The sequence below is a fragment of the Streptomyces sp. NPDC038280 genome, assembly GCF_055600045.1.
In genome coordinates this window covers 658,354-716,024 of the sequence record NZ_JBVJYZ010000002.1, presented here as the reverse complement: position 1 = coordinate 716,024, position 57,671 = coordinate 658,354, and the positions used below count along the sequence as shown (strand labels likewise).

At 72.1% G+C, this 57,671-nt stretch carries 38 protein-coding genes and 1 pseudogene (2 of these 39 only partly in view); 11 read left to right on the top strand and 28 right to left on the bottom strand.

The features are described 5' to 3' along the window. On the bottom strand, positions 1-100 hold the beginning of the coding sequence (locus ACZ7J0_RS08215; RefSeq protein WP_470885115.1) for an FAD-binding oxidoreductase. 1,412 nt of this gene lie to the left of the window's left edge; only the first 100 of its 1,512 coding nucleotides appear in the window; the start codon lies at positions 98-100; the stop codon falls past the left edge of the window. A 254-nt stretch (positions 101-354) separates the two neighbouring features. Here ACZ7J0_RS08215 and ACZ7J0_RS08210 point away from each other — a divergent pair, with 254 nt between their 5' ends. Continuing rightward, complete coding sequence (locus ACZ7J0_RS08210) at positions 355-1,149, top strand: arylamine N-acetyltransferase family protein (RefSeq protein WP_470885113.1); 795 nt, start codon at positions 355-357, stop codon at positions 1,147-1,149. 85 nt (positions 1,150-1,234) lie between these two features. Here ACZ7J0_RS08210 and mhpA read toward each other — a convergent pair whose 3' ends face one another. From mhpA to ACZ7J0_RS08190, 4 genes and pseudogenes are all read right to left on the bottom strand, one after another. Next, the gene (gene mhpA / locus ACZ7J0_RS08205) at positions 1,235-2,854 is read right to left on the bottom strand and encodes a bifunctional 3-(3-hydroxy-phenyl)propionate/3-hydroxycinnamic acid hydroxylase MhpA (protein WP_470885111.1); all 1,620 of its coding nucleotides are present in this window, start codon (positions 2,852-2,854) and stop codon (positions 1,235-1,237) included. 93 nt (positions 2,855-2,947) lie between these two features. Beyond that, positions 2,948-6,043 (bottom strand): annotated as a pseudogene (locus ACZ7J0_RS08200) (type I polyketide synthase); the annotation flags it as partial. 65 nt (positions 6,044-6,108) lie between these two features. Next, entirely contained in the window at positions 6,109-11,469 is a 5,361-nt protein-coding gene (locus tag ACZ7J0_RS08195; protein ID WP_470885109.1) for a type I polyketide synthase, read from the bottom strand. A 40-nt stretch (positions 11,470-11,509) separates the two neighbouring features. After that, positions 11,510-24,700, bottom strand: coding sequence for a type I polyketide synthase (locus tag ACZ7J0_RS08190; protein ID WP_470885107.1), 13,191 nt, complete (start codon positions 24,698-24,700; stop codon positions 11,510-11,512). A gap of 336 nt (positions 24,701-25,036) precedes the next feature. Between ACZ7J0_RS08190 and ACZ7J0_RS08185 the strand changes: the two genes are divergently transcribed. The 3 genes from ACZ7J0_RS08185 to ACZ7J0_RS08175 all read left to right on the top strand — a co-directional run bounded on the left by ACZ7J0_RS08185 (position 25,037) and on the right by ACZ7J0_RS08175 (position 27,750). After that, a complete protein-coding gene (locus ACZ7J0_RS08185; protein ID WP_470885105.1) occupies positions 25,037-25,843 on the top strand; it encodes a hypothetical protein in 807 nt (268 codons plus the stop codon). 41 nt (positions 25,844-25,884) lie between these two features. Then, positions 25,885-26,946, top strand: a complete 1,062-nt coding sequence (locus tag ACZ7J0_RS08180) for a 3-dehydroquinate synthase family protein (RefSeq protein ID WP_470885181.1) — start codon at positions 25,885-25,887, stop codon at positions 26,944-26,946. 144 nt (positions 26,947-27,090) lie between these two features. Continuing rightward, complete coding sequence (locus ACZ7J0_RS08175) at positions 27,091-27,750, top strand: flavin reductase family protein (RefSeq protein ID WP_470885103.1); 660 nt, start codon at positions 27,091-27,093, stop codon at positions 27,748-27,750. A gap of 155 nt (positions 27,751-27,905) precedes the next feature. On the opposite strand, the gene ACZ7J0_RS08170 is transcribed toward ACZ7J0_RS08175, so the two are convergent. Both ACZ7J0_RS08170 and ACZ7J0_RS08165 read right to left on the bottom strand, forming a co-directional pair. Then, on the bottom strand, positions 27,906-28,484 hold the full coding sequence (locus ACZ7J0_RS08170) for an HD domain-containing protein (RefSeq protein ID WP_470885101.1): 579 nt from the start codon (positions 28,482-28,484) through the stop codon (positions 27,906-27,908). Between the two features lie 93 nt (positions 28,485-28,577). Then, positions 28,578-29,909, bottom strand: coding sequence for a hypothetical protein (locus ACZ7J0_RS08165; protein ID WP_470885099.1), 1,332 nt, complete (start codon positions 29,907-29,909; stop codon positions 28,578-28,580). 206 nt (positions 29,910-30,115) lie between these two features. On the opposite strand from ACZ7J0_RS08165, the gene ACZ7J0_RS08160 reads away from it, so the two are divergent. Beyond that, positions 30,116-30,385, top strand: coding sequence for a hypothetical protein (locus ACZ7J0_RS08160; RefSeq protein ID WP_470885097.1), 270 nt, complete (start codon positions 30,116-30,118; stop codon positions 30,383-30,385). Between the two features lie 319 nt (positions 30,386-30,704). Here the strand turns inward: ACZ7J0_RS08160 and ACZ7J0_RS08155 are convergent, their stop codons facing one another. The 5 genes from ACZ7J0_RS08155 to ACZ7J0_RS08135 form a co-directional block, all read right to left on the bottom strand. Continuing rightward, complete coding sequence (locus ACZ7J0_RS08155; protein ID WP_470885095.1) at positions 30,705-31,241, bottom strand: LppU/SCO3897 family protein; 537 nt, start codon at positions 31,239-31,241, stop codon at positions 30,705-30,707. Positions 31,242-31,327: 86 nt separating this feature from the next. Next, positions 31,328-31,909 (bottom strand): hypothetical protein, encoded by a 582-nt coding sequence (locus ACZ7J0_RS08150; protein WP_470885093.1) that lies wholly within the window; start codon positions 31,907-31,909, stop codon positions 31,328-31,330. A 135-nt stretch (positions 31,910-32,044) separates the two neighbouring features. Next, a complete protein-coding gene (locus ACZ7J0_RS08145) occupies positions 32,045-32,716 on the bottom strand; it encodes an HAD-IA family hydrolase (protein ID WP_470885091.1) in 672 nt (223 codons plus the stop codon). 10 nt (positions 32,717-32,726) lie between these two features. Beyond that, positions 32,727-33,992, bottom strand: coding sequence for a Gfo/Idh/MocA family protein (locus ACZ7J0_RS08140; protein WP_470885089.1), 1,266 nt, complete (start codon positions 33,990-33,992; stop codon positions 32,727-32,729). Next, complete coding sequence (locus ACZ7J0_RS08135) at positions 33,989-35,152, bottom strand: DegT/DnrJ/EryC1/StrS family aminotransferase (RefSeq protein WP_470885087.1); 1,164 nt, start codon at positions 35,150-35,152, stop codon at positions 33,989-33,991. The genes ACZ7J0_RS08140 and ACZ7J0_RS08135 overlap by 4 nt, the downstream gene beginning before the upstream one ends. 250 nt (positions 35,153-35,402) lie before the next feature. Between ACZ7J0_RS08135 and ACZ7J0_RS08130 the strand changes: the two genes are divergently transcribed. Together ACZ7J0_RS08130 and ACZ7J0_RS08125 are read left to right on the top strand one after the other, a co-directional pair. Then, on the top strand, positions 35,403-35,843 hold the full coding sequence (locus ACZ7J0_RS08130) for a type II 3-dehydroquinate dehydratase (RefSeq protein ID WP_468706157.1): 441 nt from the start codon (positions 35,403-35,405) through the stop codon (positions 35,841-35,843). Between the two features lie 122 nt (positions 35,844-35,965). Beyond that, complete coding sequence (locus tag ACZ7J0_RS08125; RefSeq protein ID WP_470885179.1) at positions 35,966-36,754, top strand: thioesterase II family protein; 789 nt, start codon at positions 35,966-35,968, stop codon at positions 36,752-36,754. Here the strand turns inward: ACZ7J0_RS08125 and ACZ7J0_RS08120 are convergent. Next, positions 36,714-37,436, bottom strand: coding sequence for a 4'-phosphopantetheinyl transferase family protein (locus tag ACZ7J0_RS08120; protein ID WP_470885085.1), 723 nt, complete (start codon positions 37,434-37,436; stop codon positions 36,714-36,716). The genes ACZ7J0_RS08125 and ACZ7J0_RS08120 overlap by 41 nt on opposite strands. A gap of 345 nt (positions 37,437-37,781) precedes the next feature. On the opposite strand from ACZ7J0_RS08120, the gene ACZ7J0_RS08115 reads away from it, so the two are divergent. Continuing rightward, positions 37,782-38,669, top strand: coding sequence for an ROK family protein (locus ACZ7J0_RS08115; protein WP_470885083.1), 888 nt, complete (start codon positions 37,782-37,784; stop codon positions 38,667-38,669). An 80-nt stretch (positions 38,670-38,749) separates the two neighbouring features. Here the strand turns inward: ACZ7J0_RS08115 and ACZ7J0_RS08110 are convergent, their stop codons facing one another. From ACZ7J0_RS08110 to ACZ7J0_RS08090, 5 genes are all read right to left on the bottom strand, one after another. Continuing rightward, positions 38,750-39,046 (bottom strand): hypothetical protein, encoded by a 297-nt coding sequence (locus tag ACZ7J0_RS08110; RefSeq protein WP_470885081.1) that lies wholly within the window; start codon positions 39,044-39,046, stop codon positions 38,750-38,752. A 138-nt stretch (positions 39,047-39,184) separates the two neighbouring features. Then, positions 39,185-40,141 carry an AfsR/SARP family transcriptional regulator gene (locus ACZ7J0_RS08105; RefSeq protein ID WP_470885079.1) on the bottom strand — a complete coding sequence of 319 codons (957 nt, stop codon included), beginning with the start codon at positions 40,139-40,141 and terminating at the stop codon, positions 39,185-39,187. A 345-nt stretch (positions 40,142-40,486) separates the two neighbouring features. Next, positions 40,487-43,309 carry a helix-turn-helix transcriptional regulator gene (locus ACZ7J0_RS08100; protein ID WP_470885077.1) on the bottom strand — a complete coding sequence of 941 codons (2,823 nt, stop codon included), beginning with the start codon at positions 43,307-43,309 and terminating at the stop codon, positions 40,487-40,489. Between the two features lie 245 nt (positions 43,310-43,554). Then, positions 43,555-44,637 carry a magnesium/cobalt transporter CorA gene (gene corA / locus ACZ7J0_RS08095; protein ID WP_470885075.1) on the bottom strand — a complete coding sequence of 361 codons (1,083 nt, stop codon included), beginning with the start codon at positions 44,635-44,637 and terminating at the stop codon, positions 43,555-43,557. Between the two features lie 88 nt (positions 44,638-44,725). Beyond that, the gene (locus ACZ7J0_RS08090; RefSeq protein WP_470885073.1) at positions 44,726-45,295 is read right to left on the bottom strand and encodes a histidine phosphatase family protein; all 570 of its coding nucleotides are present in this window, start codon (positions 45,293-45,295) and stop codon (positions 44,726-44,728) included. A gap of 277 nt (positions 45,296-45,572) precedes the next feature. Between ACZ7J0_RS08090 and ACZ7J0_RS08085 the strand changes: the two genes are divergently transcribed. After that, the gene (locus tag ACZ7J0_RS08085) at positions 45,573-45,797 is read left to right on the top strand and encodes a CbtB domain-containing protein (protein ID WP_469118608.1); all 225 of its coding nucleotides are present in this window, start codon (positions 45,573-45,575) and stop codon (positions 45,795-45,797) included. 14 nt (positions 45,798-45,811) lie between these two features. Further along, a complete protein-coding gene (locus ACZ7J0_RS08080) occupies positions 45,812-46,603 on the top strand; it encodes a CbtA family protein (protein WP_470885070.1) in 792 nt (263 codons plus the stop codon). Here the strand turns inward: ACZ7J0_RS08080 and ACZ7J0_RS08075 are convergent. Then, on the bottom strand, positions 46,576-47,217 hold the full coding sequence (locus ACZ7J0_RS08075) for a hypothetical protein (RefSeq protein ID WP_470885069.1): 642 nt from the start codon (positions 47,215-47,217) through the stop codon (positions 46,576-46,578). The genes ACZ7J0_RS08080 and ACZ7J0_RS08075 overlap by 28 nt on opposite strands. A 425-nt stretch (positions 47,218-47,642) precedes the next feature. On the opposite strand from ACZ7J0_RS08075, the gene ACZ7J0_RS08070 reads away from it, so the two are divergent. Next, positions 47,643-48,497, top strand: a complete 855-nt coding sequence (locus ACZ7J0_RS08070) for a helix-turn-helix transcriptional regulator (protein ID WP_470885067.1) — start codon at positions 47,643-47,645, stop codon at positions 48,495-48,497. On the opposite strand, the gene ACZ7J0_RS08065 is transcribed toward ACZ7J0_RS08070, so the two are convergent. From ACZ7J0_RS08065 to ddaH, 9 genes are all read right to left on the bottom strand, one after another. After that, positions 48,469-48,708, bottom strand: coding sequence for a DUF397 domain-containing protein (locus ACZ7J0_RS08065; protein WP_470885065.1), 240 nt, complete (start codon positions 48,706-48,708; stop codon positions 48,469-48,471). The genes ACZ7J0_RS08070 and ACZ7J0_RS08065 overlap by 29 nt on opposite strands. A 3-nt stretch (positions 48,709-48,711) precedes the next feature. Further along, positions 48,712-49,518 carry a helix-turn-helix domain-containing protein gene (locus ACZ7J0_RS08060; protein ID WP_470885063.1) on the bottom strand — a complete coding sequence of 269 codons (807 nt, stop codon included), beginning with the start codon at positions 49,516-49,518 and terminating at the stop codon, positions 48,712-48,714. A 72-nt stretch (positions 49,519-49,590) separates the two neighbouring features. Next, entirely contained in the window at positions 49,591-52,182 is a 2,592-nt protein-coding gene (pepN, locus tag ACZ7J0_RS08055; RefSeq protein ID WP_470885061.1) for an aminopeptidase N, read from the bottom strand. Between the two features lie 64 nt (positions 52,183-52,246). Then, a complete protein-coding gene (locus tag ACZ7J0_RS08050) occupies positions 52,247-53,416 on the bottom strand; it encodes an NAD(P)/FAD-dependent oxidoreductase (RefSeq protein ID WP_470885059.1) in 1,170 nt (389 codons plus the stop codon). Further along, positions 53,409-54,656 carry an ATP-grasp domain-containing protein gene (locus ACZ7J0_RS08045; protein WP_470885057.1) on the bottom strand — a complete coding sequence of 416 codons (1,248 nt, stop codon included), beginning with the start codon at positions 54,654-54,656 and terminating at the stop codon, positions 53,409-53,411. The genes ACZ7J0_RS08050 and ACZ7J0_RS08045 overlap by 8 nt, the downstream gene beginning before the upstream one ends. Further along, positions 54,646-55,164, bottom strand: a complete 519-nt coding sequence (locus tag ACZ7J0_RS08040; RefSeq protein ID WP_470885055.1) for a YbaK/EbsC family protein — start codon at positions 55,162-55,164, stop codon at positions 54,646-54,648. Before ACZ7J0_RS08040 ends, ACZ7J0_RS08045 begins: the two co-directional genes overlap by 11 nt. Next, the gene (locus tag ACZ7J0_RS08035) at positions 55,136-56,941 is read right to left on the bottom strand and encodes an ABC transporter substrate-binding protein (RefSeq protein WP_470885053.1); all 1,806 of its coding nucleotides are present in this window, start codon (positions 56,939-56,941) and stop codon (positions 55,136-55,138) included. The genes ACZ7J0_RS08040 and ACZ7J0_RS08035 overlap by 29 nt, the downstream gene beginning before the upstream one ends. After that, on the bottom strand, positions 56,938-57,267 hold the full coding sequence (locus tag ACZ7J0_RS08030; protein WP_468706116.1) for an avidin-fold protein: 330 nt from the start codon (positions 57,265-57,267) through the stop codon (positions 56,938-56,940). Before ACZ7J0_RS08030 ends, ACZ7J0_RS08035 begins: the two co-directional genes overlap by 4 nt. Before the next feature lie 49 nt (positions 57,268-57,316). Then, positions 57,317-57,671, bottom strand: the 3' end of a protein-coding gene (gene ddaH, locus ACZ7J0_RS08025; protein ID WP_470885050.1) for a dimethylargininase. It continues 452 nt past the right edge of the window; 355 of the gene's 807 nt are visible here — the last part of the coding sequence; its start codon lies off the right edge, out of view — the gene reads right to left on this strand; its stop codon occupies positions 57,317-57,319.

Sequence of the window (57,671 nt, the reverse complement as noted above, 5' to 3'; positions counted from 1 at the left end):
CGCTGGTGGCACCGAACGAGACGGACGGGGCGACACCGGCCAGCGCGCCGGCGGCGGCGAGGCCACCACCCGCGCGCAGAAGGTTCCGGCGATTCAACATGTACTTCTCCTCCGGATTTCCCCATCCGGCGGACGGGGTTCATGAATTGAGGTCGAAGGAAATCTATGTGTGGGAACATAGGCGCGAACACCCCTATTCGACCCCCATTCCCCAGGTGTTCGGTAAACGGCACTCCATGAATTGAGGGGGGTAATAGGGGGATCCTCTGGGCGCAGACAGGCAGCTGTCACGAGCGTTATGGTGCGGCTGTCCGTGTGCCGATTCCCGGAAGCTGCCGAAAGAGGAGACCCGTCATGCTCGACACCGAGGCGTACGCCGCCCACCTGGGGTTGTCCGGCCCCCTTGAGCCGACTCTGGAGACGCTGCGGGCCCTGCACAAGAGGCACCTCATGACGGTGCCCTTCGACAATTCCCGCCATGTCCACAAGGGTGCCGCGGTCTGGGACGAGGCGGCCGACGCCGACCCGCAGGCACTGTTCCAGCACCTGATAGCGGGCGCCAACGGCGGCGTCTGCCACGAACTCAACGGTCTTTTCCGTACGCTGCTGCGACAGCTCGGTTTCGACGTCGTCATCCTCTCCGCCGGAATTCGTGGCGCGGACCAGCAGTTCGGCCCGGACCTCGACCATATGCTGGGTGGCGTCCGGATCGACGGCGCGCTGTATCTGGCCGACGTCGGCTATGTCGGCCCGTCGTTCACCGAGCCGCTGCTCGTCTCCCCGGAGGTCCAGGAGCAGAACGGCTTCCGCTTCCGGGTCGTCGAGGAGGACGGCTACCAGGTGGTCCAGCGCCAGGGTGCCGGCGCCACCGACTGGATCGCGGTCTTCCGCTTCCGTACCGAGCCGCGCGAACTCACCGCCTGGGTCGGCTACGCCGAGTCGCTGACCAGCCGCGACGAATGGGAGTGGGAGGGCCAGCAGCTCAGCGCCACCACCATCATCCGCGGCCGCGCCTTCGAGCACGGGCAGAAGATCCTGATCGGACGGCGGTACGTCGTCTCCGAGAACGGCACCGAGACGTTCCGGGCGATCATCGACAAGAACGAGTACGCGGACATCGTCAAGGACATCGTGGGCAGCGCCCCCTGAGCTCCCGTACCCGCGCGACACGAACCCGCGCGACACGAAGGGGCCGTCCGGCGACACGCCGGACGGCCCCTTCGTCATCACGCGGTCACACCGCTGCCAGCACGCCCAGCCCCTCCCGCAACTGCTCCAGAACCGAAGCGAGTTCGGCGGCGTCGTTGGCCGCTCCGTACACATAGAAGTCCGGCCGCACCAGCACCGTGCGGGTCCGGCACTCCGCCAGGTACGCGAGATACACCCCGTCGGTGTCCACGACCTGCCCCGGACCCGCCTCCGACCCGGCCGGCACCACGCGCACCACCCGGGCGCCGAGCCCGTCGAGGAACGCCCGGTCCGCGTCGCCGAGCAGCGTGTCCGGGTCGTCCGCGGTCACCAGGGCGAAGCCCAGGCCCACCACGCCGTCGAACAGGCCGGTCCGGCCCGCCCGCTCCACCCGGCCCTGCGGCATCAGATCGCCCGCCGGGCGGCGCGGCGCCCGGCCGGCCGACCGCCGGTGGAGCAACCCGTCCTTGAGCGGCTGCACCGCGCCCTTGGGCTGGGCCGCGCCGACACCGCGCTCCCGGGCGGCCAGCATCACCGCATCCCGCTCGGCGGCGGCCGCGGGATCGTCCTGGCAGATGACCTTTCCGAGGTTCACGGACATGCCGATGGCGTGCTGCACATGCTGGCGGCGCTCCACGGTGTAGCTGTCCAGAACCGTCTCGGAGGCACGGCCCGACAGCACCAGGTCCAGCTTCCAGGCGAGGTTCGCCGCGTCACGGAACCCCGAGCACATGCCCTGCGCCGCGAACGGCGGCATCAGATGCGCGGAGTCGCCGGCGAGCAGCAGCCGGCCCGTACGCCACTGGTCGGTGCAGCGGGCGTTGAACGTGTACACGGCGTGCCGCTCCAGGGTGGCGTCGTCCGGGGTGATGCCCTGCTCGGCCAGCAACGCCCAGGCGGTCTCCGCGGTGTTCAGCTCCTCGACCGTCTCGCCGGGCACGCGCATGAACTCCCAGCGGCGGTGGCCCGGACCGGCCGACACATGCGTGCGGGGCCGAGCCGGGTCGCAGACCTGCAGGTTGTTCGGCTCGTAGACGCGGCGCTCGTACGGCGCCACGTCACAGATCAGCCAGTCGTGGGAGAAGCCCAGGTCGGTGACGCCCACCCCCATCTCGGCGCGGACGAAGCTGTTCGCGCCGTCGCAGCCGACGATCCAGCGGGCGGACAGGACGCGCTCGTCACCGCCATCCGTGGGCCGTACGGTCAGCCGTACACCGTCCTCGTCGACGGCGAGCGCCACACCCTCGTGGCCGCGCAGCACGGTCAGCTCCGATAGTCGCGTGCCCCGTGCCTCCAGCGCCGCCTCGAGCCCCGGCTGGTACATGGCCGTCGAGTCGGGCCATCCGCACCGGCCCTCGTCCGTCGCCTCGATGCGCAGCAGGGTCCGGCCGTCGGCCGTCAGCCACTCGTACGCCCCCGACGGCTCGGAGAACGACGGGATCGCGTCGGCGAGCCCGGCGGCGGCCAGGATGCGCGCCGACTCGCTGTCGAAGTTGACCGCCCGCGGCATCGTGTACGCCTGCGGCCACCGCTCGACGACGGTGACCCGGTGCCCGCGCTGGGCCAGCAGGACGGAAAGGGTCTGTCCGACCGGGCCGTAGCCCACGACGAGGACGTCGCTGTCGGTCCCGGGTTCCGGGTGCGTGGCCGTGTCCTTGTCGTACATAGTGCTTCCACTCCTCGATCTGGGAACTGCGTTCGGGACCACGGCGGGGGCGGGCGGGCCCGGGTCCCGGGTCCCGCCCGCCCCCGCCCCTCGTCAGGCGTTCGCCGGGACACCCGCCGGCAGCAGTGGCTCGAGGAACTCGGCGACCATGCCCGGGGTCGGCTGGTCGAAGAGCAGCATCGCGGGCAGCGGCAGCCCGGTCGCCTCGGAGATCCGGTTGCGCAGCTCCACCGCCGTCAGCGACGTGAAGCCGATGTCGAAGAAGCCGCTGTTCTCCTCGATCTCCTCGAGATCGTCATGTCCGAGGACGGCCGCGGCCTCCGCGCGCACCACGTCGGTGAGCACATCGATCCGCTCGTCCGGGGAGAGACCCGCCAGCCGGGCGGCGAGCACCTCACCGGGCTCCTCGGTGGTCTCCTCGACCAGGTCCTGCGCGGCGGTCTCGCCGTTGCCGATCACGATGGAAGCCTCCAGCCAGTAGCGACGGTGTTGGAACGCGTAAGTGGGAAGGTCGGCCCGGCGGGCGCCGGTGCCGTCGAAGACCCGGCCGAAGTCGACCGGCAGGCCCCGCACATGGAGCTTCGCGAGCGAGGTGAGCAGGGTGGCGAGGCCGCCCTCGCCCCGGCGCAGCGAGCCGGTGACGACCGCGTCACCGGCCACCCGCTCCAGCAGCTGCTGGAGCGCCGGGACCAGCACCGCGTGCGGGCTGGACTCCACCCACACCTGGTAGCCCTGGTCCCGCAGGACGGCGGCGGCGTCCGCGAAGCGCACGGTGCGCCGCAGGTTCTCGTACCAGTACTTGGCGTCGGTGTCGCCCGCTCCGATCCACTCGCCGGTGACGGTGGAGAGCATCGGCACATCCGGCTTGCGCGGGGTGATCGGCGCCAGCAGGTCGAACAGCTCGGTACGGATGTCCTCGACGTGCGGCGAGTGCGAGGCGTAGTCCACGGCGATCCGGCGCACCCGGACGCCCTCCTCGTTCAGCCCCGCCGTGAACTCGTCCAGCGCCTGGACACCGCCCGCGACGACCGTGAACCCGGGTCCGTTGACCGCCGCGACGGCCAGATCCGCGCTCCACGGCTCAAGGCGCCGCGCGGTTTCCTCGGCGGGCAGGAACACCGTTGCCATGGCGCCCTTGCCGGTGATGGCGCCGATCGCCTGGCTGCGCAGGGTCACCACCCGGGCCGCGTCCTCCAGGGACAGCGCCCCGCAGACCGCGGCCGCCGCGATCTCGCCCTGCGAGTGGCCGACGACCGCGTCGGGAGTGATGCCGTACGAGCGCCACAGCGCCGCCAGCGCCACCATCATCGCGAACGACACCGGCTGGACGACGTCCACCCGCTCCAGCGAGGCGGCGCCCTCGGCCTGTCGCAGCACATCGGTCAGCGACCAGTCGACGTACGGCGCGAACGCCTTCTCGATCTCCGCGATACGGGCCGCGAACACCGGGGACTCGTCGAGCAGCTGCCCACCCATGCCGACCCACTGCGAGCCCTGCCCGGGAAAGACGAAGACCGTCCGGCCGTCCTCCACATCGGCCGTACCGCGCACCACCTGCGCCGGAGTGTCCCCGGCCGCCAGGTCGGTCAGCGCGGTCAGCGCCTCGGCGCGGCTGGTGGCGACGACCACGGCGCGGCGCTCCAGGCCCTCACGGGTCGTGAGCAACGAGTGGCCGACGTCGGTGAGTTCGAGCTCCGGCCGGGCCGTCACATGGTCGTGCAGCCGCAGCGCCTGGTCACGCAGCGCCGCCGCCGAGCGCGCCGACAGCACCCACGGCACGGCGGGCGGAGCCGTACGGACCTCGTCCTCGGCCCGCTCCTCGGCCGGGGCCTGCTCGATGATGACGTGGCTGTTGGTGCCGCTGACTCCGAAGGAGGAGACGGCGGCCCGGCGCGGCCGGCCCAGGTCGGGCCACGGCCGGTTCTCGGTCAGCAGCTCCACCCCGCCCGACCACTCCACCTTCGGCGACGGCGCGTCCACATGAAGGGTCTTGGGCAGCACGCCGTTGCGTATCGCCTCCACCATCTTGATCACTCCGGCGACGCCCGCCGCCGACTGCGAGTGCCCGATGTTGGACTTCAGCGAACCCAGCCACAGCGGTTCGTCACCGGGCCGGTCCTGCCCGTACGTGGCGAGCAGCGCCTGCGCCTCGATCGGGTCGCCCAGGGTCGTGCCGGTGCCGTGCGCCTCGACGGCGTCGACATCGCGCGCGGTCAGCCCGGCGTTGTCCAGGGCCTGCTTGATGACCCGCTGCTGCGAGGGACCGTTGGGGGCGGTCAGACCGTTGGACGCGCCGTCCTGGTTGACGGCGCTGCCGCGGACCACGGCCAGCACCTTGTGCCCGTTGCGCCGGGCGTCGGAGAGGCGCTCCAGCAGGATCAGCCCGGCGCCCTCGGACCAGCCGGTGCCGTCGGCGGCCGCCGCGAACGCCTTGCAGCGGCCGTCGGTGGCGAGCCCGCGCTGCCGTGAGAACTCCACGAACACTCCCGGCGTCGCCATCACGGCCACCCCGCCGGCCAGCGCCATCGAGCACTCGCCGCTGCGCAGCGCCTGCGCCGCCAGGTGGATCGCGACCAGGGACGACGAGCAGGCCGTGTCCAGCGTCAGCGAGGGTCCCTCGAAGCCGAACGTGTACGAGATGCGGCCGGAGGCGACACTGCCCGAGTTACCGATGCCGAGCAGGCCCTCGACCTCCTTCGGCACCTGCTGGAGCCGGCCCGCGTAGTCGTGGTACATCACGCCGGCGTACACACCGACACTGCCGCCGCGCAGGGTGCTCGGCGCGATGCCGGCCCGCTCGAACGTCTCCCACGCCGTCTCCAGCAGCAGCCGCTGCTGCGGGTCGGTGGCCAGCGCCTCGCGCGGCGCGATCCCGAAGAAGCCGGCGTCGAACTCATGGGCGTCGTGCAGGAACCCGCCCTCGCGGACATAGGTTCTGCCGGACTTCTCCGGGTCCTCGTCATACAGCTCGTCGGTGTTCCAGCCCCGGTCGGCCGGAAACTCGGTGATGGCGTCGGTGCCGTCGGCGACCAGGCGCCACAGCTCCTCGGGCGAGGCGACCCCGCCCGGCAGCCGGCACGCCATGCCGACGATCGCGATGGGTTCCTTCGCCGCCGCAGCCGCGGCGGCCTGTTCCCGCTTGAGCCGCTCGTTCTCGATGAGCGAGGCACGCAGCGCCTCGACGAGCTTGGCGGCGTTGTCCTCTGATGCGGTCATTGCTTCCTCCGTTGTGAAAGCCGGTCGGTGGCCTTCGCTCAGTGGGCTTCGCCGCCGAGGGCGAGCTCCAGCAGACTGTCGACACTCATTTCGCTGATCAGTTCGGAGGCGGCGGCATCGTCGGCGCCGCTCTCGACGGGGGCGGCGGCAGTGGCGCTCTCCAGGTGCGGCAGGACCCGGTCCAGGACGCCGAGGGCGGCGAGCCGGTCCAGCGGCACGGTGGCGAGGAACCGGCGGATGTCCGCCTCACGCCCGGCCGCGTCCACCGCGCCGCCCGTCGCCGCGTCGGCGGCCGGGGCGAGCGTGGCCAGCAGATGGTCGGCGAGCACGGCCGGCGTCGGATAGTCGAACACCAGCGTCGCCGGCAACTTGATCCCGGTGGCGGCGGTGAGCCGGTTGCGCAGCTCCACCGCCGCGAGCGAGTCGAAGCCGACCTCCTTGAAGGCCTGCCCCGCCTTGATCGCGTCACCGCCGGAGTGACCCAGCGACGCCGCCGCCTCCGTCCGCACGAGCGTCAGCAGTTCGCGCTGCCGCTCGGCGGGCGGGAGCGCCGCGAGCCGGGTGGCCAGCGTGTCCGCGCCCGGGGCGGCGGCGGTGGCCTGCTTGCGGGCGGGGCGCACAAGACCCTGGAGCAGCACCGGCAGCGGCTGGGTCCTGGCGTACGCGGCCAGATCCAGCTTCGCCGGGACGAGCGCCGGCTGGTCGGAGACCAGAGCCGCGTCGAACAGCGCGAGCCCCTCGGCGGCCGTGAGCGCCCGCATCCCGTCCTTCGACGCGCGCCCCTCCACGGCCTGTGCCATGCCGCCGTTCTGCTCCCACAGCCCCCACGCCAGGGACACCGCGGGCAGGCCCAGGGAGTGCCGGTGACGGGCCAGCTCGTCGAGGAAGCCGTTGGCCGCCCCGTAGTTGGCCTGGCCACGGTTGCCGAGGACCCCGGTCACCGAGGAGAAGAGGACGAAGGCGTCCAGCTCCCGGTCCGCGGTGAGCTCGTGCAGGTGCCAGGCACCGTCGGCCTTGGGGGAGAGGACCTTGGCACAGCGGTCGGCGGTGAGGGAGGTGAGCGTGCCGTCGTCGAGGACACCGGCCGTGTGGATGACGGCGGTGACGGGGTGCGCGTCGAGCAGCCGTGCCACGCCGGCCCGGTCGGCGACGTCGCACGCCTCGACGACGACGCTCTCGGCGCCCAGCGAGGTGAGCTCGGCGACCAGTTCACCCACTCCGTCGGCGTCGCGCCCGCGCCGGCTGGTGAGGACCAGCGACGTCACTCCGTACGAGCTGACCAGGTGCCGGGCGAGCAGCGCGCCGAGCGAGCCGGTGCCACCCGTGATCAGTACCGGACCGCGCAGCACCCCCTCCTTCGGCGCGTCCGTGACCGCCTTGTTCCGCACGAGCCGGGGCACGCTCAGCACACCCCCGGTGAGCGCGAACTGGGACTCGCCCGAGGCCACGGCCGCCTCCAGGGCCTGCTGCGACTCGACCGTGCCGTCCATCTCGGCCAGCACCAGCCGGCCGGGATACTCCAGCTGCGCCGAGCGCAGCAGACCGCGCACGGCGGCGGCCGCCGGGTCGCCCGAGCGGACCGTCACCACCAGCGGACCCCGCGCCGGGTCGGCCTCCTCCACGAACTCCTGGACCGTGGCGAGCACCTGGTTGGTGAGCCTGCGCAGCCGCTGGGGCACAGTGCCGCCGTCCTCGGCGGTCACATCCAGCCGCGTCCAGCCGCCGCCCACCGACGTGGCGTTGAGCGGAGCCGGTATCCACTCCACCCGGAACAGCGCGTCCCGCAGCGGATCGTCACCGCCGCCCGCCAGCTGCTCCGCCGTCACCGGACGCGTCACCATCGACGTGACCGTGGCCAGCGGCGCGCCGGACGCGTCGGCGAGATCCAGCGACACCCCCGAGCCCGAGGGCACCGCACGCACCCGCAGCGCCGAGGCGCCGACCGCGTGCAGCGTCACACCGTTCCATGCGAACGGCAGCCGTACACCGTCCTCGCCGCTCTCCTGCGGGGTGCAGAACGTACTGGCCTGCAGCGCCGCGTCGAGCAGCGCCGGGTGCAGCCCGAACCGCTCGGCGGCCCCGGTCTCCTGCTCGTCCAGCGCGACCTCGGCGAAGACCTCCTCGCCGCGCGTCCACACCTTCCGCAGGCCCCGGAACACCGGGCCGTAGCCGAGACCGGCCGCCTCCTGCCGTTCGTAGAACCCGTCCAGACCGGCCGGCTCCGCACCGGCCGGCGGCCACACCGCCAGGGCGTCGCCGGGAGCGGCGCCGCTCTCGGTCAGGAACCCGGAGGCGTGCCGCGTCCACGGGGTGTCCGCCGCCGCGTCCTCCGGCCGCGAGTGGATCGTCAGAGGGCGGCGGCCCGTCGCGTCCGGACCGGCCACGCCGATCCGCAGCTGGACGGCGCCGTGCTCGGGCAGCACCAGCGGCGCCTCGACGACCAGTTCGTCCAGGGTGCCCGAGCCCGCCTCGTCACCGGCACGTACGGCCAGCTCCACCAGCGCCGCGCCCGGCACCACCACCGTTCCGTTGACCGCGTGGTCGGCCAGCCACGGATGGGTCGCCAGGGACAGCCTGCTCGTCCCCCACAACCCCTCCTCGCCCGGCAGCCCGAGGACCGCGCCGAGCAGCGGATGCCCGGCGCCGGCCAGACCCGCCGCCGACACGTCGCCCGCGCCGCCACCGCCCGCGAGCCAGTAACGCTCGCGCTGGAAGGCGTAGGTGGGCAGCTCGACCCGCTGGGCGCCGGTGCCCTCGAAGAAGGCCGGCCAGTCCACGATCCGCCCGACCGCGTACACCTGACCCACCGACTCGACGAGGACCCGCGCCTCCGGACGGCCGCGCCGCAGCGCCGGTACGACGACGGCGTCACCGTCGAGCGTCTCCGCGGCCATGGCCGTGAGCACCGCGTCCGGACCCAGCTCAAGGAAGGTGGTGACGCCCTGCTCGGCGAGGGTCCGCACGCCGTCGGAGAACCGGACGGCCTCGCGGACGTGCCGCACCCAGTACTCGGGCGTCCGCAGCTCGTCCCCGGCCACCCTGCCGGTCAGCGTCGACACCACCGGGATCTTCGGCGCGTGGAACGTCAGCCCGGACACGACGGCCCGGAAGTCGTCCAGCATCGGCTCCATCAGCGGCGAGTGGAAGGCGTGCGAGACGGTCAGCCGCTTGGTGCGGTGCCCGGCCGCCTTCACCTTCTCCGCGACCGCCAGGACGGCGGCCTCCTCACCGGAGACGACCACCGACGCGGGGCCGTTGACGGCCGCGAGGGACACCTGCCCCTCGAGGAGCGGCGCCACCTCCGCCTCGGACGTCCCGAGCGCCACCATCGCCCCGCCCTGCGGCAGGGCCTGCATCAGCCGGCCACGAGCCGCGACGAGCGCACTCGCGTCCGCAAGCGTGAGTACGTCCGCCACATGCGCCGCTGCAATTTCGCCGATCGAGTGTCCCGCCACATGGTCGGGCCGCACCCCCCAGGATTCGATGAGCCGGTAGAGGGCGACCTCCAGGGCGAACAGCGCGGGCTGGGTCCAGCCCGTCTCGTCCAGGCCGTCGCCGAAAGCGATCACCTCGGCCAGCGGCCGGTCGAGGTGCTGGTCCAGTTCCGCGCAGACCGTGTCGAACGCCTCCGCGAACACAGGGAAGGACTCGTACAGTTCACGGCCCATTCCGGCCCTCTGCGCGCCCTGGCCGGTGAAGAGCACCGCCAGCTTCCCGGGCGTGCGCTCGCCCTCGGCGACGCCGGTCGCCCGCTCGCCCCGGGCCAGCGCGGCCACCGCGTCGAGCAGCTCCTGCCGCTCGGACCCCACGACCACCGCGCGGTGCTCGAAGGACGTACGGGTGGTGACGAGCGAGTGCCCGATGTCGACCGGGTCCACGTCCCACGTCGGTTCCGCCGTCGCCAGCTCGTGCAGCCGCCCGGCCTGGGCGCGCAGCGCCTCCGGCGTACGGGCCGACAGGACCCACGGCACGACGGGCGGGGCCGTCCGCTCGCCCTCCTCGACGGGCTCCTCCGCCGGGGCCTGCTCGATGATGACGTGGCTGTTGGTGCCGCTCACCCCGAAGGAGGAGACACCGGCCCGGCGCGGACGGCCCGTCTCGGGCCACTCGCGCGCCTCGGTGAGGAGTTCGACCGCACCCGCCGACCAGTCCACGTGCGGGGACGGCTCGTCGATGTGCAGGGTCTTCGGCAGCACGCCGTGCCGGATCGCCTCCACCATCTTGATCACACCGGCGACACCGGCCGCCGACTGCGAGTGCCCGATGTTGGACTTCAGCGAGCCCAGCCACAGCGGCTGGTCCTTGGGGCGGCCCTGGCCGTAGGTGGCGAGCAGTGCCTGCGCCTCGATCGGGTCGCCCAGCTTGGTGCCCGTGCCGTGCGCCTCGACGGCGTCCACGTCCTGGGGGGACAGACCGGCGTTGGCGAGGGCCTGCTTGATGACCCGCTGCTGCGCCGGCCCGTTCGGGGCCGTCAGACCGTTGGACGCGCCGTCCTGGTTGACGGCCGTACCGCGGATCACCGCGAGGACCGGGTGACCGTTGCGGCGGGCGTCCGACAGGCGCTCCATCAGGATCAGACCCGCGCCCTCGGACCAGCCGGTGCCGTCCGCCGCGCCGGCGAACGCCTTGCAGCGGCCGTCCGGCGACAGGCCCTGCTGGCGCGAGAACTCCACGAACGTGTCCGGCGTCGCCATCACCGCGACGCCGCCCGCCAGCGCCATCGAGCACTCGCCGCTGCGCAGCGCGTGGGCCGCCAGGTGGATGCCGACCAGCGACGAGGAGCAGGCGGTCTCGACCGTGACGGCCGGACCCTCCAGACCCAGGGTGTACGAGACCCGGCCCGAGGTGGCGCTGCCCGAGTTGCCGATGGACAGCATCCCCTCGACCTCGCGCGGCACATCGGTGAGCCCGACCGCGTAGTCGTGGTACATCACCCCGGCGTAGACACCGACGCTGCTGCCGCCGAGCGTCGTCGGGTCGATACCGGCCCGCTCGAACGTCTCCCAGGCCGTCTCCAGGAGCAGCCGCTGCTGCGGGTTCATCGACAGCGCCTCGCGCGGCGAGATCCCGAAGAACCGGGCGTCGAACTCATCGGCGTCGTGTAGGAATCCGCCCTCGCGGACATACGACTTGCCGGACTTCTCCGGGTCGGGGTCGTACAGGTCGTCGGTGTTCCAGCCACGGTTCACCGGGAACTCGCTGACGGCGTCCGTGCCGTCCGCGATGAGCCGCCACAGCTCCTCGGGCGAGGTGACCCCGCCCGGCAGCCGGCACGCCATCCCGACGATCGCGATCGGCTCGGACTTCACCGACTCGATCTCGCGCAGCCGCCCCTGAGTCTGCTTCAACTCGGCGACCACACGCTTCAGATAGTCGCGAAGCTTCTCATCATTGGTCATGACCAGTGTGTTCCTTTACGTATGAGGTGAGGTCTGCCGGTCAGGACAGCCCGAGTTCGCTGTCGATGAGGTCGAAGAGCTCGTCGTCACTCGCGGAGTCGAGATCGATACCGCTGTCGTCGGCCGCGACCGGGGCCTTGCCACCCCACTGCGCGGCCAGGGTCTGCAGCCGCAGCGCCAGTTCGGACTGCCGGCCGTCGTCCAGGACGGTCGCCGCCAGCACGCGCTCCAGGCGCTCCAGTTCGGCCAGCACCTCGGACGCGGTCGCCGACGCCGGAGCCTGCGGCGCGGGGGCCAGCTGCTCCTGCAGCTGGCGGGCCAGCGCCTGGGGCGTCGGGTAGTCGAAGACGAGCGTCGCGGGGAGCCGGATTCCGGTGGTGGCGGTGAGCCGGTTGCGCAGCTCCACCGCCGCGAGCGAGTCGAAGCCGAGGTTCTTGAACGCCTGCTCCGGCTGGACCGCGTCGGCACCGGAGTGCCCGAGCGCGACCGCGGCCTCGGTCCGTACGAGCGTGAGGACGGCGGCCTCCCGCTCGCTCTCGGCCAGCTTCGCCAGCCGGTCGGCGAACGACTCCGCTCCCTGCTCGGCCGCCGCGGCCGCCGCCTGCTTGCGGGCGGGCCGCACGAGACCGTGGAGCAGCGCCGGAACGGGCTGCTGGCGGGCGTAGGCGGCCAGATCGAGCTTGGCGGGTACGAGAGCGGCCTCCGGGGACCGCAGGGCCGCGTCGAAGAGGCCGAGGCCCTCCTCGGCGGTGAGGGCCCGCATCCCGTCCCGGGATGCGCGGCGCTGGTCACCGGCCTCCAGGGTCGACGCCATACCGCCGACCTGTTCCCACAGACCCCACGCCAGCGAGGTGGCCGGGAGCCCCTGGGCCCGTCGCAGCGCGGCGAGTCCGTCCAGGAAGGCGTTGGCGGAGGCGTAGTTGGCCTGCCCGCGGTTGCCGAGCGTGCCCGACACCGACGAGAAGAGGACGAAGGCGTCCAGGTCCCGGCCGGCCGTGAGCTCGTGCAGGTTCCACGCGCCGTCGGCCTTGGGGGTGAGGACCGTGTCGAACCGCTCGGGGCTGAGCGAGGCGAGCGTGCCGTCGTCCAGCACACCGGCGGTGTGCACCACGGCGGTGACCGGGTGCGCGTCGAGCAGCCGTCGCACGGCGTCCCGGTCGGAGACATCGCACGCCTCCACCGCCACCGACTCGGCCCCCAGGCCGGTCAGTTCGGCGATCAGCTCGTCCGTGCCGTCGGCAGCCCGGCCGCGCCTGCTGGTGAGCACCAGCCGCCGCACGCCGTACGAGCTGACCAGATGCCGGGCGAACAGCGCGCCCAGCGAACCGGTGCCGCCCGTGATCAGCACCACGCTGTCCGGGCCCAAGACCCCGTCGGCCTCCCCATCGGCGGGGGCCGTCCTCGCCAGTCGCGGAGCCGTCGCCGCACCCTCGGTGAGAGCCAGATGCGGCTCGCCCGAAGCCGCGACCGCTTCCAGCGCCTGCCGGGAGGCGTCCGAGGCGTCCAGCTCGGCCAGCACGACCCGGTCGGGGTACTCCAGCTGCGCGGTGCGCAGCAGACCTCGGACCGATGTCGACGCCGGGTCGTTCCGGTCCACGGTCACGACCAGGGTCGTGCCGTCCTGCGTCGGGTCCTCCACGAACTCCTGTACCGCGGCCAGGACCTGACCGGTCAGGGCACGGACACGGGCCGGCACCGGCAGCTCGGCGTCCGCCGAGGCGTCGAACCGGGTCCATGGTCCCTCGGCGGGAGCCGTGGAGAGCGCGACCGGGTTCCACTCCGTGCGGAACAGCGCGTCCCGTACCGCGTCGCCCGCGCCGCCCAGCTGATCGGCGGACACCTCGCGGTAGACGAGCGACCCGACCGAGGCGACCGGCGCGCCGGTCGCGTCCGCCGCCGTCACCGAGAACCCGTCCGCGCCGGCCGGTGCGATCAGCACCCGCAGCGCGGTGGCTCCCGAGGCGTGCAGGGCCACTGCGTTCCAGGCGAACGGCAGCCGGGTCCGGTCGTCGCCGGCCCGTGACGGGGCGAAGGCGGCGGCGTGCAGCGCCGAGTCGAGGAGCCCCGGGTGAAGCCCGAAGCGCCCGGCCGCCGCGTCGTCCACGGTGACCTCGGCGAAGACCTCCTCGCCGCGGGTCCACACCTTGCGCAGCCCCTGGAACAGCGGGCCGAAGGCGAATCCGCCCTCGCCCAGCCGCTCGTAGAAACCGTCCGTGGAGACCGCCTCGGCCCCGGCGGGCGGCCAGACCGTCAGGTCCCGGCCGGGCGGGACGGAGGCGCCGGCCAGCGATCCGCTCGCGTGCCGCGTCCACGGCACGTCGGGCGCCGAGCCGTCCGTACGGGAGTAGACGCCGACCGTACGGCGTCCGTTCGCGTCCTCGCCGGACGCGACCACCTGGACCTGGACCCCGCCCTTGGCGGGGACGACCAGCGGCGCCTCGACGATCATCTCCTCCAGGTGCGGGCTGCCCACCTCGTCACCGGTGCGCACGGCCAGCTCCACGAGCGCGGTGCCGGGCAGGAGCACGGTGCCCGCGATCGTGTGGTCGGCCAGCCACGGGTGTGTGGCGAGTGACAGCCGGCCCGAGGCCAGCACGCCTCCGGAGTCGGGAAGCACGGTCACCGCGCCCAGCAGCGGGTGGTCCGGCTCGCCGAGCCCGACGGAACCGACGTCCCCGGAGGGAGCGACCGGGTCGAGCCAGTAGCGCTCGCGCTGGAAGGCGTACGTCGGCAGCTGGAGCCGCTCGCCCGGCCGTTCCGCGTCCGTGGTGTGCAGGGCGGTCCGGTCGGTCGGGACACCCCGGGTGTGGAGCGTGCCGAGCGCCAGGGCGGCCGCCCGTCCCTCGTCCTGGTTCCGGCGCAGGGCAGGGACCGTGAGAGCCGTCTCGCCGTCGATCTCGTCGAGGGTTTCGGTGGCCATGGCGGTGAGGACGGCGTCGGGGCCGAGTTCGAGGTAGGTGGTGACGCCTTGTTGGGCGAGGGTGTGGATGCCTGTTGAGAAGCGGACGGCTTCGCGGACGTGGTTGATCCAGTAGTCGGGGGTGAGGATGGTGTCGTCGGCGAGGGTGCCGGTGAGGTTGGAGATGAGGGGGGTGTGGGGTGGGTTGAAGGTGAGTCCGGTGACGACGGCGCGGAAGTCGTCGAGCATCGGGTCCATGAGGGGGGAGTGGAAGGCGTGGGAGACGGTGAGCTGTTTGGCGCGGCCGCCTGCTTCCTTGACTTTCTTGACGATGTTGAGGACTGCTGTCTGTTCGCCGGAGATGACGGTGGAGGTGGGTCCGTTGATGGCGGCGATGGAGACGGTGTCTTCGAGGCCCTTGATGTGGTCGAGGGCTTGGTTTTCGGTGAGGTTGAGGGCGGCCATGGTGCCGCCTTGGGGGAGGGCTTGCATGAGTGTGCCGCGGGCGGTGATGAGTGTGGCGGCGTCGGTGAGGGTGAGGATGCCGGCGACGTGGGCTGCGGCGATTTCGCCGACGGAGTGTCCGGCGAGGTAGTCGGGGCGGATGCCCCAGGACTCGTAGAGGCGGTAGAGGGCGACTTCGATGGCGAAGAGGGCGGGTTGGGTCCAGCCGGTGTCGTTGAGTCCTTCGCCGGTGGTGATGACGTCGGCGAGGGATCCGTCGAGGTGGGGGTCGAGCTCGGCGCAGACGGTGTCGAGGGCTTCGGCGAAGGCGGGGAAGGCCGTGTAGAGCTCGCGTCCCATCCCGGCCCGCTGCGCACCCTGCCCCGTGAACAGGAAGGCGAGCTTGCCCGTCACCGGAGACCCGGTGACCGTGTGCGCCGAGCCCGTCCCGGCGGCCAGTGCCTCCAGGCCCGAGAGCAGCTCCTCGCGGTCGCCGCCGACGACCACCGCGCGGTGGTCGAGCGCGGGGCGCCGGGTGAGCGCGCGGCCCACCGCCCGGGCGTCCCGCTCACGGGCGAAGTCGAGCAGACGCGCGGCCTGCGCCCGCAGCGCGGCGGGAGTCGACCCGGCCACCTGCCAGTCGAACACCGGTAGTTCCTGAACCTCTTCGGCCTCCGCGGGCTCCTCGGCCGGGGCCTGCTCGATGATGACGTGCGCGTTGGTGCCGCTCACGCCGAAGGAGGAGACACCGGCCCGGCGCGGACGATCCGTCTCGGGCCATGCGCGCGCCTCGGTGAGGAGTTCCACCGCGCCCGCGGACCAGTCGACATGTGGCGTCGGCTCGGTGATGTGGAGGGTCTTCGGCAGGATGCCGTGCCGCATCGCCAGGATCACCTTGATGATTCCTGTGACGCCGGCCGCGGCCTGCGAGTGCCCCATGTTGGACTTGGAGGAGCCGAGCCACAGCGGCTGGTCCTCGGGGCGGCCCTGGCCGTAGGTGGCGAGCAGTGCCTGCGCCTCGATCGGGTCGCCCAGCTTGGTGCCCGTACCGTGCGCCTCGACCATGTCGACATCGGCGGGCGACAGACCCGCGTCCGCCAGCGCCTGGAGGATGACCCGCTGCTGCGAGGGGCCGTTGGGGGCGGTGAGCCCGTTGGACGCGCCGTCCTGGTTGATCGCGCTGCCGCGCAGGACCGCGAGGACCTCATGGCCGTTGCGCCGGGCGTCCGACAGACGCTCGATCAGCAGCAGACCCGCCGCCTCCGACCAGCCGGTGCCGTCGGCGTCCGAGGCGAACGCCTTGCACCGCCCGTCGGTGGCGAGCCCCCGCTGCCGCGAGAACTCCACGAACCCGTCCGGCGAGGCGAGGATCGTGACACCGCCGGCCAGCGCCAGGTCGACCTCGCCGTTGCGCACGGCCTGCGCGGCCAGGTGCAGGGCGACCAGCGACGACGAGCACGCCGTGTCGACGGTGACGGCCGGGCCCTCGAACCCGAAGGTGTAGGAGAGGCGGCCCGACAGCACGCTCGGCTGGTTGCCGGTCGCGGTGTAGCCGTCGACCTCCTCGTTGTCCGTACCGACCGCGTAGCCGGTGTGGAAGGCGCCGACGAAGACACCGGTCCGGCTGCCGCGCAGCGCGGTGATGTCGATGCCGCCGCGCTCGAAGGCCTCCCACGCCGTCTCGAGGATCACCCGCTGCTGCGGGTCCATGGCGAGCGCCTCACGCGGGGAGATCCCGAAGAACGCGGCGTCGAACTCGTCGGCGTCCCGCAGGAACGAGCCCTTCACGGAGTACGTCTTGCCCGGGGTACCCGGCTCGGGGTCGTACAGCCCGTCGACGTCCCAGCCGCGGTTGTCCGGGAAGTCGCCCAGCGCGTTCCGACCCTCGGCCAGGAGCTGCCACAGCTCCTCCGGCGAGTCGAGCCCCTCGGGGAAGCGGCCGGCCATCGACACGATCGCGATCGGGTCGTCGTCCAGCGCCGCCCGGGAGGCCACGGCGGGTGCGGCGGCCGGGGACGCGGCGCCGGCGCCGGACTCGGTGAGCAGATGCGCGGCGAGCCGCTGCGGCGTCGGGTGGTCGAAGACCAGGGTGGGCGAGAGGCGCACACCGGTCGAGGCGCCCAGACGGTTGCGGAGCTCGACCGCTGTCATGGAGTCGAAGCCGAGCTCCTTGAAGGTCTTCTCCGGCGCCACGGCCGAGCCGTTGTTGTAGCCGAGTACGGCTCCCGCCGCCTCGCGCACCACCTCCAGGACCGCGTCCGCGCGCCGGTTCTCGGGCAGCGCGGCGATACGGTCCGCGAAGGAACCGCCGCCGCCGCTCCCGCCGGCCGCCGGGACCTCGTCCTCGCGCAGCGCGTCCAGCACCTCGGGCAGTTCGCCGATGAAGGCGCTCGGCCGGGCCGCGGTGAAGCCGGGTGCGAACCGCGACCACTCGACGTCCGCGATCGCGACCGTCGTCTCGCCCCGCCCGACCGCACGCATCAGCGCGGTCGCGGCCAGGTCCGGGTCCATCGGCGGCACACCCAGGCGGCGCATCCGCTCGGCCGACCCGTCGGCGGCGCCCATGCCGGCCCCGCCCCACGAACCCCAGGCGATCGACGTCGCAGGACGGCCCTGTGCCCGGCGCCGCTCGGCGAGCGCGTCGAGATAGGCGTTGGAGGCCGCGTACGAGCTCTGCCCGCCACCGCCCCACACACCGGCGCTCGACGAGATCAGGACGAACGCGTCCAGCGGCTGGTCGGCGAGCAGCTCGTCGAGGTGCGCGGCGCCCAGGACCTTCCCCGCGAGGACGCGGTTCATCTCCTCGGGGCCGGTGTCGGCGACCGAACCGGTCTGCCCGACACCCGCCGCGTGCACGACGGCGGTCAGCGGCAGCCCGACGGGTACGGAGTCCAGGACGGCGGCCAGGGACGACCGGTCGGTCACATCGCACGCGGCGACGGTGACCTGGGCCCCGAACTCCTCCAGCTCCGCGGTCAGTTCGGCGACACCTTCGGCGGCGGAGCCGCGCCGGCTGGTCAGGACCAGATGCTCGGCGCCGCCGCGGGCCAGCCTCCGCGCGATCTGCGCGGCGACCCCGCCCGTACCACCGGTCACCAGGACCGTGCCGCGCGGCGACCACTCGGTGGCCGCACCCCGCTGCGGGGCGCGCACCAGACGGCGCACGAAGACCCCCGACGCGCGGACCGCGAGCTGGTCCTCGCCCTCCGCCCCGCCGAGCGCGAGCGCGAGCCGCTGAACGGTCCTGCGGTCGAGGCCGTCCGTGCCCGGCAGGTCGACGATGCCGCCCCACAGACGCGGGTACTCCAGCGCCGCGGCCACACCGAAGCCCCAGACGAGCGCCTGCGCCGGGTCCTCGACCCGTCCGTCGGGACCCGCGCTCACGGCGCCCCGGGTCAGCGACCAGACCGGCGCGGTCGCACCGGCCTCGTCGAGCGCGGGCAGCAGCCGGGCGAGCGCGGCGAGACCACGGGTCAGCGCCGGGTGCTCCGGGTGCGGCCGGGTGTCCAGCGCGAGCAGCGACAGGACACCGCCCAACGCGCCCCGGGCAGTGGCGTCTTCCAGCGCCGCGCGCAGTCCTTCTCCGTACGCCTCCGGGTCCGTGCCGGCCTCGTACACCGTGAACTCGGTGCCCTGGGCCCGCAGTCCGTCCAGTACGGCGGCGGTGGGACCGTCGGCGAAACCGGCCGGGACGACCGCCAGCCACACCCCGGACAGAACCGGGCCGTTGTCCTTGGGCAGCCGCTTCCAGGAGACCCGGTACGTCCAGGAATCGAGGGTCGTCCGCAGCCGCTCGCCGCGCCGCCAGTCGGCGAGGATCGGCAGGGCCGCGCCCAGCGAGGCGCTGTCCCCGCCACCGAGCGTCTCGCTCAGCGCGTCCAGGTCACCGCTCTCGACGACCTCCCAGAACCGGGACTCCGAGTGCGCCGCGCCGCCCTGGCCGTCGGCCGGGGCCACGGCGGCGGGGGCGTCCAGCCAGTAGCGCTCGCGCTGGAAGGCGTAGGTCGGGAGATCGACCGGACGGGCACCGGTGCCCGCGAAGAACGCGGACCAGTCGACGGACACACCACGCCCGTGCAGCCGGCCGAGGGCGGAGACGAGGGTGGCGGGCTCGTCCTGTGCACGCCGCAGCGACGGTACGAGGACGGGGCTGCCGTCGATCTCGTCGAGGGTTTCGGTGGCCATGGCGGTGAGGACGGCGTCGGGGCCGAGTTCGAGGTAGGTGGTGACGCCTTGTTGGGCGAGGGTGTGGATGCCTGTGGAGAAGCGGACGGCTTCGCGGACGTGGTTGATCCAGTAGTCGGGGGTGAGGATGGTGTCGTCGGAGAGGGTGCCGGTGAGGTTGGAGATGAGGGGGGTGTGGGGTGGGTTGAAGGTGAGTCCGGTGACGACGGCGCGGAAGTCGTCGAGCATCGGGTCCATGAGGGGGGAGTGGAAGGCGTGGGAGACGGTGAGCTGTTTGGCGCGGCCGCCTGCTTCCTTGACTTTCTTGACGATGTTGAGGACTGCTGTCTGTTCGCCGGAGATGACGGTGGAGGTGGGTCCGTTGATGGCGGCGATGGAGACGGTGTCTTCGAGGCCCTTGATGTGGTCGAGGGCTTGTTCTTCGGTGAGGTTGAGGGCGGCCATGGTGCCGCCTTGGGGGAGGGCTTGCATGAGGGTGCCGCGGGCGGTGATGAGTGTGGCGGCGTCGGTGAGGGTGAGGATGCCGGCGACGTGGGCTGCGGCGATTTCGCCGACGGAGTGTCCGGCGAGGTAGTCGGGGCGGATGCCCCAGGACTCGTAGAGGCGGTAGAGGGCGACTTCGATGGCGAAGAGGGCGGGTTGGGTCCAGCCGGTGTCGTTGAGGCCTTCGCCGGTGGTGATGACGTCGGCGAGGGATCCGTCGAGGTGGGGGTCGAGCTCGGCGCAGACGGAGTCGAGGGCTTCGGCGAAGGCGGGGAAGGCCGTGTAGAGCTCGCGTCCCATCCCGGCCCGCTGCGCACCCTGCCCCGTGAACAGGAACGCCAGGGCTCCGTCCGACGGCTTGTCGAGCGTCGTCGCCGCGCCGGTGCGGCCCTGGGCGAGAGCCCGCAGTTCGGCGAGGACCGACTCACGGTCGGTGGCCGTGACCACGGCCCGGTGCTCGAGGGCGGCGCGGGTCGTGGCCAGCGCCAGGGCGACGTCCTGATGGCCGAGCTCCGGCCGGTCCTCCAGGTAGGCGGAGAGCCGGGCGGCCTGCGCGGGCAGTGCCTCGGCAGCACCGGCCGACAACACCCAGGGCACGGCGGCGAGTTCACGAGTCTCGCCCTCCGGCTCGGGTGTCTCCACGGCCGGCGGCTGCTCGATGATGACGTGCGCGTTGGTGCCGCTCACGCCGAAGGACGAGATGCCGGCGCGGCGCGGGCGGCCGGTCTCAGGCCACGGGCGCGCCTCGGACAGCAGCTCCACCGCGCCCGCCGACCAGTCGACGTGCGCGCTCGGCTCGTCGATGTGAAGCGTCCGGGGCAGGACGCCGTTGCGGATGGCCTCGACCATCTTGATGACACCGGAGACACCGGCGGCGGACTGCGCGTGGCCGATGTTCGACTTCAGCGAGCCCAGCCACAGGGGCTGGTCGGCCGGCCTGCCCTGACCGTAGGTGGCGAGCAGGGCCTGCGCCTCGATCGGGTCGCCCAGCGTCGTGCCGGTGCCGTGCGCCTCGACGGCGTCGACGTCGAGGGTGCCGAGACCGGCGTTGGCGAGGGCCTGCTTGATGACGCGCTGCTGGGCCGGGCCGCTGGGCGCGGTCAGGCCGTTGGAGGCGCCGTCCTGGTTGATGGCGCTGCCGCGGATCACCGCGAGAACCGGGTGACCGTTGCGCCGGGCGTCGGAGAGGCGCTCCAGGAGGATCAGTCCGGCGCCCTCGGCCCAGCCGGTGCCGTCGGCGGCAGACGCGAACGCCTTGCAGCGCCCGTCGGTGGCCAGGCCCTGCTGGCGGGAGAACTCCACGAACGACGACGGGGTCGCCATCACCGCGACACCGCCCGCCAGGGCCATCGCGCACTCGCCGCTGCGGACGGCCTGCGCGGCCAGGTGCAGGGCGACCAGCGAGGAGGAGCACGCGGTGTCGACGGTGACGGCCGGGCCCTCGAGACCCAGGGTGTACGAGATGCGGCCGGAGACGACGCTGCCCGCCGTACCGATGCCGATGTACCCCTCGGTGCCCTCGGGCGCCTGGCCCGACTGGGAGCCGTAGTCGTGGTACATCACTCCGGCGAAGACACCGACGGCGGCGCCCCGCAGGCCCGCCGGGTCGATCTTGGCGCGCTCGAAGGTCTCCCACGCCGTCTCCAGGAGGAGCCGCTGCTGCGGGTCGGTGGCGAGGGCCTCGCGGGGTGAGATGCCGAAGAACCCGGCGTCGAACTCGCCCGCGTTGTAGAGGAACCCGCCCTCGCGGACGTACGAGGTGCCGGTGTGGGCCGGGTCGGGGTCGTACAGCTTCTCCAGGTCCCAGCCGCGGTCGTCGGGGAACGCGGAGACCGCGTCGACCCCGTCGGAGACGAGCTGCCACAGCTCCTCGGGCGAGGTGACCCCGCCGGGCAGCCGGCAGCCCATGGCAACGATGGCGATCGGCTCGTCGTCGTATCCGGTGCCGACGGGGACGAGACCGGTGTCCGGGCCGTTGTCCTTCACCAACTGGGCGCGCAGGTACCGGGCCACGGCCGCGGGGGTCGGGTGGTCGAAGGCGAGGGTGGCGGGCAGCCGCAGACCCGTCGCCTCGGTGAGCCGGTTGCGCAGCTCCACCGCGTGCACGGAGGTGAAGCCGAGGGCCTTGAAGGCGCGTTCGGCGCCGACGGCACCCGGTCCGTCGAGCTCCGCGGTGCGGGCCGCCTCGGTGCGGACCAGCTCCAGGAGCATCCGTACGCCGCCGTCCTCGGGCAGCGCGTCCAGGCGCTCGCGGAGCGCGGCGGCGCGGCTGTCGTCGGCCTCGGAGGCGCGCGGGGCGGCGTCGATCAGATCGTCGAAGAGGGACGGCACGGCGTCGCGGTGCAGCGTGGCGGTGTCCAGCTTGACCGGGAACAGGCAGGCGGGGCCGGCCAGTCGGGCCGCGTCGAACATGGCGAGGCCGGTACGGGTGGGCAGGGCGCCGATGCCCGCGCGGGTGCCGCCCGTCGTCGTGTCCGGCAGCTCCCACGGCCCGAACGCCAGCGCCTGCGCCGGCAGACCGCGCGAGACACGGTGCTGGGCGAGCGCCTGCACGAACGCGTCGGCGGCCGCCTGTCCCGGGTCGCCGGGGATGCCGATCAGGCTGTCGGCCGACGAGAACAGCACGAACGCGGAGGGCTGTGCGGCGCGGGTCAGCTCATGGAGGTGGAGCGTGCCCTCGACGGTGGCGCGCAGCGGCGCCCCCGGCCAGAAGTCCTCCGGGTCGGGCGCGTGCACGACGGTGGTGACCGGGCGGGCGGACTGGGCCAGCACGCCGGTCAGCGCGTCCCGGTCGGTGAGGTCGCAGGCGTGCAGGGCGACAGTGGCGCCGAGGCCGGTGAGCTCGTCGCGGAGCGCGGCGGCGGCCGGGTCGGCGTCGCCCTGGGCGCTGATCAGCAGCAGATGCCGGGCCTGGTGCGCGGTGACGAGGTGCCGGGCAACGGCGATGCCCCGGGCGCCGTCGGCCCCGGTGACGAGCGTCGTGCCCTGCGGGTCGACGAGCGGGCGCGGGGCGTCCTCGACGGCGGCGGAGACCCGGGCGAGCCGGGGCTGCAGGACGAGGCCGTCCCGTACGGCGAGGCGGTCCTCGCCCGAGCCGACGGCGGCGAGCAGCGCGGCGGCTACGGGGCCGCCCGCGCGCTCGTCGGAGCCGAGCGGTTCGTCCAGGTCGGCGAGGACGATCCGGCCGGGGTGCGCGGCCTGCAGAGCGCTCGCGTAGCCCCAGGCGGCGGCCTGCGCCAGGTCGGGTGTGTCGGTGCCGGCGCCGGTCGACACCGCTCGGCGCACGACGACCACCAGACGGGACCCGGCGGTCCGCTCGTCCGCGAGCCACGGCTCGACGGCCTCGGCGAGCGCCGTGACCACGCTGTCGGCGGCGTCGGCGACGGCGACCTCGGGGGAGACGCGTCCGGTGCGCTCGGCCGGGGCGGGAGTGATGCCCGCCAGGTTCAGCACGGTCACCTCGGGCACCTGGCGGCCCTGGGCGAAAGAGGCGCGCAGGGAAGCCAGGTCGTCGAAGGCGTCGGTGTGGATGCCCGACGCGGTGAAGGGCGCCGCGTCCGCGCCGACGACGGCCCAGTCGCCGGTGACCGCCGTGGCGGTCGGGACCGACGGCAGCGGGATCCAGTCCAGGCGCAGCAGCGCCTCGAAGTGGCTGCTGCCGGCCGCCCGCAGACGGCCCGGGCGGTCGAGCAGCGCGAGACGGGTGACCTTCCCGGACTGGGTGCGGGGCACCTCCTCGATCTCGTACAGCTCCTCGGGCACCTTGTAGTACGCGAGCTGCTCCCGGCAGGCCGTGAACAGCGCCTCGGGATCGAAGCCCTCCGCCGACGGCACGATGAACGCCACCGGCACCTCGCCGAGGATGTCGTGCGGCTTGCCCACGACGGCGCAGTCCGCGACGCCCGGCACCTGGCGCAGGACGTCCTCGACCTCGCCCGGGTGGATGTTCTCCCCGCCCCGGATGATCATTTCCTTGATGCGGCCGGTGACGGTGAAGTACCCGGCCTCGTCGCGACGGGCCAGGTCCCCGGTGCGGTACCAGCCGTCGCGCAGCGCGACCGCCGTCTCCTCGGGCTTGTTGTGGTAGCCGGCCATGACGTTCGGGCCGCTGACCCAGACCTCGCCCTCCTCGTCGGTGCCGACCTCCGCACCCGTCTCCGGGTCGACGAGACGCACGTTGAGGCCGGGAACGGGAAGTCCGCAGGAGCCCTCGACCCGGGCGCCCGTCGGCCAGTTGATGGTGATCGAGCCGCAGGTCTCGGTCGAGCCGTACGCGTCGAGCAGCGGCGCGCCGAAGGACTCCTCGAAGGACTGCCGCAGCGACGCGGTGGTGATCGCGCCGCCGACCAGGCACATCCGCAGCGCCGGCGCGCGGAAGCCGCGCTCACGTGCGGCCGAGACGAGGTAGTGGTACATCGTCGGCACGCCGCCCAGGAACGTCGAATTGTCCTCGGCCAGGCCCTGCAGGACCTCCTCGGCCGAGAAACCGTCGACGATCCGGGCCGACGCGCCGACCGCGGTGACGGCGAGCACGCAGAAGATGTGCGACAGGCTGTGGAAGAGGGGCAGCGGCCACAGGACCCGGTCCTCGGGCGTCAGGTTCGGCACGGGTGCGTAGCAGGCGGCCACCGACCAGAGGCAGTTGCGCTGGGTGGAGAGGACACCCTTCGGCCTGCCGGTGGTGCCGGAGGTGTAGAGCAGCCAGGCCACGTCGTCCAGACCCAGATCGTCGCGGGCGGGCGCGCCGGGCTCGGTGGTGGCGAGCCGCTCGTACGGCACGCAGTCGGAGGGCGCCCCGGACGGAACGCCCTCGTCGCCGACCACGACGATCCGCAGCGACTGTCCGCTCTCCAGGACCGGGCGCACCTGGTCCAGGTGCGCGGCGTCGGTGATGAGGAGCCGCGCGCCGCTGTCCGCGAGCAGATAGGCAAGCTCGGCCTCGGTCGAACGGGGGTTGAGCGGTACGCCGATCGCGCCGGCCCGGGTGATCGCGAGATAACTCTCCACGGTCTCCACCCGGTTGCCGAGCAGGATCGCCGCCCGGTCGCCGGGCTGGAGACGGAGTTCCGCGAAATGCCCGGCCAGCCGGCCGGTACGGGCCTCCAATTCGGCGTATCCGACGCTTCGCCGGCCGTCACTGAAAGCCGTCTTGTTCCCGAAGGAATGCGCATGCGCCTTCAGTAGTTCGGGCAACGGTCGTATCAGTTCGGTACGCAGCATTACCGATCCACCCCTTGTTCGGAAAAGACAGAAGTCGCGCTGTGCGGCTCAGTCTTGTTCCGTACGGAGGAGTGGAGACCCCAGACAGCCCCCCTAGGACCGCCCTCATTCGGAGTGGCTCGAAGCTTGTCCCCCCAGAGAATGGAAGGCGATAACCCCGGACCCTAATCTCACCTCAGGGGCCCTGTCCCGGCTGGAGATTACCGGGTCGCCCGCAAAACGCAAGGTGTCCGTCAGAGAAATTCGATCTCTCCACAGGATTCGGCTCGTTCGGCTCGTTCGGCTCGACTCAGACGACTCATCCGATTCATTCGACTCACACCGAGGTGATCCGCAGTGACGCGCAACTGGTTGTACTGCCGGCTGTCCGGCCAGGCCTGGGCCGACCAGGGCGCCGCCCTGGCCCCGCGGCTGCCCGCCGACATCGCCGGGGCGCTCGCCCCGCTCCGCGACGGCCGGGCCGGGCACTGGTTCTTCCACCCGCTGCGGGACGCCTCCGGCACATCCGGCACCGAACTGTGGCTGAGCGCCGACGACCGGACCACCCGGTACGTCCTCGGGACGCTCCTCACCGAAGCGGACCGCACGGGCACCCGCATGTTCCACCGCTACGAGGAGCGCAGGCCCGCGTTCACCGATGAACTGTCCATGAGATCCAGCGAACTCGCCCTGGCCGTCGGCGAGTCGGGCGGACTCTGCGCCGAGGACCGGCTCGATTTCGCCGTCCTGCACCTGCGGCACGTCGCCGCCCTCGTCCCGGCCGCCGACCGGTCCGCCTTCCTCTTCCTCTGCTGGCAGCACTGGGCCTCCGGAATCAGTCCCGATCTACGCCTCGAACTCGGCCGCAGAGCCACCGTCGAGGGCCGCGGCCGGCTCGCCGCCCCGACCGCCCTGCCGGTGTCCGTCGCCGACGAGCGCACGTCCGAGGCCTGGCGCGCCTACCTGCGCACCCTCGACACGGCCGTCGGCGACCAGGAGGTCTCCGGCGAACTGCCCGGCAACTACCTGCTGTTCGAGCACGCGCACCTGACCCACCAGCGCCTCGGGGTGTCCCAGGAGTCCGAAGCGCTCGCCGCGCTGATCCTGCGGACCGCCCCCGAGTCCGCCCTCGCTTCCCCGCTACCGGTCTTCCAGACGGCGTGACCGGAACGACAACCCACCACGGGAGGACTTCCATGGCCTTGATGACCGCGCCGGAGACCGGCGCCTCGTCCACGGACCCGGGCGAACGAAGGAGCGTCGACGTCGACCTCGGCGACCGCTCGTACACCGTCCACATCGGCCCCGGAGTACGGCACCTGCTCCCCGGGATCGTCGCGGAGACCGGCGCCCACCGCGTCGTGGTCGTCTCCGCCCGCCCCGACGACTGGGTGCCCGACCCCGGCGTACCGTCCCTGCTGATCCGGGCCCGCGACGGCGAGGTGGACAAGAACCTCGTCACCGTCGACGAACTCTGCCGCGCCTTCGCCGGGTTCGGGCTCACCCGGCAGGACGTGGTGATCAGCTGCGGCGGGGGGACCACCACGGACACCGTCGGCCTCGCCGCGGCCCTCTTCCACCGCGGGGTCCCGGTCATCCACCTGCCGACGTCCCTGCTCGCCCAGGTCGACGCGAGCATCGGCGGAAAGACGGCGGTGAACCTGCCCGAGGGGAAGAACCTCGTCGGAACGTACTGGCAGCCCAAGGCGGTCCTGTGCGACACGGACTACCTGAGCACGCTCCCCGAACGGGAAATGATCAACGGCTACGGGGAGCTGGCGCGGGCCGCCTTCATCGGCGCCGGCGACCTCAGGCACCTGCCGCTGCACCAGCAGATCGCGGCGAGCGTCGCGCTCAAGGCGTCCGTCGTGATGACCGACGAGCGGGACGCGGGCCCACGCCACCTCCTCAACTACGGCCACACTCTGGGCCACGCCCTCGAGATCGCGACGGACTTCGCCCTCAAGCACGGCGAGGCGGTCGCCATCGGCACCGTCTTCGCGGGCCGCCTGGCCGGCGCCCTGGGCCGCATCGACGAGGGCCGGGTCGCCACGCACCTGGAGATCGTCTCGGGCTACGGCCTGCCGACGGAGCTCCCGGAGGGGCCGACGGCGTCGGAACTGATGGCCCTGATGCGGCTGGACAAGAAGGCGGAACAGGGGTTGGCGTTCGTGCTGGACGGGCCGCGGGGAGCGGAACTGGTCCAGGACGTGGGGGAGGAGGTGGTCCGCGCGACCCTGGAGTCGATGCCGCGCCGCCGCTTCTGACGACGGCGGCGCCGCGACTGAGGTCCGCCCCCGGACACCGTCCGGGGGCCGGGCCTCACAGGTCGTCCCGTCCCCCGCCCGGCTCCCTCGTCGCGCGTGACACTTCGGCCCGGGCCGAAACGTCCGGTTCCTAGGCTGCCCGTCATGAACACTTCCCACCGGGTGATCGAGCCGAGCGTCCTGTACTTCGGGACGCCAGTGGTGCTCCTGTCGACGGAGAACCAGGACGGGTCCTTCAATCTCGCCCCCATGTCCTCCGCCTGGGCACTGGGCCGGACCGTCGTGCTCGGGCTTGGCCGCGACGGTCAGACCGCGCACAACCTCCGCGGCCGTCCCGATCTGGTCATCAGCCTGCCGGCCCCGGACCAGTGGCCGGCGGTGGAGCGGCTCGCGCCACTGACCGGCCGGAATCCCGTGCCCCCCACCAAGCCCCTGGGCTGCCGCTTCGAACCGGACAAGTTCACCGCCGCCGGGCTGAGCGGCGTGCCTTCCCTCGTGGTGAGGCCGCCTCGCGTCGCCGAATGCCCGATCCAGCTGGAGGCCCGCGCGGTACGGGTGCGGCCGGACGTCTCCGGAGAATGCGTCATCGTCGAGGCCGTCGTGCGCAAGGTCCACGCCGACTCCCGCGTCGCCGTCCCCGGCACAGATCACATCGACCCGGCCGCCTGGAGCCCTCTCATCTACAACTTCCGCCACTACTTCGGCCTCGGCCAGGAGCTCGGCCACTCCTACCGCACCGAGACTCCCCGCGGCCTCGACGGCCCCGCCGCCGAGGCCGCGCCGGTCGCCACCGCGCCCCACTGAAGGCGGGTACAGCGGTGGTGGTGGTGGCGGCGGGGGTCGGGGCCTCCGGTGCGGGGTGTCCGGACTGCAGCCTCACCGCGCTCCGCGCGAGCGTCGGTGCTTTACGTCCGACCACCCCCACGTGCGACCCCGACCCCCTCCCGTACGTCGGCGGCTCAGCGGAGATACGTCTGTTGCCACTCGACGGAGGACATACTCAGGGCAGCCTCAGCGAGAGCCTGTGCCGACGAGGTCTTCAGACTGTTCCGGCTGGTGTCGATCCAGTTCTGGACGTTCGTGTATCCCTGCTCGCGATACTCGACTGCCTGGACGAGGCATTCCAGCTTGTCGGCGTCGTGAGCAACGATCACTTCCAGGCTGCTGCCGTTCTCGTACTCCTCGACGACCCGCTGGATCCCGGCTGCTACGGCCGTATGAGCGGCGGAGACCTGATCGGCGGTGACCTTCTCGTTGCTGGCTGCGTCCAGATACCTCCGGCCCACGTGCGGAATGTCGCCGACCCGGGTCTCCTGGGTGTCGTGGAACAGGCACATCAGCGCCACCTTCGCCGGATCGGCGCCCTCCATCATCGCCAGCACAGCACCCACGATGCCGACGCGGAACGAGTGCTCCGCAATGGTCTCGGGATCCTTGACGCCGGCGATCCACCAGCCGGACCGCTTGGCCCGCTTGAGCATCCCCATCTCCAGCAGGAACCCGGCAGTTCCCTTGGCCTGGTCGGTCTCATCCGCCATGTGGTGCCCTCCGGTCTGTGTCCGTACGCAACCCTGCTCCCAGCACCGTCCTCCGCGACGGGGACTGGGTCCCAGGGCCGACCCCTCTCCGCGTCACGCCGCTGCCTTCTGTTCCGCCACCACCCGCACGCGTTCGCCGAGCGTTCCCACGGCGCGGCTCGTCCCGTGCGTCTTCACCTTGTCGCGGAGAGTGTCGAAGTGTTCGTCACCCCGTGCTGTGGACAGCGTCGTGTAGTCGTCCAGGAACCGGTCCCACGTGGCGCAAGCGGCCTCGACGTGTCCGAGTTCCCACTGGCGGGCGGCGAGAACACCGTGGGCGTGAAGGCGGCCCTGGCGCTCGTTGGCGGGCCGGGCACGGTTGGACTGCCGCATGGCCTTGATCGATCCGGGGAGGTCGCCGAGCTCGTAGAGGACGTGGGAGACGTGGAAGTGGTAGGCGGCCTGGTCGTATCCGCCGACGGCGTCGTTGCGGCCGTCGGCCTTGGCGAGGGCGGACTCGGCTTCGCGCAGGCGGGTGAACGCCTGCCGCCGGTCCTTCACCATGGCCGCGCCATGGGCCTGCTGGCCCCGCAGAAAGGCGATCAGACGCGGACCGGCGACGGGCGCCGCCTCCGCCGCGGAATCCGCGTACTCCAGTGCCTTTGGACCGTAGCCGAGGTTCGACGCCTGAAGCGCCATTCCTCGTAGGGTGCGGCAGTAGGTGAGATGGTCCTGCGCGTCCTTGGCCAGGCCGAGGGCCTGCACGAAGTACTTCTGCCCGAGGCCGTGAGCCCGCTCGTACATCGCCATCCAACCGGTGAGGTACACGAAGTCGGCAGCGGCGGCGCGCATCTCGTCCTGCACCTTCGGCGTGGCTTCGGCTTCCAGCCACGAGAGAACGGTGTTGGCGAGGAACGCCGCGGCCATCGGCCGGGCGTGGCCGCCGCCCAGGTCGTCCAGGATGTTCGCGACGTGGTCCGTCATCGTGCGGACCGTGGTGACCTCGCCGGCGCCGATGCGGACCGTACGGCCCGCCTTGGCCTTCTCGTCGGACGCTTCGAGGCGGTCGCCCAAGTCCGTGTACTGGGGCACCATCAACGCTGCCGAATAGAGCCCCGCGGAGAGCACACCGCGGCGAGACGGGTCCATGTCGCCCCGCGCGAGGTCGGCGAGATCCCGGACCCCGTCCGGGTTGTCGCCGGGGAAACCCGCCTCGGCACACGTCACCGGGCGGCCGATCCGTCGCGAGAGCGCCTCGACGATGGCGGGGCGGGCCGACTCCTTCGGAAGTGAGCCCTTGAGCCAGTACGTCACGGTGCTCGCACCGTAGTTCAGCGCCGTGCCCGCCTCCGCCGCAGTACGGTTCACGGCCCGCGCGAGCTGCCCGTTCCCCCAGTCGGCCTGGGCCATCAAGTCGGCGAGTGCCGTGTTCGGCGTGCGTCCCATTCCAGCTCCCCTGGCGTTCAACGCATTCAACGGACCTACCAGCATGGCCCGTTCTCACGAGCGGTGTACCCCCGTTGAATGAGTACCAGCCACCCGGAGTAGTCGGCCAGACGCACTCGGCGCCGAAGCGTCTCCGGGAACAGGAACACCCCGGCGACGGAGGCACCCGTCCCGGGGCATGGCCGATCCGAATGGAGCAGACCGACATGACCGACCTTATCCGCGCCCTCGTCCGGTGGGCGAGGGCGGTGTTGGCGGCGCGTGGTCGCCGCCCCATCGCCGCCTGCCCACCCGTCCGGGCGACGCGGCCCGTACCCCGGCGGGTGGGGCCACCGCTTCCGGTGCCGCGCTCGCCGTACGGGCTCGACACACCGCTGGACGGCGCTGCGACCGTGCTGGTCCGTCCGTACCTGAGGGCCCACGAGCAGCGGCACCGGCGGCTCGCCGCGGACGTCGGCCGGCGGGGGGTGGCCTGATGGGCGTCCCCGAACGCCGTCCGACGCGGATGTGTGTGCGGTGCGAGAGGTTCACCGCGAGCCCCGTGGTCGTCTCCGAGGTACACGCCGGCTCGGGGCCCGGGTTCAACGTCTACGCCTGCGGGGCGTGCGCGCCGTACTACCCGAAGCCCCCGGACGTGCTCGACCTGTTCACGCCGAGCGGTCGGAACCGCGCGTCACGAGGGGAGCCGCGCGAACCGCGATGACCTGGTGGACCAGGTCACTGGGGACGGTCGACCGGACCGGAAGGCGCGGAGCGAAGCCCCGGACCGTGTGGCCCGGGGCTTCGCCTTCCCGTCTACTTCTTGATCTCGTTGATGCAGAGCACGAACTGCTTGCCCGAGCTGCGGCGGCCGCCGCGCGTCTGCTCGCGGTAGCCGATGTCCGACTTGCCGTCGCACTTGGCGGTGTCCAGGGTGTCGGGGATCACCTCGACCACCTTGTACGTGGCCTCGGTGCCACCGCACTCCACGACCTGCAGATCGGGCGAGATCGTGGACCCGTTGTTCTTGAGGCAGTCCCCGGCCTCGGCATGGTCGGCGTCGTCCTGGCTCGCGAAGTAGCCCACCACGATCATGATGAGGACGGCCACGGCGCCGATGCCCTTGAGGATTTTCATGACGCCTATGCCCCCGCTCCGAGACGGCGGCGCCGGCGCCGGCGGCGGGGGAGCGGACCACTGCTGCTGCTGGGGCGGGTAGGGCTGCTGTTGCTGGGGTTGAGGCTGCTGCGGGTACCCGTAGCCCGGCTGGGGCGGGTAGCCCTGGGGCGGCTGCTGGGCGTACGGGCCGGGTTGACCGTACGGGCCAGGGCCTTGTTGCGGCGGAAAGGTCATGTGGGAGTCCCCCGAGATGCGTGTGTCCGTCCTTTTGACGCGAGCACGCTATAGCAACCGGTGAACTCCCCACGAATGCGGGCGGGTCAGCGGCGCTTGCCGATGAGACGCGCGAGACCCCAGGCCGTCACCGCGGCGACGGCAAGTCCCAGCAGGGAGAGCCACTCGGTGTCACTCTGGCTGCCCCACCAGGCCTTGGCGGGGATGAAGGGGTCCGCCTCCATCATGTCCCCGAAGGCCGGGACACCGCCGTCCGCGGCGATGATGAGCGGGATCGCGTTGGTGTAGCCGAAGAAGACGCCGAGCACGGCCATGAACGCACCGCTGATCTGGACGCCGGTGCTGCGCCGGCCGACCAGGCCGACCAACGCGCCGACAGCCGCTCCGTTGAGCAGGCCGTGCACCACGTAGAGGGTCTGCGCGGTGTTCGCGGACTGTTGCTTGTACGTGGCCACGGTGACGCCGGTGTAGATCGCCGAGACCACGACCGAGGCGAGGAGCCCGAGGAAGAAGGCGCCGACGGGGTGGCCGCGCCTCGGCTGCTGCCCCAGGGGCGCCGCGAACGGCTGCCCGGGAGGTATCGGCGGCTGCCAGGACTGCATGGGCGGTTGCCCGGGTGGCTGGTGATACGGGTTGAAGTGCGGCGGCTGGGGCTGGTGCTGGCTCATGGGTCCCCGGTTGGGCGTAGAAGGCAGGACGAGCCAAGCTACCAACGAGGTGCGCGAGGCGGCTCTTTGGCACGCACCCGGGCCCCGGCCCCCGTTCGTGGGGGGTCGGGGCCCGGGGTCCGGGAGGGGGAGGGGCTAGACCGTGTCCAGGATCGGGAGCAGGGCCAGCAGATCCGACGGGGTGTGGAGGATCGCGTCCGGGGCCGCGGCCACCAGGTCCGCCTCGTCCACGTCCGCCCACATCGCCGCGACCGCCGCGACCCCCGCGCCCCGCGCGCTCGTCAGGTCCGTGACCGCGTCGCCGACCATCAGGGCCTTCTCCGGGGCGATGTCCATCAGCCGCAGGGCGAGGCGCACGATGTCCGGTGCCGGCTTGGGGCGGTCGACCTCGTCCGAGCCGATGATGTGCTCGAAGACGTCGGCGATGCCCAGCGAGGCCAGGAGCGAGCGGGCCCGCGGGCCGCTCTTCCCGGTCGCGACGGCCATCCGTATGCCCCTGGCGTGCAGTTCCCGCAGGAGGTCGACCACGCCGTCGAAGACCGGCACCTGGTGTTCCAGGCGATAGCTCTCCCGGACGAAGGGCTCCTCCATCTCCTTGGGAAGCCCCATGATCCGCATGATGTCGGGGAAATATCGGCCCTGGTGCCGGTTGTACTCCTCGAAGGGCGCGGGACCGTCGCCGACGGCCTCCGCGTACGCCACCGTGAAGGCCTGGCGCATCACCTCGAAGCTGTCCACGAGGACACCGTCCAGGTCGAACACGATCGCCCGGGTGCCGCGGTTGTGCCAGTCGATGTTCTGGGTCATGGGGCTTTCCTCACCGGTGAGTCGGGGCGGGGGTCGCCCGCCCGTTCGTGGGGACGTCGGCGCTGCCGGGACGTACCGGAGATGCGATACGTACGACGGGCGCCGGATGTGCGGTCACTGCCTTGTCCTGCTGGGCGGCCTCCGCCGCCTCCGCGGCTGCTGCCGCCGCCACGGCCGCCCGCGCCTCGCGGGCCTCCCGCGCCGTCGCGTAGATCCGCTCGATCACGGTGATCGTCCGCCGTGTCTCGCGCACCGCCCGCCCGTGGCTCTCCGGGTCGGCGAGCAGCGCCGGCAGTTCGTCGAGCTGCCGCATGTACTCCGCGCCGATGGGCTCCACGGGGAAGGGGATCTCCGTGACCGTGCCGTCCTTCGTGAGCGTCAGCTCCGCGGACTCGACGCGGTTGGGGCTGAACCCGAAGGTGCAGCGCAGTGTCGCGGTGCCCTCGCTGCCGTCGACCCGGATCACGGTGACGTCGTGCGGCTCGTGCGAGGCCCAGCTCGCCCGGAGTCCCACGGAGACGCCGCTGTCGGTGACGAGGAAGCCGCGTGCGGTGTCCTCGACGTCGCCCTCGGCCTCGGGGGCGTCCTCGGGGCGGTCCTCGCGCCAGGCGGCGCGGGCCGCGGCGCTGCGGACGAAGTCGTCGGAGACCGTGCCGAGCGCCTGGTCGAAGCTGACGTCGCCGAGCAGCGGCGCCACCGTGTCCAGGAGATGCCAGCCGAGGTCGACGAGGGCCCCGCCGCCGGAGTACTGGCGCTGGGTGAACCAGCCGCCCGCGTCGGGGATGCCCCGCGCCCGGACCCAGGAGAGGTCCACGTGCCGGATGTGCCCGAGATTGGCGACGAGTTCCCGCAGCGCGAGAACATCGGCGCGGTAGCGCGCGGCGCTTCCGGCGAGCAGCAGGGACCCCCCGCCGGTCTCTGCCGCCGCGAGCTGTTCGGCCTCATCGGAGTTGAGGCAGACCGGCTTCTCCAGGAAGACGGGGATGCCGTTGACCAGGAGCCGGCAGGCGATCGTCGCGTGCAGATGGTTCGGTACGGCGACGACGGCCAGGTCGGCGATCTCCGGCGTCAGTTCGTCGACGCTGGTGAGCAGCTGGGTGCCGGTGCGGTCGTGTACGGCCGCGGCCAGGGCGGCCCGGTCCGGGTCGACGACCGCGGTGACGGCGAAGGAGGGGTGTTCGCGCAGCCGGGGCAGCCAGATGGACTTGGCGGCCCAGCCGAGGCCCACGACGGCGACGCGGACGACGCGGCCCCCGCCGGACGGCGCGGCGCTCATGCCTCCGCCAGTGTGTCCGCGATGATCTCGGCCACCTGGTGCATCTGCTGCGGCGTGCCGAGCAGCGTGCGGTGGTGCAGCCAGATGGCGTCGTTGTTGATGGCCTCGGTGTTGGGGCAGCGGGCCGCCACCTGCTCGACCGTCTCGTCCGGGGCGCCGGACTCCCAGAAGCCGTCCGAGCGGTAGATGGCGCGGAAGGCGATGAAGGCGGGCAGGCCGCGCTCGATGAGCTTGTCGACGAGCTCGTTGCGCTTCTCCTCGGCCAGGCCCGGGATGCGGAACATCGCCATGTAGTGGGGGTGCGAGGTGACGCGCGGGTCGTGCTTCTGCGGGACGACGCCGGGGATTTCGGCGAGCAGCGAGTCGAGCAGCTCGGAGCGTGCCTGGCGGGTGGCGAGCTGGGAGGGGTAGCGGGCCAGCTGGGCGCGGAGCACGGAGGCGGAGAACTCGTTCATCCGGAAGTTGGAACCGGACGTCTGGTGGTAGTACTTGCGGTCCGTACGGGGCCGGCCGCAGGAGTGGCGCAGGAAGGCCTCCTCGTACAGCTCGCGCGTGGGGAACAGCACCAGACCGCCCTCGCCGGCCGTCATCAGCTTGCCGTTCTGGAAGCTGAACGCGGCGACCGAGCCGAGCTCGCCGTAGTTGCGGCCCTGCCATTCGCCGCCCTGGCCGTGGCAGGCGTCCTGGATGATCGGGATGCCCTTGTCGGCGGAGAGCTTCTCCAGCGCGTCCATGTCGGGGAAGTGACCGGCCATGTGCACCGGCATGATCGCCTTGGTGCGCGGGGTGATGGCCGCCTCGGTGGCGGCGACGTCCAGGCAGTACGTCTCGGGGTCGACGTCGACCGGGACGGCGACGGCGCCCAGGCGCTGGGCGGCCTGTGACGAGGAGATGAAGGTGAAGGCGGGCACGATGACCTCGGTGCCGGGGCCGACGCCGAGCACCTGGAGGGCCAGTTCCAGCGCGTGCGTGCCGTTGGTGACGGCGAGGGCGTACTGCGCGCCGTGGAACTCGGCGAACTCCCGCTCGAACGAGTCGACTTCGCTGCCTCCCATCCGCCACCACTGCCCCTGCTCCAGCGCGCGGATCAGGCCGGCCCGCTCCTCGTCGCCGTACTGGGGCCACTGGGGAAGTTCGAGAGGCTGTCGGTTACCAGACATGCTCAACCAATCCTTCTTTTCGAGGGGAACCTGTGCCGGACAATGAATTCGGCCTAGAATTCAACCGGTCTGGCGGGGGCCTTTCCACGCCGCGGTTATCACGCTACCCCACGGATAAGGACGCTTCCCATCCCCTAGGAACCCCCCTTTATGGCCCCTTGAATTTCTCGCTCCACCCCCTGCGGTTTCCCGTCGATGGAAATTGGTGCTAGAAATTCTGCATTCTCCCCGAATGCAGAGAGGTGGGACCGTGAGCGCAATACTCCTGGTCAACGGCCCGAACCTGGGCATACTCGGCCGCCGTGAACCCGAGGTCTACGGAACGGCCACACTGTTCGACATCGAGCAGGCCATCGAGAAGGAGCTCGCCGAGCGTGGATACGACCTCGTGTCCGTACAGCGCGAATCGGAGGGCGAGCTGATCAAGGCGATCCAGGAGCACTACTACACGGTGGGTGCCATCGTGAATCCCGGTGCTCTCATGATCAATGGCTGGGGTCTGCGGGACGCTCTCGCGAGCTACCCGCGTCCCTGGATCGAAGTGCATCTGTCGAACGTCTGGGCGCGCGAGCAGTTCCGGCACGAGTCGGTACTCGCCCCGCTGGCGCACGGCGTGATCGTCGGCATGGGAGCGCTCGGCTACCCCCTCGCCGCGCGTGCGCTGCTCGGCATGACCTCGCCCGGCATGTGACGAGCGGCGACGCTCCCCGGGGGCCGGCCCCGTCCACCGGCCCCGGCCCCCGGACCCAGGCACCCCCTCGGTCCGGCCAGGACGGCCGGACCGCCATCGTGAGGTGAACTCCCGTGACACCCCTGACCGTTGAATCGACCACACCGACCGGTGGTCCGACCGGCGCCGCGTTCGACCGCGACGCGTGGATCCGGCGCTACCACCCGGCGCCGGACGCCGCCGTGCGGCTGGTGACGCTGCCGCACGCGGGCGGCTCCGCGCCCTGGTTCCGCCCCTTCTCGGCGGCGCTCTCGCCTGACGTCGAGGTGCTGTCGGTGCAGTACCCGGGCCGCCAGGACCGGTTCCGCGAGGAGCCCGTCACCGACATCGGCGCCCTCGCCGACCTGATCACCGAGGCGCTCGAACCGTGGACCGACGCGCCGCTGGCCCTCTTCGGGCACAGCATGGGCGCCACCGTCGGCTTCGAGGTCGTGCAGCGGCTGGAGCGCCGGGGCACCCCGCCGGTGGCGTTCTTCGCCTCCGGCCGCCCTGCTCCGGGCCTCGACCGCGAGCACCTGATCCACCGCCTCGACGACGCCGGCCTGCTGAAGGAGCTGGAGGCGCTCAGCGGGACGGACCCCCGGGTGTTCCAGGACGAGGAACTGCTGCGGCTGATGCTGCCGGTGATCCGCGGCGACTACCGCGCCGTGGAGACCTACCGCTGCGCGCCCGGCGCGACGATCGACTGCCCCGTGACCGTACTGGTGGGGGACAGCGACCCGCGCGTCTCCGTCGACGACGCGGCCGCCTGGGAACAGCACGTGCCCGGAGAAATCGGCTTCCACGTGTTCCCAGGAGGGCACTTCTACCTCGCCGACCACCTGGAGGCCATCACCGCGCTGGTCCGCGATGCGCTCGCCCCGGGGCGCTGAGGGCCACCGCCGACAGCAGCAGACCGCGGTCCGCCGCCCATCGTCCGTCGAAGCGGGTGACCTTCTCGCCGGCGAGTGGCAGACCGGGCACCAGCAGCCTGGCGGAGAACGTTCCGGCGCTCCCGCCGGCCGGGTCGAAGGCGATCTCGGCGTCCGGGAAGTCCAGCTCCCGCCCCGACAGCGGGAACCACGTCTTGTACACCGCCTCCTTGGCGCTGAACAGCAGCCGGTCCCAGGACACCGCGGGCCGCGCGGCGGCCAGCGCCGCCACGTGCCGCAGCTCGGTGGGCCGGGCCACGCTCACCAACACCCCGTCGGGGAGCGGCAGATCCGGCTCGGCGTCGATCCCGAGGCCGGCCAGATCGTCACGCCGGGCGAGCGCGGCCGCGCGGTAGCCGGTCGTGTGGGTCATGCTGCCGATGACGCCGTCGGGCCAGACGACGGCGTTGCGACGGCCGTGCAGCAGGGGTACGGGAGGCAGCCCGAGGTCGGCGAGCGCGCGCCGCGCACACCGCCGTACGACGGTGAACTCCCGCTGCCGGGAGGGCACGGCGCCGGCGACGACCGCCCACTCCTCCTCGTACAGGCCGTCCGGCCGCGGCCCGGACCCGGTGGCGGGCCCGGGATCGTCACCGAAGGCTTCGGCCCAGACGGCGACCCGCGGCAGCAGCCCTTCGATCACGGCGTACCGCTCCCGCCCTCCGCCGCGCTCGGCAGCGGACGCCCGGTCGCGGCGGCGATCACCGCCTCGACGGACTGGAGGACCACCACCCGCAGTGCCTCCAGCGGAGCCGGGGGCGCCGGAGCGGCCCCGAGGCCGCCCGCACCTCCCGGATCTCCCGTGAAAATACGCAGAGCTGTTTCGCAGGAATTACCGGTATCCGCCGTACGCCATTCTTCGGTGAACATGTTCCCTCCCGCTTCCGAGTGCCTGAGAAGAAGCTAGTTCGAGACATGTCCGACCGGTCCCCTATGGACCCCCCAACGCCGCCCTGCACCCTGATGGGTCATCCTCCAAGGAGAAGCCGTGAGTTATCTGGGAATAGATGTCGGAGGCACGAAGGTCGCCTTCCGTACGGAGAATTCCGGGGATGCGGGGGAGGAGACGGAGTCGTCGTTCCGCTGGCCCGCGACCCGTTGCGTTCGCGATGACCTCGCCGCGCTGGCCGAGCACACGGCCGCGCTGCGGGCGCGTCTTCCGCGGCCCGTCGAGGCGGTCGGTGTGGCGATGCCCGCGACGCTCGCCCCGGACGGGCGGGTGCGGACCTGGCCGGGCCGGCCGTTCTGGCAGGGGGTCGACCTGACGGCCGAGTTGGGGCGGCTGCTGCCGGGCGCGCGGGTGCGCTGCGCCGACGACGGCGACCTGGCGGCGCTCGCCGAGGCGGACGCGGCCGACTGCCGGGACCTGGTCTATCTGGGCGTGGGTACGGGGATCGGCGGCGGCATCGTCCTCGACGGCCGTCCGGTACCGGGGTCGGGCTCCTGCGAGGTGGGCCACACGATCGTGGACCGGCTCGCGGGCGAGCTCTGCGACTGCGGCCGCCGGGGATGCGTCCAGGCCGTCGCCTCGGGCCCAGCGACGCTGCGCCGGGCGGCGGAACTAAGGGGCGTTCCGGTCGAGTTCACCGTGCTGCGGGACGGGTACGCGGCGGGTCTGCCCTGGGCCGTCGAGGCCATCGAGGAGGGCTGCGCCGCGCTGGCCGCGGCGGCGGTGAGCCTCAGCGAACTGGTCCACCCCGCGCGGATCGTGGTCGGCGGCGGCTTCGCGGCGGGCATTCCGGGCTTCGTCGACGGGATCGCGGCCCAGGTGTCACGCCTGACCCGTCCCGGCTGGACGCCGCCACCGGTTCACGCGGCCGTACTGGGAGGTCTGTCCTCCCTGCGCGGAGCGGTTCTGCTGGCCCGCAGGCCCTGAACGCCCGGCAGGCCGCCGCCTCCCCGGCAAGGGGCCTTCCATGAAGGCCCCTTGGACCGGCTCGGCGGGGCCTTCGCCTGCTACTCGGTCACGATGTTGAAGGCCGGGTACACCCTGGGCGTGAACTCCGGAATGCCCGCTTCGCGCGCGTACGGCATCAGGATCTCCGCGAAGCGCTGCCATGCCTCCTCGGACTCCCACACATCCACGACGAACCAGCCGTTCTCGCCCTGTCCGGCAATGTGTGCGACAACGCCGGGCGCCGGCCAGTCCGAAAGCTTCTTGACGATTCCGCGCCCGCTGCTCACCTGGTTCGCGACCTGCTCGTACTGCGCCTGAGTGGCTCCGGTCATGTTCAGCTCGACGATGATTGCCACAACAACTCCGTCCGTGGTCGGCACACTGTCCCACCCAGTCGACCAGCGACACGTGCCTTCCGCGCGGGCTGGTCGTCGAACGGGTGAGGGGCGCGCGCGCCCTGGGCCACAACGGCGCCTGCTCGCCCGCGCCGGGGCTCACCACAAGGACGCCCACAGCGGGTCCGCGCCCCGCCAGCGGTGGGCCATGACCAGTTCCTCGCTGCGGTCCCGGGCCGGGCGGGTGTGGGGCGTGACGGCTCCCATGGCCGCCGTGAACTGCCGGGACACCGGGGCCGCCGGGGGCGTCCGCTGCGGCGCCGGGGCCGGAGCGGGGGAGGGGAGCCGGCCCGGCGTGGCCAGGGACTCGTCGTGCTGGAGGATCTTCATTTCCAGGGACTGGAGTTCGCGGCCCGGGTCGAGGCCGAAGGTCTCCACGAGCGCCATCCGGGTCCGCTGGTAGACGGCGAGCGCCTCGCGCTGCCGGTGGCAGCGGTAGAGCGCCACCATGAGCTGGCCGCACAGCCGCTCCCGCGTCGGCTCCGCCTCCGTCATGGCCTCCAGTTCGCGGACGATCTCGAAGTGACGCCCCAGCGCCAGGCTCGCCTCGGCGCCGTCCTCGAAGGCGGCCAGCCGCTCGTTCTCCAGCAGCGTGGTCTGCGGCCACTCGATCCCGACCTCGGTCAGGTCGGCGAGCGCGGGGCCCCGCCACTGGGCGAGCGCCTCGGCGAGGGTCGCCGCGGCCCGCTCCTGCCGGCCGTGGGACAGCTCGGCGCGCCCCCGCTCGGCCAGCGTCCGGAACCGGTGGACGTCGACCGTGTCGGGGTCGATGCGCAGCAGGTAGCCGGGCGAGCAGGTGGTGAGTTCGACGGCGCCGGCGTCGAGATCACCCTCGGCGAGGGTGCGGCGCAGGCGCGAGACCGCGTTCTGCACCATCTTGCGGGCCGTGGGCGGGGCGTCGTGGCCCCAGACCGCCCGGACGAGCGCGCTGGTGGCGACGACCTTGTTGCTGTGGAGCAGCAGGTACCCGAGCGCCGCGCGCTGGACCATGCCGCCCAGGGCCAGGGGCGTACCGCCGCTGAGGACTTCGACCGGACCGAGGACTCCGAACTTCACCGTGACCACCGTCTCTGGCAGGGCTGGGGGACAACTGACGACTGCACCCCCTTAAGAAACCAACCGCCCGGTCCTTTTGTCAATGTGGAATCGGTTAAATCTGCGGTCGCATGGCGGCCGTCGTGCTCGCGTGGCAGTGGGCTGGCGGGCGCCTCGGTGCCCTGGCCGGCGCGCTAGGCGGGAGGAGAATCCGCAGGTGGAGGCGGTGTTGTGGTCGGCCTGGTGATCCCGGACGGGAGGGTGCGTACCTGGCGTACCCCCTCCCGTCCGACCCAGGAAACGTACCAACTGCACGGTTTCGTATCTGCCGCGAAAACCGTCACCTCGGTCGCGTCGCACCCGTCCTCACGCGGCGCGTCCACTGCCCGCCTCCGTGCCGAGACCGGCCGGCAGCTCCCTGCGGTGCTTGATGCCGAGCTTCCGGTACGTACGGGTCAGGTGCTGCTCCACCGTGCTGGGAGTGACGTACAGCTTCGTCGCGATCTCCCGGTTGGTGTAGCCGCGCACGGCGAGCGCCGCGACGCGCCGCTCCGACTCGGTGAGCGCGGCGCCGGCCGCGTCGGAGTCGGTCCCCTTGGCCACAGAGTCGCCGCCGAGCTCCTCAGGGGCGGACAGCAACTCCTCGGAGAGCGGCCCGGCGTCGCACAGCCGCGCCATGTGACGCGCCCGGCGGAACAGCATCCGGGCCCTGCGGCTGTCGCGCACCGCGTAGTGGGCATGGCTCAGATCGGCCAGCACCCGCGCCTGTTCGTACCGGTCGCCGCACTCCTCGAAGAGGTCCAGCGCCTCCGCGAGGAGCTGCGGTCTGCGCTTCGCCGGCCCCGACGCCGCCATCAGCCGCAGCGCGAGCCCCCGGGAGTACGGCGCGGCCGCGTCGGGCCGGCCCAGCTGGTCGTACGCGAGCTTCTTGGCCTGGTCGGTGTTGCCGAGCCGCAACCAGGCCTCGGCCGCGCCGATCCGCCACTGCGGCAGCCCCGGGACGTCCAGACCCCATGCCCGCATCCGCTCGCCGCAGGACAGGAAGTCGGCCAGCGCGGCGTGGCAGTGGTTGGTGGCCAGCTGGTAGTGGCCGCGGGCGTGGAGGTAGGTCAGCCCGTGCCGGGTCTCGAACATCTGCTCGGGCACGGACTGCGTCAGCCGCCGCGCGACCTCCGCGTGGTCGCCGGTCCGGGTCGCCGCCAGGATCAGGGTGCCCAGCGGGAGCCCGACCAGCGTGCCCCACGCCTTCGGCGGCAGGACGGCGAGCGCGAGCCGGGACTCGGTCAGGGCGGTCGTCAACTCGCCGGTGCGCAGCGCCGCCTCCGCCTTCGCGGCGGCCAGGAAGGCGCGCAGCGTGGCGGGCAGCCGGTGGGCGTCCCGGGCGCTGAGCCGGTCGCACCAGGCCAGCGTGTCCGCAGGCCGTCCGGCGGCCGTGAGGACGCTGAGCGCGGTGAGCGCGGCCTCTTCGGCCCACTCGTCGGTACGGACGCGCTCCAGGTCGCCGAGCAGCCACTCCGCCCGCTCGGCGGCCTCCTGGGGCCGGCCGCGGGTCAGGGCGTCGGCGAGCAGCCCCGTGGAGTGCAGCAGCGGTCCCGTGCGGGCCGGGAACCCGGCGCCGGGCAGGGCGCCGCCGGCCGGTTCGTTCTGGGGCGCCGCCTGTGGGCGGCTCTCCAGCGCGAGCGAGGGGTGCGTCCAGGCGATCCAGTGCTCGAAGTCCGGGAGTTCGGTGGACTGACCGGGCAGCGGGACCCGGCTCGTGGCGCGCAGCCGCTGGAGCGTCCGGCCCGCCTCCTCGGTGCGGCCGTGCCACAGCAGCCGGCGTATCAGCGCGATCCGCTCCGGCTGCCCCAGGCGGCCCGCGCCCGCCGCGGTGGTGAGGGTGGAGAGATGACGGCCGGCGGCGGAGGGATTGCCGAGCCACTCGACATGGAGGAGCCGGGCCAGGATGGCCGTACGCCCGGCCTCGTCTTCGCAGAAACGATGCGCCAGTTCGAGGCAGGCGATCGCGGTGGGCCGCCGGTCGGCCAGCAGGGCGCGCTCGGCCGCCTCGCGCAGCGCGTCCACGGCCCACGCGCCGGGCGCCGACTGTGCCTCGACGAGATGCGCGGCGACCCGCTGCACCATCGCTCCCCGCTGGTGCAGCAGCCGGGCGGCGGCGAGCTGGAGGGCGTCGCGGTCGGTGCGCGACAGGGACTCCAGTACCGCGAGCCGGGCGACCTCGGAGCGGAACCAGCCGCCTTCGAGCAGTCCCGCGTCGTTGAGTGCCGCCCGGACGGCGGTCACCTCCGCCGCCGACACTCCGGCCAGCTCGGCCAGTTCACCCTCGGCCGTCCCGTCGTGCTCCTCGTGCCCCAGGACCGCGAGCGCCCGGACCACGGCGAGCGCGGTCGCGTCCCCGCGCTCCAGATGGCCGGCGAACGCCAGACCGTACCCCTGGGGCCGGATGCCGCCGGAGACGAGATGGTCCTCGACCAGCGCGGCGAGCAGCAGCGCGTTGCCGCCGGACACGGCGTGGAACTCCGGTGCGAGCGTGCGCGCGTCCTCCGCCCCGAGCCGCTCGGTGAGGAGCTCCCGTACGCCCTCCGGGGTGAGCGGATCGACCCGCAGTCGGTGGCAGTACGGACGCCGCTGCAACTCGGCACGGAAGAGCGGCAGTTCCGGTCGGGTACTGGTGTCGTCCGCGAGCACCAGCAGAATCGGCACCGGGCCGACCCGCCGCGCCAGATGCAGCAGGCAGTGCAGCGTCGCCGCGTCGGCGTGGTGGACATCGTCCACGGCGATCAACAGCGGCTCCCGCGCGGCCAGTTCGAGCAGGACCCGGCAGACCCGGTCGAAGACCTGCACCAGTCCGGCCCCCGGGACCTCCGTGGCCTCGCCCTCCCCGGCGGCCTCGGCGCCCCGCTCCAGCCACGCGGTCACCTCACGTACGACCTCCTCGGGAAGCGCGGCCCCGTGGAAGAGCTGCGCCAGGACGCCGAACCGCAGGGTCCGTTCCGCTCGCGCCCCCACCGCCCGCAGCACGCGCACACCGGCGTTCTCCGCCTGTGCGATCGCATAGTGCAACAGCTCGGTCTTCCCGTTCGGTCCGGGTCCGTCCAATGCCACCGCGCTGCCTTTGTGCGTCGCGCATTCGGCCAGCAGACGGTCGAGCAATTCCGTATGCCCGTTCCGCTCAACGAGTCCCACCATTTCCCCCTCGCTCGCCTTGCTCCGCGCACCGCACGGAATTGGGTTCGAGAACACATGAGCGAGCCTAGGCATGGCCGGTAATCACACCGGCCCTGAGATGCAACCCCCCAGTAATCGGGCATCCTCCCGGCTGGTGGGGGACGCCTAGGGGTGAGGGGATGGCCGGATTCCGTTCCGTCGGCGGCCAGGAGGACAGCCCCGCCGGCTGTCCGGGAAGCCACTGACGCGCCGCCCGGACACGGGCGTCACAGCCAGCCGTTGCGGCGGAAGCTCCTGTGCAGCAGGAAGCAGGCCACGGCCATCACACCCATGACGAGGTAGTAGCCGTAGGCCCAGCGCAGCTCGGGCATGTGCTCGAAGTTCATGCCGTACACCCCACAGACCATGGTCGGCACGGCGACGATCGCCGCCCACGCCGTGATCTTCCGCATGTCCTCGTTCTGCGCCACGGTCACCTGCGCCAGGTGGGCCTGCAGAATCGAGTCCAGGAGGCCGTCGTAGGAGGCGATCTGCTCGGAGATACGGGAGAGATGGTCGGCCACGTCGCGGAAGTACGGGTGCATGTCCGGGCCCACCGGCGGCAGGATCCGGGTCGCCAGGGCCTGCAGGGGGCGGTCCAGGGGCGCCACCGCCCGCTTCAGCTCCAGCAGCTCCCGCTTCAGCTGGTAGACCCGGCCCGCGTCGCCCCGGCTCGCCTGCTCGCTGAAGACGGCGCTCTCGACGGCGTCCAGGTCGTTGCGCACGGCGTCGGTGACGGCCAGGTAGTCGTCCACGACATGGTCCGCTATCGCGTGGAGCACGGCGGCGGGACCCTTCGCCAACTGCTCGGGCGAGGCCTCCAGCTCTTCCCGCAGCGGGCCGAGCGAACCATGCATGCCGTGCCGGACGGTGATCACGAAGTCGGGACCGGTGAAGACCATCAGTTCACCGGTGTCGACCACCTCGCTGGTCGCGGTGAGCTCCTCGTGCTCCACGTACCGGACCGTCTTGAAGACGGCGAACAGCGTGTCGTCGTACCGCTCCAGCTTCGGCCGCTGATGTGCCTGGACGGCGTCCTCCACGGCCAGCGGATGGAGCCCGAAGAGCTCGGCGAGTCCGGCGAACTCCTCCGCGGACGGCTCGTGCAGCCCGATCCAGACGAACCCCGCTCCGGACTTGCGGGCCCGCCGCACCGCCTCCTCGGCCGGGCACGAGCCGGTCTGCCGCGCCCCGCCCTCGTACAGCACGCAGTTGACCACCGAGCTGCCCAGCGGGGATCGCGCGGGGTGGCTAAGGTCCACGGTCCGGTGGTAGGCGCGGCGCACCACGCGCCGGAGGTTGCGGATCATCGGCACGGCAGGCTCCTCGAAACGACCGGCGGACCAGTGTGCCATCGGCGCCCCGCGCCGTCGCCCCGACGGGCGGGGCGCCGGGCCGTCAGACGTCCAGCGGCCGGCCCGTCCGGAGGTTCCAGCGTCCGGACCGGCCGCTGAGGTCGGTGGCGGTGAGCGGGCGGACGTCCAGGCGCCAGAAGGTCGCGTCGGGGAGGGCCAGGGCGTGGACGACGGCGGCCCGCACCACGTCCGGTTCGACGACGGCGACGACACGTCCGGCGTCCTCGGGCAGCGCGTCGAGCCAGGCGCCGACCCGGGCGCGCAGGTCCCGCAGCGGCTCGCCGCCGTGCGGCGCGGCGGCGGGGTCGGACAGCCACGCGGCGACGGCGTCCGGTTCGGCGGCCATGACCTCCTCCAGGGTCCGTCCCCTCCACCTGCCCATCGCGCAGCCGGCGAGGGCGTCCGCGGGCGCGGCCCGCAGGCCGAGCGCCTCGGCGGTGCGCAGGCAGCGGGCGGACGGCGAGGCGTGCACCCGCCCGGCCCCGGCGAGGGAGCCCGCCGCCGCCCCGGCACGCGCGAGGCCCGCCGGGTCGAGGGGGCCGTCGTCGTCGAACCGGACGTCCCGCAGGCCCTGGTTGGCGGCCGGGGACACGAGCGTGATGCGTACGGTCATCGTTCCTTCAGAGGGCCGGGGGCGGCGGCGTGATCGGCGTGATCAGGAGTGATACCGGACTCACGCTCTTGGCGGGGTGCCCTCCGCGCGGTACGGTCACGGGCGACATCTGAACATCGTGACGACGGCGAGACGGAAGTCCGGTGAGAATCCGGCACGGTCGCGCCACTGTGAACCACGGCGGTGTCCCGACAGGGGCGGCGCCGGGGCAAGTCAGACCCGTGGACCGTCGTCCTGCACCACCATATGGGACGCGTGTTCCCCGAGGAGGTTCCCCATGGCCGAGGCGATCGTCTCCGCTTCCGCATCCACCCCTTCCCTGCCCGTGCCGGCGCTGCCCGTACGCGCCGTGCTCCCCTGGGCCGTGTTCGTCGGTCTTCTGGCGCTGATCGCGCTGTACTTCGTGGGCGCCGAGCAGGGAGCCACGTCCGTCTTCGCCGGGGCGGACGTGCACGAATGGGTCCACGACGGGCGTCACCTGCTCGGCTTCCCCTGCCACTGAGAGGCGCCGAGCACATGTACGCCTCAACTGTCAGAGGCCTCCTGGTCCGCGGCATGCTCGCGGGCCTGATCGCCGGACTGTTCGCCTTCGCCGTCGCCTACGCGGTCGGTGAGCCCCCGGTGGACGGCTCCATCGCGGTGGAGGAGACCCAGGCCGCGGCCCAGCACGCCCACGCCGGACACGGCGCGGGCGCCGCTCCCGCCGGGGAGGAAGCCGAGGAGGAAGAGGAACTGGTCAGCCGTGCGGTGCAGTCGACCGCGGGGCTGGCGACCGGTGTCCTCGTCTACGGCGTCGCCCTCGGCGGCATCGCGGCCCTGGTCTTCTGCTTCGCCATGGGACGGCTCGGCCGGTTCAGCCCCCGGGCGACGGCCGCGCTCACCGCGGCGGCCGCCTTCACCACCGTCTATCTGGTGCCGTTCCTGAAGTACCCGGCGACACCGCCGGCGGTGGGCAATCCGGACACCATCGGCAAGCGCACCACGCTGTTCTTTCTGATGATCCTGCTCAGTGTGCTGCTGGGCATCGCCGCGGTGATCGCCGGCCGCAAGCTGGCGCCCCGCCTCGGCAACTGGAACGCGACCCTCGTCGCGGCGGCGGGCTTCGTCACCGCGGTGGTCGTCGCCTTCGTCTTCCTGCCGTCGAACGGTGACGCGGTCCAGGCCGGGTTCCCGGCCGCGCTGCTGTGGGAGTTCAGGGTGGCGTCGCTGGCCATTCAGGCCGTGCTCTGGGCCGTCTTCGGCGTCGTGTTCGGCGTACTGGCCCAGCGTGTCCTGGCGTCTCACTCGCCCGCGGTGAACACCAGGTAGCAGTAGTCGTCCAGCATCTTGGCCAGTGGCCGCCCGGCCACACCCAGGGCGCCGGCGAGGGACGCCTCGTCGGCGCCCGCTTCTTTGAGTACCGCCCGGCCCCACGCGCGGCCGATCGTCTGGTGCCGGGCGAAGGCGGCGCCGTCCCGGCTGCCGTGGAGCGCCTGGGCGATGGCCGCGTCCCACGGCATCAGCGCCTGCGGGCGCAGCGCGTGCAGGAGTTTCGACGCCGCGGTCGGGCCGAGCGGGCGCGGGCGGCGGGCCAGCGCCGCCGGAGTCGCGCTCAGTTCCTCGAAGCAGGACCCCGTCCACTCGATCTGCTGATCGGTGAGGTCCGTCAACGCGACGCCGGGAAGCGGGAGACGGGTGTCCCAGCGCTGCCACCATCCGGCGATGCCGGTGTGGAACAGGTCGGGCTCTCCCTCCCGCGGGTAGCGGATGCGGCAGCCGGCCGCGTTCAGCCAGCGCAGCAGAGCGTCGCGGTGTCCGGCGAGGGCGGGGTCGGCGTGCGGCGCGGTTTCCCCGGTGAACGTGCGCCAGGACCGCTCGGCGGCGGTGTAGCGGGTGAAGGCGGTCACCGCCCGGCGCAGTTCGGCGAGTGTCGGTCCGTCCACGGGGTCACCTCATTGAAGAGAAGTTGAAGAGAAATGGAAAAGGCCTCGCCGCCGCGCCCTGCGGGTGGTCACGCGGCTGGATGAACGTAGAAATGTTTAGCAGAGTATTAATATTCAGCCCGGTCGGCGGTCTCCGGTAATGGTGCCGGGCAAGCGAGTTGGGAGTCTCGTGGCCGAAAGCTTGCCTCGAGGCAGGGGCGGCGCCATTATGCTCCAGGAGGGGCGAGTTACGGGGGGCAATAGTGGACAAACGGGATTTCATAGGTGATCCCGCGTCCGGTCAGCGGCTTGATGACACCCATATGCGGGTCTACAAGTGGGCCATCGGACGCGACTTGGTGGCTGTCGATCAAATAGCGGATGTCCTGAGTCTTTCCCGCGAGTCGGCGCAAGAGGCCCTCGAAAGGCTTGCATCTGTCCAGTTGATGGAGGAATTCCCCGTTGAGAACGTAAGGGGAACGGGTTCCTCCAGTTCCCTCTGGCGGGTACTCAACCCGCAGATCGCGGCGGCCCGTCTGGCGGCGACGGAGTCACGGCTCCGCAGTCTGATGGTCGATCTGAGGATTTCTCGCCAGAATTTCGACGAGTTGTCCGACCTCTACTCGATTCACGGGGACGTCAATACCACCGCGGCATCCGTCGAAGTCCTCGGCGCCGCTTCCGACGTGGTCTCCCTCGTCGACGAGGCCAGCGCCCGCGCGAAGGTGGAGATGATCTCCTGCCAGCCCGGCGGCGGGCGTCCGCCGGAGCAGCTGGAGCAGGCCCTCACCCGCGACATGGAATTGATCAAGCGGGGAGTGCGGATGCGGACGCTCTATCAGCACTCGGCCCGCCATCACGCACCGACCCGCACCTATGTCGACCAGGTCACCGCCCTCGGCGCGGAGGTGCGCACCAGTGCCGAACTCTTCGGCCGGCTCATCTCGTTCGACCGCACCATCGCCTTCATCCCGCACCACTCGGTCACCGGGGCCGCGGCCATCATCCGGGACCCGTCGATGATCGCGTTCCTCTACAGCGTGTTCAACTCCTCCTGGGACCAGGCCACACCGTTCGGCCAGGCCATCACCGAATCCGAGGAGTCCGCGCAGCTCAACGACACCCATCAGGTGATCCTGCGGTTACTCAGCGAGGGCCTGCGGGACGAGACGATCGCCCGGCGGCTCGGCGTGTCCCTGCGGACGTGCCGCAAGTACATCGCGGAGATCTTCGAACAGCTGGGCGCCGAGAGCCGGTTCCAGGCCGGCTACATCAGCGGACGCGGTCTGCACCTGAACTGAGCGCACCTCCCGGACCGCCCGCGAGGCCGGCGACGAACGCCGACCACGCCCGGCCGTGGAAGACGATCACCCGGCCCGAGGGCACCTTGCTGTCCCGTACGGGGACCGCGTCGCGCAGGCCGTCGCCGACCATGACGCAGTCCCCTCCGTTTCCGCTGCTGTAACTGCTGGTGCGCCACGTCACGCCCCACAGGCGCGGTGCGTCGGACATCGGTTACAGCTCCTTCATGACGGTCGTGATCAGCTCCCGTGAGGCCTCGGGCGCGAGAGCGGTCCTGCGCAGTAGTTCGTGCGTCTCGACGGCGGCCTGGAGCTCGTCCGGCTCGACGAGGATCCGGCCGCGGAAGCAGCCGTCCTCGTATCCCGTGTCGTCCCCGTGCACCGAGGAGAGCACGGTGAACGAGCCGTACCCCGCGTGCGCCCCGGACGCGTAGGGGATCACCTGGATCACGGTGCCCGGCGTGGCGGACGCGTCGAGCAGCCGGCCCAGCTGGGACCGCATCACCGCACGGCCCCCGATCTCCCGGCGCAGCACGCTCTCGTCGAGCACCGACAGCAGCACCGGCGGGTTCTTCCGGGCCAGGACCCTCTGGCGCGCCAGGCGCGCGGTCACCAGGTCCTCCACGGCGCCGAGCGGACCCGAGGAGAGGACGGACCGCGCGTAGTCCTCGGTCTGCAGCAGACCGGGAACGAACTGCGCCTGGAACGTGCGGATCAGCCCGGCCGACGCCTCCTTCTCGACGAACGGCCTGAACCACGCCGGGTAGGCGTACTTCACCACCCGTGGCCACAGCCTCTGGAAGTGCCCATGGGTGGCGAAGAGTTCGTCGAGGCGCACGGCGAAGGGGAGATCGGGGATCCGCTTCGCGGTCTCGATCTCACCCAGCACCGCCTGCACCACACCCACCATCCTCGCCAGCTCCGGCTGGGACAGCCGCTCCCTGGTCCGCAACTGGAGCAGCTCCGAGGAGAAGTGGGCCAGCACGGACGATCTGGGGTCCGGTACGTCATGGGTGTTCATCAACGGGTCACCCCTCCCTTCCTGCTCGCCGGCGTCGCGGCCCGCCTGGCCGCGATCTGCCCGGATGGGGACTCAGCCGCGTGCCGCGTCGACCCGCCGCGCACGCAGCGAGCGGATGACCTCGTCGCGTCCCTCGATCAGCAGCCGGCGCAGGGCGGCGGGCGTCTCCTGGGCGAGATGGGCGTCGGTACGGTCGACGGTCTCCTGCTCGACCAGCAGCCGGGGATAGAGACCGATCACGACATTGCGGGCCACCTCCGGCGAGCGTTCGGACCAGATCCGGCCGATCTCGGCGAAGTACCGCTCGGCGTGGTCGCGCAGCAACTCGGGCCGGCCGCCCTGGACGACCCCGAGGCCGATGGAGCTGAACGGGCCGCCGATCAGGGCACGCTGGGTGCCGTTGCTGACCTCACCGCGCACCGCGGCCTCCCACGCCTCGGCCCTGGCGAGCGGGTCCGGCCGCGCGGCCAGCGCCCCGGCCGCGTTCTCCGCGCCCGTCGTGGTGCCGTCCCGCTCCCGCTCGGCCTCGATCTCGGCCTTTCCCGCCTCTCCCGCCCGTACCAGCGCGGCCAGCAGGGCCCAGCGCAGTTCGGCGTCGACGACGAGGCCGTCGACCGCGACGGTGCCCTCGCGCAGGTCCGCGAGCAGCCGCAGGTCGGCGGGGCGGTTCGCCACCCGCGCCAGCAGCAGTGCCCAGGAGAGCTGGATGTCACTGCCGGGCACCGAGGAGGACAGCCGCTGCCGCGCCGCGTCGGCCACGGTGTCGCTCATGTGCTGCCGTGCCTCGGGGGCGACGTACTGGTCGAGGCCGGTCAGCAGGGAGCTGTGCAGGGTCTGGACGACCTCGGTGTCGGTCTCGCTGTCCGCGCCGGCCAGGACCAGGCGGATGTAGTCGCGGGCGGCCAGTTCGCCGGCCCGGACCATGTCCCAGGCGGCGGCCCAGCTCAGGGCGCGCGGCAGCCCGTCGGCGAACTCACCGATGCCGCGCGGGGAATCGAGGAGCGTGGCCAGTGAGTGCGGGTCGAGCCGGAGCAGGGCGTAGGTGAGGTCGTCGTCGTTGAGCAGCACCACGTCGGGCCTGGCGGTGCCGATGAGCGCCGGGACCTCGGTGCGGGCCCCGGTCACATCCACCTCGACCCGGCCGACGCGCTCCAGGCCGGAGTCCCGGCGGGAATAGAGGCCCACGGCCAGCCGGTGCGAGCGCAGCGCGGGGTGCTCGGCGGGCGCCTCCTGGAGGACGGTGAACGAGGCGAAAGCGCCGTCGGCGTCGAGGGTGTACTCGGGCCGCAGCGTGTTCACGCCCGCCTGCCCCAGCCATTCGCGCGACCATGCGCCCAGGTCACGGCCCGAGGCCTCCTCCAGCGCGCCGAGCAGATCGGCGAGGGTGCTGTTGCCCCACTCGTGCGCGGCGAAGTACTTCCGCATTCCGGCGAAGAACGCCTCGTCGCCCACCCAGGTCACCAGCTGCTTGATGGCCGAGGCGCCCTTGTAGTAGGTGATGTGGTCGAAGTTCTCCAGCGCCTGCTCGATGTCGCCCGCGGGGCTCGCGATGGGATGGGTGGACGGCAGCTGGTCCTGGCGGTAGGCATTGGCCTTGTCGGCGTTGGCGAATCCGGTCCAGGAGTCGGTCCAGGGGGTCGTCGCCACCTGGGCGCGCACCGACATGTAGGTGGCGAACGTCTCCTTCAGCCAGATGTCGTCCCACCAGCGCATCGTCACGAGATCGCCGAACCACATGTGGGCCATCTCGTGCAGCATCGTCGCGGCGCGCCGGTGGCGCACCGCGTCGGTCACCTTGGACCGGAAGACGAACGTCTCCCGCAGGATCACCGTCGCCGCGTTCTCCATGGCGCTGAGGTTGTACTCGGGCACGAAGATCTGGTCGTACTTGGCGAAGGGGAAGGCGGTGTCGAAGACCTCGAGGTAGTAGTCGAGGCCGCGCTTGGTGATGTCGAAGATCTCGTCGGCGTCCAGATGGTCGGCCACCGAGGCACGGGCGGCCACCCGCAGCGGGATCTCCTGCCCGGACTTGGCGGTGTAGTTGTCGCCCACCACGTGGTAGTCGCCCGCCGCGAGCGAGGTCAGATAGGTGGGCAGCGGCGGCGTCGGCGCGAACCGCCAGACGGCGGCGTCGGCCGACACCGGCTGCGGCTCGGGTGTGGGGGAGGCGGAGAAGACCGTCCAGCCGGCGGGTGCGGTCACGGTGAAGGTGAACGGGGCCTTCAGATCGGGCTGTTCGAAGGTGGTGAAGACCCGGCGGGCCTCCTGCACCTCGAAGTGGGTGAAGAGATAGACCCGGCCGTCCACCGGGTCGACGGAGCGGTGCAGTCCGGCACCCGAGTTGGTGTACGCGCAGTCCGCCACGACCCGCAGCACGTTCTCGGCGGCCAGCCCGTCCAGTGCGATCCGCTCGTCGCGGAGGACGGCCGCGGGGTCGAGCGACCGCCCATTGAGGGTGATCTCGTGGACATGGGTCGCCAGCAGGTCCGCGAAGGTCGACGGCGCGTCGGCGGCGTCGTCCTGGCGGGCCGTGAAGGTGAGCGTGGTGGTGGAGCGGAAGGTGTCCGCGCCGCGCGTGAGGTCGAGTTCCACCTCGTACGACGTCACGTCGAGCAGCGCGCCGCGGACGCTCGCTTCCTCATGGGTCAGATTGGTGCCGGTCACGGGGGAGGCTCCTTCGGCGTTACGGGGGAAGGACGAGTCGGGGGGAGACTCGTCGGCGGACGGGTCAGGCGGTGAGCGCCGGAACCCGCGAGCCGGTGAGCGCGGTGGCCGCGATCCGGCTGGCGGCCAGGGCCGTCTTGGCCGCGCCGCCACTGCCGCCGGTGAAGCTGAACAGCCCGGCCACCTCGGACACCGGCCGCAGGGCGAGCCCCGCCGGGTCGTGGTAGCAGTCGGCGGCGGCGACGGTGTGCACCAGGGCGCTGCCCGTCGACGGCAGGTCGAGACCGAGCCGGATGTTGGCCACGAGCCGGACCCTGGCCGCGAGTTCGCAATCGATCCGCAGCCGGTCGGGGTCCACGCCCCAGCGGTCGCTGGGCAGCCCGAGCAGCAGTCCGTTGTTTCCCGCGGTCCTGCCGTACAGGCCGCTGATGTCGTCGGTGAAGCAGCCCAGTTCGGGGGCGGCTCCCGGGAAGAGGGTGTACTGGATGTGTTTGGTCCGCAGTCCCGGATCGGTGAGGCCGCTGGCGGTGAGCAGCCGGGGCGTCCAGGCGCCGACGGCGACGACGACGGTGTCGTACTCCCGGACCGTCCCGTCGGCGAGCCGCACCGTGAGCTCCGGTGTGACCGTGCTGACCGGGGTGCGCACCAGGTCCGCCAGGTCGGCGGAGCCCGCGAGGCAGGCGAGGACGGCGTCCCGGAACGAGGCGGGCGAGATGTATCCGCCCCGGGGCTCGACGATGCCGACGGCCGTGTCGGGAAGGCCCCGGAAGGGGTAGTGGCGGCGCAGTTCCTCCAGCGTCTCGACCCGGATCCCGCCGGGCATCCACTGCTCGACGGAGTCGACCAGACCGGCGAGGTCGGGGACCTCGCTCTCGGAGGGCAGGACGTAGACCGAGCCGGTCTCGCGGTACTCCGCCCAGCGGTTGAGCCGGGCGTCGCCGAGGAGTTCGGCCAGGCTGGCGGCGGCCAGCGTCGCCGAGTGGGGGTGCCTCTCGAATCCCCGGACCAGGCCGCCGGACGCGCCGGTGGCGTCGGGGGCCGTGGCCGCGGTGCGGCCGGGGGCGGCGGCCTTGCCCGGGTGCCCGCCCGGGTACTGGTCGGTGAATCCGCCGGTGAACAGGTCCACCTTGGAGCGGTACGGCGCCCGGGACAGGCGCCAGGTCAGCAGGGTGCCGGCGAGTCCGGCACCGACCACCGCGATACGGCGGCGGCCGGGGTCGCGTGCGTCAGTCATCGTCCAGCACCGCCGTGGTCAGGGCCGCGGACTTGCCGAGAGCGGTGTCGACGGCGTCCTTGTCGGCGCCTTCGGCGACGACGTACGCGTACCGGGTGAGATAGCCGTCCGGCGGCAGCAGCAGCCGGGCCCCGGGCTCGGCCAGCGTCTTCGCCTCGACGAGGCCTTCGGCGTCCGCCGGCGCGGGCAGGGAGACCGAGCGGAGCGTGCCGTTCGCCGCCGGGTAGAGGAAGCGGATCCCGACGGTCGTCGCCCGCTCGGGCACGGGCACCGGACGGGTACCGGTCGCCACGTCCACGGCGAGGGAACCCGGGTCGATCCCGGTGGCCAGTCGGCCGAGGTACGGGATGAGGTCGCCGCCCAGACGCGCGTTGACCTCCACGATGGCCGGACCGCGCCGGGTGAGCTTCACCTCGGTGTGCGTGATCCCGTAGCCGACGCCGAGCGCCCGGTGCGCGGTGGCGAGCATGCCGATCAGTTCCTGGTCGGTCAGCAGCGGGTCGGTGGCGCTCACCACGTGCCCGGTCTCCTCGAAGTAGGGAGCCAGACCGGTCTCCTTGCGGGCGAGGAACAGCGGGGTGTAGTCACCGTCGAAGACCGCGCCGTCCACACTGATCTCGGGCCCGTCGAGGAACTCCTCGACCAGGACGCCGCCTTCGTACGAGGGCGAGCCGCCGTGGCCGGCCGCGTCCGCCACCTCGAAGCCGGCCGCCAGGCCGGACTCGTCGTCGATCCGTACGACGCCGATGCTGGCGCCCATGCCGCGCGGCTTGAGCACGACGGGGTAGCCGAAGGACCGGGCCGCCGCGCGGGCGTCCTCCAGGTCCGTCACATAGGCGAACCGGGGCTGCACCAGCCCGGCGTCGGTCAGTACCTGCCGGCTCAGATGCTTGTTGCGGCAGTTCTCCACACCGCGGACCGTCAGCCCGGGAAGGCCGAGCCGCTCCGCGATGTGCGCGGTGGCGACCACCTGGGTCTCGTCGTAGGAGAAGACCCCCTTCACCTCGCGGGTCCTGGCCACCGCCTCGGCGGCCGCGATCAGGCCCTCCTGGTCCGGGATGAGCCGGGCCCGGTCGCGCAGCGGGACCACCGTGCTCCCGGCCACGTACTCCTTCTGCCAGGTCGGCCCGGCGGCGTCCAGGAGCCAGACGGGGGCCCGGCGGGCCGCCCCTGCCAGGAGGTACTCCCGGTACGCGCGGCCGCCGCTGCCGACCAGCAACACCACACCTTCATCGCTCATCGCTACCTCCAGTGGTCACCAAAGTCATCGGTCGTCGGTCGGCGGCGATCTCGGCCACGCGCGGCCCTGCCAGCGCGAGATAGTCGGTGGTGGCGACGGCCACGGACCGGTCGAGACGTGCCGCGTTGAAGAAGATCTCGTCGTGGACCAGCAGACTGCGGTCGACGACGAGGTCGAGGTCGGGGTCGAAGGAGAAGGGCATGATCGAGCCGCTGACGCTTCCCGCCATCCGCTCGGCCACCTCACGGGTGGCGAAGGCGGCCTTGGTGCCGCCCGCCAGGCGGCTCACGGCGTCCAGGTCCACCTGACGGTCGCCGGGGACCACCGCGAGCACATAGCGCCGCTGGCGCTTGGTCACACTCACCCGCACGACGATGCACTTGGCCGCCTGCGACAGCGGGTGGCCCCGCAGGATGCTCGCGAGGTCCGTGCGGCCCTCGGCCGGGTGGTCGATCAGCCGGTAGGCCGCACGGCGGGCGTCAAGGAGTGCTATCAACCGGTGATACATGGGGCTCCTCGACGTAGTACCAGTCCTCGGGGTTGATCAGGCCGAACGGGTTGATCGGCGTCACACCCCGGAGGTTTTTGGCGACTTCCAGCAACCGGAAGGGGAAGTTGGGCATCCAGATCACCGGGACCTGTTCGGCGATGTAGTCCTGGTACGCGTACAGGTCCTCCAGCCGGTCCCCGGCGACGGTCCTGGCGATCAGCTCGTCGGCGTGCGCGTCGCTGTAGCTGCCGAAGTTGACCGGGGAGCCGCTCGCGTACAGCGCCTCGCCGGTGGGGTAGAAGCCGGGGCCGTAACCCCAGCCGCCGTTCCAGTCGCTGAACTGCCACAGACAGGGCGAGTCGGGACCCGGCACACAGGTGGTGTCCTCGAGGACCAGGACGCTCGCCTCGACCTCGGAGAGTTCCAGCAGGATGCCGGCCTCGGCGGCGTCGGCCGCGAACTTCCGCATCACCTCGGTGAGCGTGGGGTGCCCCGCGGCGTACCGCATGGAGAAGCGGAGTTCGGTGCCGGCCGGGACGCCCTCCCCCGCCTCGCCCGGCCCGGTGCCGGGCCGGACGCAGACGCCGGGGACGGAGGACACGTCCCAGCCGTTGTCCGTCAGGTACCGGCGTGCCCGCTCGACGTCGAAGGGGTACGGGTCGTCCTTGCGCGCCGGCGAGAGGAGCTCGCTGTCCGGGAGCACCGGGATGGGGCCCGTCGTCGGGTAGCCGTACCCCTTGTAGACGTCACGGATGGCGCCGCGCGAGTCGAGTGTGGACTGGAGCGCCTGGCGGAAGTAGAGCTCCTTGAAGATCCGCCCGGCGACCGTCGGGTTGTTGAAGTTGATCGGGAAGTAATGGATCTTGTAAGTGAGTTGGGGGACCAGGGTGTAGTCGTCCTCGAGCGGGTTGGGGCCGCCCGTGGTCGGGTCGCCGTCCTCGGTCACCTCGTCGAACGGCAGGAAGCCGATCTGGACCGCGCCCTCGCCCCGCGGGCCCCGCCGCAGCGCCTCGTACTGATCGGCGTCCGACCCGGTGGGAAGGAGACGGAACTCGTCCAGGTGCGGCTTGTCACTGCCCGAGTAGTTATCGTTGCGGACCAGGACGGCTTCCCCGGAGACCCCGTCGATGGTGTAACGAGCCAGTTTCCAGGGGCCGTTGACCACCCCCCAGATCGGGCTGCTGTCCCAGGTCGTCCGCTCGTCGTTGCGGGCGCGGAGATAGGCGTGGACCGCGGACGCCTGCGCCGGGTCGTGCGTGGCGTCGGCCGGCCCGTCCTCCGTCCGGTCCCAGGCCTTCGGCAGCGGGGTGATGGTGCTGAACTGGTTCATGAGCACCCAGTTCTGCGAGTAGACCCGGTCGAAGGTGAAGGAGACCTTGTCGTCGGCGACCTTGCGGTATCCGGTGAGGTTGTCGGGGAAGAAGCCCGGCGAGTAGCCGCCGAACTTCTCCTTCTCCGCCTCCAGCAGATGCATCCAGAACATCACGCTGTCGGCGTCGACCGTCTCGCCGTTGGACCACTTGTAGGGCTTGATGGTCAGCGTGGCGGTCCGCCCGTCGTCGTCCCACTCCGGCGGCCCCGCGAGGCTGCGCTCGTAGTCCACCGTGGGGCTGCCGTGCGAGCCGTACCAGTACAGCGGCCGGTACATGAGCGTCTGGAACTCGTGCAGATTGGCGATGCCGTAGTAGTCACCCGGGGTGAACGGGAAGATGAACACCGGCGAGAAGCCGTTGGTGCAGGCCCACGTCACGCTGCCGCCGCTGAGCGGCCGCGCCGCGGGTGCGGCGCCCGTCACTGGATCTCCTCCAGTTCCGATTCGCCGCGGTCGGGACGGTCGCCGTAGCGCTCCCAGGTCTCCCGCAGACGGATGCGTCCGTCCGCGAGGACCTCGGGAGTGCTCCAGCACCGCCCGGCGACCACCTCGCCATCGACGAGGACCATGGTGTACGTGAATTCAAGGCGTCCGTCCGCATCCGCGCGGCCGCTCAGCGCACCCCGGCGGACATTGCCGCCGGCGAAGTCGCCCCACAGCAGCTCCCCTGCCTGGTGGTAGCGGGCGGTGGGGGCGGATCCGGGTGCATAGGCCGTGTTGCGGAACAGTCGGCCGTCGTAGTCGACCACGGGATGACCTTCCTGGTCTCGTCGATGGATGAGTGGTGCGGCTCAGCCGCTACTGGCGGATTTCCAAGGTGCAGCACTTCACGGCGCCGCCGGCCTTGAGGAGTTCGGAGACCTCCACGCCGTGCGGCTCGAAGCCGTGGGCCCGCAGCTCCTCGATGAGGTGGGTGGCCGCTTGCGGCAGGACGACATGGAAACCGTCGCTGACCGCGTTGAGCCCGAACACCTCGGCGTCCGCCTCGGTGGCGATGATCGCGTCGGGGTAGAGCGTCTCCAGGACCTTCCGGCTCTCCTCGGAGAACGCCCCCGGGTAGTACATGACCTGGTCCTCGGCCAGGACGCCGAGGGCGGTGTCCAGGTGGTAGAAGCGCGGGTCGACCAGGGTCAGCCCGACGACCTCCCGGCCG

Bases quoted from the DNA above. Each gene is read 5' to 3' on its own strand.
- ACZ7J0_RS08195 (WP_470885109.1), bottom strand. From the start codon at position 11,469: ATGACCAATGATGAGAAGCTTCGCGACTATCTGAAGCGTGTGGTCGCC.
- ACZ7J0_RS08040 (WP_470885055.1), bottom strand. From the start codon at position 55,164: ATGTATCACCGGTTGATAGCACTCCTTGACGCCCGCCGTGCGGCCTAC.
- ACZ7J0_RS08150 (WP_470885093.1), bottom strand. From the start codon at position 31,909: ATGAGCCAGCACCAGCCCCAGCCGCCGCACTTCAACCCGTATCACCAG.
- corA (WP_470885075.1), bottom strand. From the start codon at position 44,637: ATGATCCGCAACCTCCGGCGCGTGGTGCGCCGCGCCTACCACCGGACC.
- ACZ7J0_RS08170 (WP_470885101.1), bottom strand. From the start codon at position 28,484: ATGGCGGATGAGACCGACCAGGCCAAGGGAACTGCCGGGTTCCTGCTG.
- ACZ7J0_RS08165 (WP_470885099.1), bottom strand. From the start codon at position 29,909: ATGGGACGCACGCCGAACACGGCACTCGCCGACTTGATGGCCCAGGCC.
- ACZ7J0_RS08065 (WP_470885065.1), bottom strand. From the start codon at position 48,708: ATGTCCGACGCACCGCGCCTGTGGGGCGTGACGTGGCGCACCAGCAGT.
- ACZ7J0_RS08140 (WP_470885089.1), bottom strand. From the start codon at position 33,992: ATGAGCGCCGCGCCGTCCGGCGGGGGCCGCGTCGTCCGCGTCGCCGTC.
- ACZ7J0_RS08050 (WP_470885059.1), bottom strand. From the start codon at position 53,416: ATGACTGACGCACGCGACCCCGGCCGCCGCCGTATCGCGGTGGTCGGT.
- ACZ7J0_RS08090 (WP_470885073.1), bottom strand. From the start codon at position 45,295: ATGACCGTACGCATCACGCTCGTGTCCCCGGCCGCCAACCAGGGCCTG.
- ACZ7J0_RS08190 (WP_470885107.1), bottom strand. From the start codon at position 24,700: ATGCTGCGTACCGAACTGATACGACCGTTGCCCGAACTACTGAAGGCG.
- ACZ7J0_RS08210 (WP_470885113.1), top strand. From the start codon at position 355: ATGCTCGACACCGAGGCGTACGCCGCCCACCTGGGGTTGTCCGGCCCC.
- ACZ7J0_RS08085 (WP_469118608.1), top strand. From the start codon at position 45,573: ATGGCCGAGGCGATCGTCTCCGCTTCCGCATCCACCCCTTCCCTGCCC.
- ACZ7J0_RS08070 (WP_470885067.1), top strand. From the start codon at position 47,643: ATGGAGGAATTCCCCGTTGAGAACGTAAGGGGAACGGGTTCCTCCAGT.
- ACZ7J0_RS08060 (WP_470885063.1), bottom strand. From the start codon at position 49,518: ATGAACACCCATGACGTACCGGACCCCAGATCGTCCGTGCTGGCCCAC.
- ACZ7J0_RS08100 (WP_470885077.1), bottom strand. From the start codon at position 43,309: ATGGTGGGACTCGTTGAGCGGAACGGGCATACGGAATTGCTCGACCGT.
- mhpA (WP_470885111.1), bottom strand. From the start codon at position 2,854: ATGTACGACAAGGACACGGCCACGCACCCGGAACCCGGGACCGACAGC.
- ACZ7J0_RS08160 (WP_470885097.1), top strand. From the start codon at position 30,116: ATGACCGACCTTATCCGCGCCCTCGTCCGGTGGGCGAGGGCGGTGTTG.
- ACZ7J0_RS08045 (WP_470885057.1), bottom strand. From the start codon at position 54,656: ATGAGCGATGAAGGTGTGGTGTTGCTGGTCGGCAGCGGCGGCCGCGCG.
- ACZ7J0_RS08175 (WP_470885103.1), top strand. From the start codon at position 27,091: ATGAACACTTCCCACCGGGTGATCGAGCCGAGCGTCCTGTACTTCGGG.
- ACZ7J0_RS08180 (WP_470885181.1), top strand. From the start codon at position 25,885: ATGACCGCGCCGGAGACCGGCGCCTCGTCCACGGACCCGGGCGAACGA.
- ACZ7J0_RS08145 (WP_470885091.1), bottom strand. From the start codon at position 32,716: ATGACCCAGAACATCGACTGGCACAACCGCGGCACCCGGGCGATCGTG.
- ACZ7J0_RS08080 (WP_470885070.1), top strand. From the start codon at position 45,812: ATGTACGCCTCAACTGTCAGAGGCCTCCTGGTCCGCGGCATGCTCGCG.
- ACZ7J0_RS08135 (WP_470885087.1), bottom strand. From the start codon at position 35,152: ATGTCTGGTAACCGACAGCCTCTCGAACTTCCCCAGTGGCCCCAGTAC.
- ACZ7J0_RS08155 (WP_470885095.1), bottom strand. From the start codon at position 31,241: ATGACCTTTCCGCCGCAACAAGGCCCTGGCCCGTACGGTCAACCCGGC.